We start from the raw sequence: 57,671 nt of genomic DNA, 5'->3' as shown, positions 1-57,671 counted from the left end.
CAGGGAGAAGCAATGAGTAGACAGGGAGTATGGAAGCTTGTTAAAAGCTATGCCCAGCAGGCAGATATAAAGGTTCCGATAACTCCCGAGGCACTGCGTCACAGTTTTGCAGCTCATCTTGTTGAAAGAGGAGCTGACATTGAGGCGGTTCAGATGATGATGGGGCATGTAAGTCCAGTTTCAACGAACAGATATGCCAGAGAAAATCGTGATTATATAAGAGATGTCTATGACAGAACTCATTAAAAGTTCTACATCTGATGCTTTACTACTTCATATTCGTTATTATTCCGATAGAAGGGGCATTCACTTTTTGAATTGCCCATAAGTCTGGCATAGTCGTCTTCATCCATGTTGACTCCGCAGTAGTATGCTTCATCGTCCTCATCATATTCGTAGTAAGTACATTCATCGCAGCGTGTCTGCATATATGTAATCCTTTCAATAAAAGCTATTTCTGTAAAAATTCATACTGGTCATACAGAATCTGAGGAACCTCATTGCCTTCGGTTTTGATCTTTCTGATCATATTGGCAATAGGCCTCATTAGACCATTATGATGTGAGACATGCTTTTTGACAAGCTCACCATACTGAGGGTTGTCCATTAGTTTTTCACGAAGTTCTTTTGAAAATGGGCAGTAAGTAAATATGATTTCTCTTGAAATTTTATTAAGCCTTGGTGATGCGTTTGCTTCAAATTTCAGATAATTCATGTATTCCCCGACAAAAACGTTCTTATAGTTGTTGCTGTTTTTCTTTAAGTCAGTTTTTATCTTTTCTTTCATTTCAGTTGAAAGAGAGTGGTTCTTCTTATAGAACTGAAGGTAATCACAGAACATGGATGTGAGAGAAGGATCCGTGACATCGTTCCAGTGCACGCCCTGCTCTGTTTTGCACATCTCCCAGCGAAATTCACCGCATAGACGTATCATAACATCTTCGAAAGTTTCTGTGTTGAAAATTGAGATGATAAATCTGGCAGGGGTATTTCTCTTTTTTCCTTCGATTTCCTGCCATAGAGAGGCACGGCTTCCGACATTTGGCATCAGAATCATATATGGAGTTACATCTTCATCGATAAATACCTGGGTGACACCTATATCGGGATTGGAGTAGCTTCCCTGCCTGCAAAAAACTGAATAATCGATGGATCTGATATAGTCATAAAAATCATTGATCTTTTTCGCATCTACATAAGCTACATCCAAAGGTCTTGTAACATTTTCAGCATCAAATACAGGCACAAAGGTGGAAGGCCTGCCGTAGGTCATTCTGTTACCGAGAGCAAGAAGGTTCTTAATTTCAAATTTAAGACGCTCGTTTCGGTCGTTTTTCATGGCCTCCATCTGTTCTTCGTTGATATCGCCGCTTGTTTTTAAGGTGCGAAGCGCGGTAAAGTAATCCTCATCGAATTCGTTTCGTGAGGGTTCAAGCTCCATGTTGTAGATTTTTTTAAGCCACTCATAAGCGGTGATAACATACCCGTTCGGATCGGTTTTGTAGGTTTTCATAAGAGCATAGAGCTGCCTGGTATTTTCAAGACCTGCGAGTTCCTCGTCAACAAAACCGAACATCAGAAACATCATTACTTCAGACGGAACAGCAGGATCACTGAGGCTGCGAAGGAATGCAGCCGTGTAGATGGCATAGTAATCGACGGCTACGCTTCGACGTAGAGCACGGCTTTCGTCCGATGTATCATATCTTGAGGAAGTCTTCTTGAATTCGCCTATAATTCTTCGGAAGTTCTCGGTTGCTTTTTCGTCTGCGCCTGCATACTCAAGGATGGTATTGAGTGCATCCTGTATATCAATATCTGTAATGGCCCCGTCTGCACCATTGCGCTTCATATCGGCGGACTTTGCTCTGATCAGCTGCATGGTAGAGCGGAATTTCCCCACATGTTTCTGGAACTCTTTTTTATATTCGGTAAGTTTCTCGCGGCATGCTGCTATAAATGAAATTGCCTCAAGAGCATTCATTATAAAACCGTTGGCAATATCAGAGGATCTTGCATAGCAGGTCTTTTTTAGTAATTCTTCGTTTTCAGCAAGAGTCCGGTAAAACTTTTCCTGCCAGTCGGTAAGTGCCTGTGATTTTACGGGTGGCTTAACATTATCAAGATCAGGAAAGTCTTCAACCTCAAGCCCAACGGAAACTGCCAGCATAGGATATTCTGCTTTGTCTGTGTCAAGTTGCTCATAGTCTTGTACTGCCTGCGAAAAATCATTTTCTAACTTATCCAGGCATAAAACTACAGTTTTGACGGATTGCGCAGCCAAAATTGGTGAAATTTTAGGGTTGGAACTAATTATTTTATAGATATCATCAATGGAACCAAAAGGGTATGAGAAAACAGAAGATTCTTCATTGGCTGTATAGGTATAGATATATTCATCACCCGGATGCTCTCCGACACCAAGAATTCCGCCAATTCCGACTTCAACGGATTCACCTTCTATAGCTATGCAAACAGAACCCTTTACTACAATCTCTAGAGTTTCTACCTTATCTCCGCATTTGTGTAATACTTGATTTTTAGCTAATGCTATTAGTCCCATATTGCCCCTCTTTGAAGAAAAATTTCATCATATCATTATTATAAACGAAAAACTGATAGCAATTCATTAAAGTTTGGTAAAGATATTTCAAAATCTAACGAAAATCGCGGTTTACGGGCCAAAAAAATCTTGAAAAACAGACCTCAAAAATATATATTTAAAGTAACACTAGGGAGGAGAGTTGATGTACTTTTCGGGTATATCATTTCTCCTTTTGTGTTTTATGAGGAAGGCTCCTTTTGAGGATTATTTATGCAGTTTACATATCAGTTTGATGTCGCCGGTATAATGGTACTAATGACAAGCTTAATATGTGCATGGATTCGTCCTAAGCTTATGAAGAACTTTAGTTTTAGTCTAAAGCTTCTTATTTTGTGCGCCATTGCCTATAATGTTCTGGATTCTGCCACAGTTATTCTTCTTCAGATAGCAAATCCCCGGACCTATTATGTTACATATATTCTTTTGCTGGCATATTTTTGTGTTCTGTTCCTTATTCCTTATTGTGCTACAAAGTATTTTTATGAATTGTGCGGAGAAAAGATAAACAGACTGTTCATGGACGGCGGACTTGCGCTGATGATAGGGCTGGCTACGTTTGGTAATATTTTCTTTGATCTCTTTTTTACCATGGATAGAAATACTATGGTTTATGAGCATGGACCCGGAGCATGGCTGACATCTATATATTATCTTGTATGTTCAAGCTCAGTCGGTGTCTGTGCTGTAAGGCATTCCAGATACCTTGGACGCATAAGGAAAAGGCTTCTTATTACGGTTTTTATTATTACTGTTTTTAATCTGATTTATCAGACATACCTTCCTGAACAGTCACTTACAGGACTTGTCATTGCACTTGCTGTTGCCATGACAATTGTTGTTTTTTGCTTTGTGGACGTTACGGTTGATGAGCTTACAGGGCTAAACAACAGAGCCGGATTTATTCGATCCTGTGATGAACTTATGCATAAGCAAAAAATGGATGGATATGCAATGGTCAAAGTTCAGGTTTATCACATGCAGGAGCTTAATGAGCGCACAGGACTTGAGAACGGGGACAGGGTGCTGATGCTCCTTGCTGATAACATACAAAGATGCGTTGAAAATGCAAAGCATAAAGCGGTATGCGGCAGAATAGGCGGAGATACTTTTGCTGTTCTTACTGATGAAGAATTATCAATCAGTACAATGGCAAAAGCGGATTTGTCTGAGTCAATAAGAAACCCTCTTACCGGCCTTGATTATGCTGTATCTTTCTATGCCGGCGTTTACAGACTTGAAGAGGACGATACCGATATCAACAAGATGCTTGATCATGCGGGATATGCTTTGAAATGGGTTTCCGGTAATTTTAAGACCAATGTTGCGTTCTATGATGATGATATCAGGAGAGAGGACGAGCATAGAAAATCTGTGGAGCAGAGGGTAAGGGGAGCTATTCAGGACAGAGAGTTTAAGGTATATCTTCAGCCTGTATGCGACACTATGACCAGAGAAAGAGTTAGTGCGGAAGCTCTTGTAAGATGGATTGATTCAAAAAACCAGATGATCAATCCTGCAGATTTTATTCCGATACTGGAGAAAAACGGATTCATAACGGAATTGGATTTATATGTTCTTGACGAAGTATGCAGAATTTTGAGGGAATGGATCAACCAGGGAGTTGATGTGGTTCCGGTTTCGGTTAACTTTTCAAGAGTTGATGTGGATCACCATGGGATTGTGGAAGAGATTATCGCTACGGTTGACAAATACAGACTCGATCATAAACTGATTAAGATAGAGCTTACTGAGAGTGCATTCAATGATAATATCGACAGTATTATTACCATGCTCACGAAGCTGCGGGAAAACGGATTCATCGTCATGATGGATGACTTTGGAAGCGGATACTCTAACCTCAATATGTTTAAGGATATGCCCCTTGATATTGTGAAGATAGATATGTATTTTCTTAGGAATATTGAGAACAGTGAGAAAGGACTTATTGTTCTTGAATCGGTTGTTCAGATGGCTAAAAGACTCGGCCTTCAGATCGTTGTTGAAGGTGTGGAAACCCAGGAGCAATATGATTATATCAGAAAGCTTCGCTGCGAGATGATCCAGGGATTCTACTTTGCTAAGCCGATGCCATCGGAGATATTCCCGGATCAGATTACAGCGGGATGAATTGTTACTGTAAACTATGACTTTGAGTAAGAAGAGCTGTTTTGGCAGCTCTTTTTATTATGTTCTTTTTCTGATATAATCTTCGTTCGTGGGGACTGAATGCTATACAGGTAATTTGAACCTGTATATGTGGAATGGAGTATTTTTAATGTTCGACAAATTATTAAAACAGGCTGAGCACGCAAACAATGAGGAAAGGCTTAAGATAGGTGTTCAGATAATAACAAGAATATTTGGGATTGAAGCATTTGCAGGTATAGCTTCTTACATTCTTGGGCTTTTTTTAGGTAAAATTACAAATAGTGTAGAGGTTGAAATAATATCAATATGCTTTTTGATTCCGATGTTTACACTATGGTTTTTTCTCATTGCTGACAAAAAAGAAAAAGAATCCGGTGAGGTTTGCTATGACGAAAAAGGTAATGACGAAAAAGTTAATGATGAGAATGATTACAGTGTGGTGAGCGGCTATGGAACGATGCCTCATTTTAGCTCTATGTATAGGGAATATCAGATAAAACACATACTATCAAAACATTCATTTCATCCGTTTATTCGCCCGAATGGGAAGAAGTCTGGAATAATTCGTGTCAGTGAAGATGATAAGTGGGTATGTATTTTCGGTGCGTATTATCCTATAGACCTGATCTGCGGATACAATAAGACAAAGAATGAAATATATGCTATTGACGGAACAATAATAAAGCTTCCTATAAGATGCAAACTTCGTAGTGCAAGTACCGGTATTGAGGAATTCTTCGAAGACAGAGGTTTCTATTATAAATCAATGCCCGGCAAAGCTGAAGTTAGATTTGAGGCTGCTCTTGATAGACCCCGTAAAGACCTTTCAAGGGCAGATTGGGGAATGGTTCGTTATCAGTGGGAAAAAGCTATTGCCGGCAGCAGTAATAAGGACGGAAAAATCGGAGATGATTTCTTCGAGAGAGTGCTTACGGATGCTGAAATCGCCAGAGTGGTAAGGGCTATCGGCAAAGGAGATGTAAGTCTTTCTTATTATACGGATTTTGAGAAGTATCAGAATGAGTTTAGCGTATGTAACGGAATCAGACTTATTAGCGTGATCGGGAAACAGGCTAAATATGATGAAATGGATTTCCTTTTTAAGTGCCTTGAAGATGTTGATGAGACATATTTCCTGATGGCTGTTGAAGTTCTAAAAAAATCGCCAAGAACAAAAGTCCAGGTGAAATTGGAAGAAAAGGCAAGGATTGCCTATGAAGAATATGATGTCCAGGAACTTGGCGGCTTATTATATCTGGCAAAAGTAATTGGTTATGATATACAGTATGTTAAAAAGATAAAAGAAGCGCAGGAAAAAGGTGACTTGTCATCAAATGCTGCTTTGGAGTTCGAGGTGGATGAGAAGGAACTGCTTGGAAGTGATTATGTACAGAGATTCAGTCCCTATGCTTATCAGTACAAGAAGGTTGAATAACAGGCGTTTTGGCATACTCATTGATGGGTGATATGCCTCTTACAAGATCATAAATGTTTGATGCGGCTATAGTCTCACTAAGCAAGCTATAGGCGTTTTCATCAAGTGTCTTATAGGCATCAGAGAGCGTGGAAATAACAGGAATGCGGGAGCATTCCTGTATTTTTTTCAGCAAAGGAGAGGCGCTTTTTCTAAAGCCAAGAACGCGGGCATAGGAAGTAAATGCGCTTCGATCGGGTGAATACAAAGACATTTTTTCTGTGGTCATTCCAAGAAGAATATGCAAAAGAGCCCTGCTTATCCTGGTATAGGTAAGATCCTTTGATTTAAGAAGTGCCGTAAAATCTGAAAAAGAGGTGTACTCTGGAATTTTTCCGGTTATCTTATCAGAGAGATCAGGACTTACATCAAGATATTTCTCAAAACCGTAGTCTTTTTCGCTTATAAGCTTGTAATGAAGAAGCTCGGAAAAAATATCGGCGGAAATAATTTTTAAATTTCCGTCCGGGTAAGAACTTTCTAAATAATTTTTGATGTCTGATGGAAACTGTGAAAGCGCTCCTGAGAATTCTTCTGAGGAGAGGTCGCAGTTTTCGAGAATGTTTCTGATCGCTTTTGCTGATGAGAAATATTCTGCATCCGGACTTATACCCATATCATCATAGGATGCACCGACTCTTTTTATGGCATAAGGTTTGATAGAGCTGTTTTGCAGAAAAAGAGCCTTAATATATTCGGTTCCAAGAATGTCATTGGGAGTAGAGATAAGGGATAAATTTATATTATCGGTCCCATCGGCAGATGCGGAATCTGATAAGGCATTTGATCTGGCGGCAGCATAGTTCATTCCGGTTTTCATATATGCTTTTATACGAGCACTGAATTCTTCAGACTCATCGGCAAGAACGCGGGCCACTTTTTTCATGGAATCAAGATCTGCTGACTCAGAACCGAAGCCAAGGTAGTCTATGCATCCAAGATTATTTAAAACAGAAACAGCTCCGCCGGCAAAAAATTCTGCGCTGGATGTGCTATAATATATAGGCAATTCAAATACAAGGTCGGCTCCGGACATGAGAGCCATTTTTGTTCTTGTATATTTATCGAGGATTGCTGGAGCACCACGCTGAGTGTAATCGCCACTCATGACAATGACAGCATAATCAGCTCCGGTCTCTTCTTTCAGAGTCCGAAGCAGGTATTCGTGTCCCTTGTGAAACGGATTAAATTCAGCAATGATTCCGACAGTCTTCATAAAAAATATATTATCATGGAGGTTTCATAATGAAAATACTGGTTATCAATTGCGGAAGTTCATCACTTAAATTCCAGCTTATTGATTCAGAGACAGAGCAGGTACTCGGAAAGGGCATTTGTGAGAGAATCGGCATTGACGGAAGGATTGTATTTACTCCCGGTGATGGCGATAAGATTACAAATGATACTGCTATACCGGACCATAACAAAGCTATTGAGCTTGTAATAGCTGCACTTACAAATAAGGATACAGGAGTTATCGCATCACTTGATGAGATAGGTGCGGTAGGTCACAGAATTGTGCATGGCGGCGAGAAGTTTACCAAGTCAGTTGTTATCGATGAGGAAGTTATCAGAGCTATCGAAGAGGTTTCTGACCTGGCTCCTCTTCACAATCCTGCAAATCTTATAGGTATAAGAGCATGTCAGAAGGCTATGCCCGGTGTTCCTATGGTAGCCGTATTTGATACAGCTTTTCATCAGACAATGCCCGAGGAGGCTTATCTCTACGGAATTCCTTATGGACTTTACGAAAAGTACAAGATCCGCAGATATGGTTTCCACGGAACAAGCCATTCATATGTAAGTAAGAGAGCAGCAGAAATGCTTGGCAAGGATTACAGTGAGCTTAAGACCATCGTTTGCCATCTCGGTAACGGCGCATCCGTATCAGCAGTTAAGAATGGTAAGTGTGTGGACACTTCAATGGGACTTACCCCTCTTGAAGGACTTATCATGGGAACGCGAAGCGGCGATATCGATCCTTCTGTTGTTGAATTTATTATGAAAAAAGAGGGCTGCGACGTATCCGATGCAGAGAATATCCTCAATAAGAAGTCCGGTGTTTATGGTCTTTCAGGTGATGTTTCCTCAGACTTCAGAGATCTTGAGGATGGTTACAACAATGGAGATAAGGGATGTATTCGTGCAATCAACACCTTCTGCTATAGAGTAGCAAAGTATATCGGTTCATATGCAGCAGCTATGAACGGCGTGGATTGCATCTGTTTCACAGCAGGTGTCGGTGAGAACGGACCTCTTGTCAGAAATATCATTTGTGAGAGACTTGGTTTCCTTGGAGTAAAGATAGACAAGGATGCCAACGAAGTTCATGGAAAAGAGAAAGAAGTATCTACATCTGATTCTAAGGTTAAGGTACTTGTTGTTCCCACAAACGAGGAACTTGCAATTGCAAGAGATACAAATGAACTTTGTAAGTAATTGATAATCTTTTACAAACGAACAACGAAATAAAACGGAATAAGAATTATCTTTTGAGCTCCCGGCATGATAAAACATGCCGGGAGTTTTTATGCATATTTACGGGGGTATTTATGCTTATTTAAGATTTTTATGAAGTCAAAAATAGTAGAATTAATGAAGGATAGTGAAATGTATCATGGATAATTATCGGAATATTTGCATGATCAAGTATCCGGAAAAGGACTATTTATGGCGGAAACAAATTATCAATTCAAGGAATTTATAAAAAGTGAGATGAAAAAATACAAGGGAGTTTATTTCCCTATTAAAGCTGGCAGATGGGAAAGATTATTGATAACAGAGCTACCGTGTTCAAGCCTTCATCCCAATCCCGCTGATGAGTTTTGCTCAGAAAGTATTGGGCCGAGCTTCAGGATTATTTCTGAATATGAAAAAAAGATCAGAGATAACCTTAGCAAGGAGCGAATGCCATTTTCAGAGCCGATTGTTGTCGAAAAAGTGAGACCGGACGGTTATCTTATCCTTAATGGGCATCATAGGTGGGCAGCTGCAAGAAATGCGGGTCTACAGAATGTGCCTGTAGAAATTGTAAACCTTACACAGGAAGATGATATAAGAAAAATGCTTAAAAAATCAGACAGGCAAAAGAGAGTAACCTTTGATCTTGATGAGGTTGTGTTTGCAGATGAAGGCTCAGACTGCGAGGTTTTGAAACGATCTTTATTTTCGCATAAATTCGAGGAAAAAATCCGTCTGGGAATACCGGCATTATTTCATTTTCTTCGCATCAGAGGATATGATATATGGATTTTTACTTCAGAGTATTACTCAATGGAATATATTAGGAAATTATTGAATAAATATTCTGCAAAGGTAGATGGAATAGTGACAGGTACAGCAAGAAAGGTTGGGAATATTGAGGAACGAAAAAAGAATATCGAAGAACTTATGACAACGAAATATAAGGAAACTATAAATATAGATAATGAACAGGTTGTCCGGATTATTAAAGATACAAAGGATTTCGAACAATATGAGTTAAGCAAAGAGAGTAATGAGTGGTCAGCTATGGTGATGAACATAGTTGAAGGATTTGACACTAAAGGGGAAGAATAAGGAGATGCCGGATAAAAGTGAAGCAAAAATGAGGGTCTCGTTTGATCTGGATGAAGTGCTTTTTGTAAATCCGGATTTCGTCAAAACCGAACCTGAATTAAAATTTCCGTTTAACAAAATATATAAAGAGAGACTACGACTTGGTACGCCCGAACTTATAAATAAGCTTCAGGATATGGGATATGAAGTCTGGGTATATACGTCATCATTTCGTACTGAGAAATATATAAGCAAATTATTTAAGCATTATGGGGTTCGGTTTGACGGCATCGTCAATGCTGACAGACATTTAAGAGAAGTTCAGAGGGATAACGGGACCACCCTTCCTCAGAAGCTCCCAAGCAGATATAGGATTTCACTGCATATTGATGATGAAAATATTGTTTGTACCTTGGGAAGGCAATATGGTTATACCGCTTATCAGGTAAAAGGACAGGATGAAGAGTGGACAGAGAAGGTAATTGAACGTGCTGAACAAATAAGGCAGATGAATATGAGGGAATGAAGAATGATTGACAGAGCGCAGGAAGTTTTGAAGATAAGTAATCTAGATATAAGTATATCTATGGGGAAGGAAAAAATACATGCCATAAGAGGGCTTGATCTTATCCTTCGAAAAGGTGAAACGGTTGCACTCGTTGGTGAATCGGGTTCAGGCAAGTCGATCACCATGAAAGCTGTAATGGGTATCTTGCCTGAAGGTTCCATTATCAATAAGGGAAGTATTATCCTAAAGGATGGTGAGAAAGAGATAGATATTCTAAAACAATCACCATCTTATCTAAGGACAAATATCGTCGGAAAAAGGATTGCTATGATATTTCAGGATCCTATGACTTCCCTGAATCCCACTATGACAATCGGTGGTCAGCTTAAAGCGGCTATTCTTGCTCATGCAAAGCTTTCAAAGGATGAAGTCTTTGAAAAATCTGTCACCCTGCTTAGGGAAGTTGGTATAACCGAACCTGAAAGAAGACTGAAGCAGTATCCTCATGAATTCTCAGGTGGAATGAGGCAAAGGATAGTCATAGCAATGGCTTTGTCATCTGATCCCGAGATTCTTATTTGTGATGAGCCGACTACTGCACTGGATGTGACGATACAGGACAAGATACTCGATCTGATTATAAGTCTTCAGCAAAAAAGAGAACTGTCAGTAATATATATAACCCATGATCTTGGAGTGGTAGCAAAGACATCAGACTACGTAAATGTCATGTATGCCGGAAGAATTATAGAGTGCGGGACTATAGTTGACATTTTCTACGATCCGAGACATCCGTATACCTGGGGATTACTCTCAGCAATACCGGATGTAGGTGACAGTCACACGGAATTATATTCAATACCGGGAACGCCTCCGGTTCTTACAAAGGAACCCGTAGGGGATGCTTTTGCAAAAAGAAACCCATATGCACTGAATATTGATTTCAAAAAGGAAGCACCTTTATTTAAGATATCAAACAGTCATTATGCAGCAACCTGGCTGCTCGATGAAAGGGCGAAACCTGTAAGTCGTCCAAAGGAGCTTGAAGAGAGAATTCAGAGAATGAGGATGGAGGCAGCTGTGTATGTCAATGAGTGATACAAGGGCGAGTGAGCCACTTCTTAAAGTCGAAGACCTGATTATGAGATTTGGAAATGGCAGGAATTCTTTTACCGCTGTAAATAAAGTGAGCTTTTCAATAAACAAAGGCGAGATATACGGACTTGTCGGGGAATCTGGTTCCGGAAAATCCACGATAGGTAAGTGCGTCATTGGACTTAACAGGTCAACATCCGGAAAAATATATTTTGAGGGCAAGGAGCTTCGTTCCATATGTCCTGAAATCCAGATGATATTTCAGGATCCTATGTCATCACTTAATCCTAAGAAAAAGATTAAGGATATAGTTGGTGCCGGACTGGATATCCATAAACTGTATTCTTCCATGGAAGAGCGGGATGGCATGATAAGTGAAGTCCTTGAAACTGTAGGTTTGTCAAAAGAACAAGCAGAGAGATATCCCGGACAGTTTTCCGGTGGACAAAGGCAAAGAGTTGGAATAGCAAGAGCCCTTATTATGAAGCCGAAGCTTATTGTGGCCGATGAATGCATAGCTGCTTTGGATGCATCTGTCCAGGCCCAGATTGTAAATATGATATCGCGAATATGCAGGGAAACCGGAACTGCATTTCTTTTCATTTCCCATGACCTGTCAATGGTAAGGTATTTGTGCCAGAGGATAGGCGTTCTTCACCGCGGCTATCTTCTCGAGACCGGAGAGGAAGAGGAGATTTTCAAAAATCCTGCGCATCCCTATACACGCAATCTCCTTGCCGCCAATCCAATTCCAAATCCAATTGTTCAGTTTAAGAAGGATGAGCATTATGACTATGAGACCTCCGGTATTCTCTATGAAAATGGATTTTGGCATGACGTAAATGGCAACGAAAAACATAAAGTATGGTGCACGGACAGTGAATTTGAGAAATGGGGGTTATCGATATGAGTAGGTATGTAAGCAAAAGATATATTGCGTTGCTGACAGTTGCTCTGATAGTTTTCTGTGCTACGGCCTGTTCGGGTGCAAATGAAAGTGCGGACATAGATGCGGAGAAAGAACTCAATATCGGATTTGCAAATTTGCCTATTACGATGGATGCGCAGATGGCTTTTGATTCAGCTTCCACTGATTACCTAAGGCCAATGATCTCAACACTTTTCAAAGATGTACACGGTGAAATTAAAGAGGATCTGGCAGCAGGTTATGAAGCATCTGAAGATGGGCTTATCTACACGATAAAGCTGAGGGACGATATAAAGTACAGTGACGGAACACCGATAACAGCGGAGGATTTTGTTTATGCTTTTCAAAGAATTGCAGATCCGTTATCAGGAAGCAGCGCAATTTTTGTCTTTCATGATATTTGCGAGGTGAAGAATATACAGGCAGTTAATGAGGGACAGCTACCTTTGTCGGAACTTGGGGTCTCTGCACCTGATGACAGGACGCTGGTGATAGAATTGGAAAGACCATGCCCATATTTTATCAGCACTCTTGCAACTTCATGTAGTGCACCCTGCAGCAGATCTTTTGTTGAAAAATGCGGGAGCCTTTATGCCACAAAGGCCGAATATATTTTAGGAAGCGGGCCATTCTACATAGATCGCTATGAACCATTTGATACCCAGGTTCATTACAGTAAGAACCCCTATTATTACGATTCTGAGGCAGTAAAGCTTTCTGGTATTTCAATAAGATATGTACAAAGCGGCCAGCAGGCGATGATGTGCTATGAGAGTGGTGCACTGGATGTTATAAATCTTTCAGGTTCTATACAGGAGCTGGCAGAAGATGACGAGAACGTTACAGAGAATGCTTCAGGAAGCATTTTTTATATGGGTACGGTTCCGGCTCATAACAGCGCACTCAAAAATAAAAATATAAGGCGTGCACTTATAAAGTCAATTAACCGGGAAAGTATTGTAAGAAATATAACAAAGAGAGGAACTGCACCGCTGGAAAGGTTTGTTCCCGAAAACTTCAGTCTTGATACAAACGGAAATGACTATGTGAAAGAGCCGGGTGAATATAGCGATGTATGTGCCTATGATAAGGAGAAAGCGCTGGAATACTGGCAGCAGGGACTTGAAGAAATAAACGCTAAAACACTTGAGCTTTCGCTAATATGCAGACCCAATGATGAAACTGTGATAGAGATGATTATTAATGAGTGGGAGAATAATCTTCCGGGGCTAAGTATTGATGCAAAGGTTATTCCTGCCAAGCAGTATTGGGATGACCTGGATAAAAAAGAAAATGATCTATATGTAGCCGGGTGGGGAGCCGATTATTCAGATCCCAATACATTCTTGTCACTATTTATATCTACGTCGAAATATGATTATGCGGACCTTAAAAGCGAAAAATATGACAAGCTTTTAGATGATGCAGTGATTGAAACAGATCCTACTCGCAGATTCGAAATGCTTCATGAAGCAGAAGATTTGCTGATGGAAGAGAGTCTTTATTTTCCTATATATGCAAAAGGGGATGCATGGCTGATATCCGGCGGGGTTAAGGACGTGGTGTTTAACTTTAACGGCTCGACTTTGGATCCGACGTGGGTTTCTAAGAATAGGTAAAGGAGAGAAAAATGGTTAAATATACTATCAAAAAAATATTGATATCAGTTTTATCTCTTATCCTTATAATTTTTTTACTATTCATGCTTATGGAATTGATGCCCGGATCTCCGTTTAACGATGAGAAGCTAAGCGAAGAGCAAAAGCAGGTGCTATATGAAGCTTATGGGCTGGATAAGCCTGTCATATACCGATTTGGAGTATATATGATAAATATGCTTCATGGGGATTTTGGTGATAGCTACAGCATTTCGGTTAATACTCCTGTTGCGTCGCTTATCAGCACAAGACTACCGGTTTCCATGCAGGTAGGAGGTGCGGCAATGCTTATCGGAAGCATTGCGGGGCTTGCACTTGGCTTTCTTGCAGCATTTAACAGAGGAAAAGCCATGGACGTAATATGCATGATAATCAGTATACTTGGAGTGTCTGTTCCCTCATATATTTTTGCTATATTACTGAATTATTATGTCGGATTTAGATGGAAAGCTTTGCCTCTTCTATATGATTTCAGAATTCCGGTAAGAACCTCCATTATGCCTGTGATTGCACTTTCAATAGGCGTTATGGGAGTTGTTATGAAGTTCACAAGGGATGAAGCAACTATGGTTCTTAAGTCAGACTATGTGCTCTTTGCAAGGAGTCAGGGGATTTCGGAGAAAGAGATATTGTTTGGGTATGTTCTTCGTAACTCAATGATTCCTGTAATAACGGTGATGGCAATGCTGTTGGTTTCACTTCTTACGGGATCTCTCGTTACAGAGAGAATTTTTTCCATACCGGGAATTGGGGCGCTTCTTACCACCGCAATAACAGCTAATGACTACAACGTGGTAATAGCACTGAGTTTTGTTTATGCGGTTATATATGTGGTTGCAAGACTTGTTCTGGATCTGGTTTATGGACTTATAGATCCCAGAATACGAGTATCCGGAGGTGCCGGTAAGTAATAACAGAGCCGGCTAAAAGTAGCTTGATTAAGAAAGGGTAGAACTATGGCAATCGAAAAATATGAGGATGGTTTTACTGCGGAAGATTTTGAAGTGGCGGTCAGAACTGATGATATGGAGATAGATACTACCTTCTCGGGTGAAGGAAGGTTTAAAACTGCGCTCAGAAGATATAAGAGGAATAAGGCAGCAATGTTTGGGCTTATTACACTAACTATACTTGTTCTTGCCAGTATACTTATTCCTGCTCTTTCGGGAAAAGCGATAGATGCACAGAATCCGGATCGAAGCTTTGTAGCTCCTAAGATACCCGGAATTTTAAACGGCTCGGAGAGAATACCTTATACAACTGGAGAGAGAACAGTTAATAAATATGAAGAACTTTCCATAGATGACACGGCCTATTTATTTGGAACCGATCAGCTGGGAAGGGATCTGTTTTCGAGATGCTTCAAAGGCATGCAGGTGTCTCTTCTTATTGCCTTGGCAGCAGGCATGATTTCACTGGTTATCGGTATGAACTACGGAATGATATCCGGGTATATAGGTGGAAAGACAGATCTAATCATGCAACAAATAGTGGACGTGCTTAGCAGTATTCCCACCCTTGTGGTTGTAACGCTTTTGATGCTGGTATTTAAGCCCGGTATCAGTTCTATTATCATAGCTATTATGCTGACTGGCTGGATGGAGATGAGTATTATTGCCAGAGCTCAGGTATTTAAGCTTAAGGACAGGGAATATATTCTCGCTGCCAGAACACTTGGAGCGGGCGATTTCTTTATTTTGTTCAGGGAAATACTTCCCAATATTTTTGAATCCCTGGTAACTGAACTTATGGTGTCCATCCCAACGGCAATCTTTTTTGAAACTTTCCTCAGCTTTGTGGGACTTGGACTTCCTGTTGGAAGCTGCTCCCTTGGAAGACTTATTTCCGAAGGTTTTGATAATTGCCTGATCCACCCATATACACTTATTCCGCCTATGATTTTGCTTGTCCTATTAATGATATCGGCAAATCTTGTGGCAGAAGGACTAAAGGATGCGTTTGAGTAAGCTTTTATCTTTCAAGAAAGGCAGTGGTTCTTTTTTGTATATTATCCTGAAGATTAACAAAGAACAGGAAATTATCATAAAGATGAAGTGAGCCGGTGGGGAATATGGATAATCCTGCAGGATACTGATTGGTGTCAATTCCTGTGACGATCAAAGTACCTCTTTCGGGATCTATGTATGCGCCATAGGCACCAACTGTGCAGGAGGTTATCGCACCGGAAGAATCCTGCGTAACGCTGCCTTTATTGAGTTTTTTATCTGCCACTTTGCTGTCTGTTCTCCAGTTTAACGGATTGATGGAGAGGGCTCTTGTTCCTTTTGGAGTGATGACGCTGTCTGTTACATTCCCGTCTTCACAGTCATAGCTTATTACAACGCCTGTATCAAGCTCGCCTGTGGCAGGCTTTATCTGAGGGTACTTCTGTACCATATCCTCTGTCATATTCCAACCGATTGCATATACTGCCACAAGGTTATTTCTAAGAGATGTTGCCCTTTCACTATCTCCTCCATAATATTCCTGAAGAAGTCTGTAGCACATATCTGCGCCCTGTGAAAAGCCAGCAAGGATTATAGGTCTGCCGTTATTCTTGTGCTCAAGATAATATTTGAAGGATGCCGAAACATCTATATATGCATTGGCAAGTATCTTCTCCCTGGTTATCGGATCATATTCATAGGCTTTCAAAGCGGCCTGTCTGTAATAGGGTGCATACAGTTTTGCGGTATATGCATAGAGGGCCTGCTGTTGATTCATGGCATTTCTGAAGCTCTTTTTATATCCGGGCGTAATCGCCGAATTGATCTCACTTTTAACATCTACTGACGGTGCAACTATAAAGACGTCAACAGGTTTGTCATCGCCGATACCATCATATAGCCAGTTGCTGCTGTCTGCGTAATTAAGCGGACTGGTAAAAGGAAGGACGTTGACATTTTCAGCTGCTGTAACTTTTATATTGGCAGAAATAATAAATGATAGTGCTAGAACACATGAGAAAAGTGTAGAAAGAAACTTCTTTGTTGTAACCATTTTTCATCCTCCTGACATATGACAATTATTATTGCGAAAGTATATGAGACTATGGATATATTATGAGCCTTTTATTATTAAAAAACTTTGATTTTATAAAATTTTAATAAAGTATTTATCATAAAAACGATAAATTTAAGGAGCTAATCAGGCCTGCGTGTTGTAAAATTAATTTGTTACAGACAACTCTAAAAACGGGATGATTATTATGAAAGAAACCATTAAAATTTCCGATAAATTCACTCTGAAAAAAATGATTCTGTTTTCACTTCCCTGTATTGGAATGCAGCTGGTTGATAACACTTATCAGGTTGTCGACGGCTATTTTATTTCCAATTTTCTCGGTGAGGAAGTATTCGCTGCCGAAAATATGATATTTCCGCCTCTGGCCCTTTTGATGTCTTTGGGACTTGTGGTTGGAGCAGGCGGAAGCGCTATTATTGCAGCTTTGCTCGGAGAGGGAAAGGACGAAGAAGCAAGAAAGACAATGTCTATGCTCAGTGCTTTTCTTCTTATTTTTGGTACTATCGTGTCTGCGGTGGCATTTGTGTTCATGACACAGATCGCGAAAATAGTAGGTGCAACTGATGAACTTGTTCCGTATTGTGCTGCATACGGAAGAATACTGGCAGTTTTTATGCCTGCGGAGATGATGAATTATGCCTTTCAGGAGTACCTGGTTACTGCCGATGAGGGAAGGCTTGGACTGATTGTTTCTGTGGTGAATGCTGTAACTAATATAATACTTGATTTCCTGTTCGTGGGAATTTTGGGGTTTGGACTAACCGGTGCTGCTGTTGCAACGGGCATTGCCTGGTGCGTCAGCCTGGTTGTGGCGGTTCGCTATTTTGTTGATAAAAAGCATAACCTTCACCTCACTTCATTTAAGATTCATGTGAACTATATCGGACAGGCTCTGGGCAACGGATCCTCTGAGATGGTTGATGCTGTTTCTTATGCAGTTGTTGCTATTATTTTCAATAAGCGACTCATTACTCTTCTTGCAACAAGAGGCGTTTCTGCTTATGCCGTTACGGAATATGTAACCGGAATATTCTATGCTGTATTTATGGGCTTTGGTATAGCAATGATTCCTGTCTTCGGTTATAGATTTGGAGAGAAAAACTATGATGAGCTTACAAGGCTTCGTAATGAGGGAATAAAACTTTCTTTGATCTGGGGTAGTATTATGCTGGCGATATCTATGGTCTTTAGCCCTCTGATTTCACAGATATTTGTGGGATATGATACGGTTCTTGCAGATATGTCCACTTATGCACTCAGAGTTTGCGGAGCGGCATTTCTCCTTTCCGGAGTAAATATGTTTTCATCATCATTTTTTACAGGAATATCGGATGGACTTTCGTCTGCGATTATTGCTTTTACAAGAAGCTTCTTTATGCCGATAGTACTGGTTTATCTGCTTCCTTACTTATTTGGTAAAGACTCGATATGGTACACAGCTCTGGTGGCGGAAATTATTACTATCGTAATAGTGGTTATTCTAAATAAAACAAGATATAGGAAAGATATATCTGTATAACAGTTGGGAAATATGTAATGAGTCAGAAAAATGTAAAGATCGAGAGGTGCTGATAATGACAAAAGAGTATTCCAAAATGGTTTTTATTCCTGATAAGATCAAACAAAATGCGCAAAGTATACCTGATCAGACAGCTATTATTGCCAAGGATAGGATACTTACATACAGAAACCTTGATGAATTATCTGATAAGGCGGCTTATGGGATTCTTTCAAAGTGTGGTGAGATGGAAGAGGGTACCCCTATAGGACTTCTTCTTGACAGAAAATCTTATGTTTTCCCACTGGAACTTGGGATAGTTCGCGCCGGATTTGCATATATTCCAATGACTGATGAATACCCGGAAGAGAGAATAGCCTATTGCCTGAAAAATGCCGGTGCCGGGGTATTTATAACAACCAAAGAAATTCTTGACAGAAAAGATGGACTTAAGGATATGGATTTTCAAGTTCTCTTTGTTGAAGAACTTTTATCCTACGAAGGAGAACCTAAGGAACTTCCGAAGATAAAGGGAGACAGACTTACTCATATCATTTATACTTCAGGCTCTACGGGGGTGCCTAAGGGTGTAAGAAATACTGCCTACGCAGACGCGTATATAGTAAACACCAAGACAGGAGATTGCCCGATTTTTGAATATTACAATTTCAAGAAGCTTACTATGGCCGTGACCCAGATATCGTTTGTTATGTCGCTCTTAGACTATGCGATACTATATAACGGCGGAAGTGTCCTTTTTATTCCTGAAGAAGATTACAGGGATATGGAAGTGCTTGCCTCAAAGATGCTTGAATATGAGGTTCAGAGTGTTTTTGCTACGCCATCTTTTATTAAAACTTTTCTTGATGTAAAGGGAACAAAACCTGCTCTGGCAATTCTTGATATTCTGTTCCTGGCTGGAGAAGTCATGGATGAAAGTGTAATGGAGGCTGTCTTTAAGATTAATCCCTGGATTCACATAATTAACGGATTTGGCGCCACGGAATTAAATGGAATTTCAGTATGCAAGCTGTTTACCTCTGAGGATAGGAAGATAAGCATAGGAAAACCTCTGCCTATGGCTACAGCTTATATTGTAGACAGCAAAGGGGATAATCATAATCAGCTAAGAGTGGATGAAAACGGTGAACTTCTTGTTGCTTCACCTGCAGTTACTGTCGGATATCAGGGGAATAATGAGAAAAATAAGTCTTCATTTACGGTACTGGACGGAGAAAGATACTACAGAACAGGAGATATTGCATTTAAGGATAGTACGGGGGAATACCATCTTGTCGGAAGAAAAGATGATATGGTTAAGCTCCATGGGCAGAGAATAGAACTTGGAGAAATTGAGAGCGTATTGCGTGAGTTTGAGGGAGTTAAGCAGTGTAAGGTCCTTATGAGAAATAACGGGGCAGAGGATTTCCTTGCAGCCTTTTACACAGCTAAAGAGGAGTATACAAAAAATACACTTTCGGATTTTTTGAAGGTCAAACTTCCTGCTTATATGGTTCCTTCTGCTTTTGTCTATCTTGATGAAATGCCGCTTAATGCAAACAAGAAGATTGATCGTGTCAAGCTTCTTGAGATGCCCATTACAGTTAACAGAAGTGATTATGTTGCTCCGGAGACGGAACTTGAAAAAAAGATATGCAACCTGTTCGAGACTGTTCTATGTATGGATGGTCTTGGAAAGAATGCGGATTTCTTCGAATATGGAGGCACGTCTCTTAGTGTAACGAAGTTTTTATCCAAATTATCTGAAGAGGGATATTCTGTTTCATACGGCGATGTTAATGAACATCCCACTCCGGGGGAACTTGCTGATTTTATAGAGAATTCCGGAGACAAGCTAGGTATTCCACAGCTTGACAGGGATGAATATCCTCTTACGAAAACTCAACTTGGAATTTATCTTGAAGGAATTACGGGAGGGAATAAAGAAACATATACTATGCAGTATATGATGGAAGCGGCCCCTGAGATTGATGAGAACCGGATTATTGATGCCGTGCACAAGCTCTTCGATGCTCACCCTTCGATGAAATATATGATCAGATGCAGGGAAAATGAGCTTCCATATTCTGAGTTTGTCCCTGATGCCAAGGTGGAAGTACCTGTATTTGAAGGAAAAGATGAGGACAGACTTACATTTTTAAAAAGCTACATGCCGGTGGTTAAGGTACTTGATAATCTGCTGTTTAATTTTGCTGTTTATAAGAGTGAAAAGTGCTGCTATCTGATTCTTAGGACACACCTTATTGCATCGGATGCAACATCTATTAGTCTCATTATATCAGATCTTAACAGGGCTATTCATGGAACTGAGCTCCAAAAGGATGGATTCCTGGTTCAGCAGGCAGGCTTATATGAACAGTTGCTTCTTCAGAATGGTGCTCATGATAAGGCAGCAGATTATTATAAAAAACTATTTGCCAAAATGGATGGAATCGATCCGCTTGCAGGAGACCTTAACCATCCTCTTACGCCCGGTGTCAGTCAGAACTACAGATATGAACCAGGTACTCTTAAAGCAGAGACAGTTAAGAAATTCTGCCTTGAAAATCAGATAAGTGAAGGCGCCTTTTTCATGGGTGCTATGGCAATCCTTCTTGGAAAGTATTTATATTCCGACCAGGTTTCTTTCTCCATGGTTTATAACGGGAGATCATTAAGCGAAATGGAGAATACAATAGGCACTCTGATAAAGAGAATTCCTGTATACGGAGATCTTACCGGGGATAAATCCGTAAAAGACTTTCTGTCAGATGTAAGTAAACAGATCTTTGCCAATATGAGCAATGATATTTATTCGTTTGATGAGGTGTTAAAAAACTGTCCGGTAAATGAGGATGTGGAGCTCATTTTCCAGGGGGATCTTTTTACGGATAAGATGGGAAAAGACGGAGGAGAACAGCTCCTTAAGAGCAATTCTTACTTTATGGAACATTACCATACAGGCATGGTCACAGGCTGCATGTCGATTCAGCTGTTTTCTACCGATGGCTTCTACAACATGACTATTGAGTACAGAAATGAGAAGTTCTCCGAGAAGTGGATCAAGATCTTTGCCGATCATCTCTTTATTGTGGCAAAAGGGCTTCTTGAATGTGAGAATATCGGCGATATCGTGATGATGAGCGATGCCGAAAAAGAGAAGATTTCAGGATTTAATGAGACGGCTTTTCCTATTGAGTTTGTACCTGTGCATGAGCAGATTGCTGCCTATGCCAAGAAGTCTCCTGATAAGAAAGCGGTAATCTGTAACGGAAAGTCCCTTACTTTTAAAGAACTGGATGTGTTATCGGACAGCATCGGATGCTTCTTATCAGGCCTTGGAGTGGGAAAAGATGTGCCTGTGGGAGTTCTCCTGGATAGGTCGATCGATGTCTATGCCCTTGAAAATGGAATATTAAAGGCCGGTGGAGCTTTTGTGCCTTTCATTCCTGAGTATCCTGATGAAAGAATTGATTTTTGCATGAAGGATGCTGAGATTCCTATACTGGTTACATCCGGGGAAATTAAAGAAGCCAGGGAGGGGCTTTGTGACAATGGATACAAAGTGGTAACTTTGGAAGAAATAGTCGAGGCCGGTACCGGGAATGTTAATAAGGGTGCTTTCACTCCGTACAAGTCCGATAGACATGACCTGGCATATTGCATTTATACCTCCGGATCCACCGGGAGACCTAAGGGGGTTATGATTGAACATGGAAATATTTTCAATTACTGCCACAGAAATGAGAAGTCCGTTGAAATAATGAACTATGCTGATGAGGGCAGGGTATGTCTTGCTCTGGCATCATTTTCCTTTGATGTTTCCGTGGTTGAGCAGTTTGTTCCGCTTACTAACGGCAACACGGTAGTGATTGCAACTGAGGATGAGATACATGACCCTGAGCTTTTCGCAAAGCTTGTTAATGAAAATGGTGTAAACGGTATTACCTGCACTCCTACATATCTTTCAAGCCTTCTTGGGATACCGGTATCAAGGGATGCTATTAAGAATCTGACTTTCTTTGACATAGGCGCTGAGGCATTTCCTGCTCCTTTGTACGACAACCTCAGGAGCCTTCGAGATGATAGCGTAATATTGAACGTTTACGGACCTACAGAGTGCACTATGGGATGCTCTGCAGATGTTGTCGATGATCCCGCAAATGTAACGATAGGTAATCCTATAGCTAATACAGCCTTTTATATCTTTGACAAATTCGGAAATGAGTTGCCTGTAGGACTTAGAGGAGAACTGATCATAGCAGGTGACCAGGTTGGACGCGGATATGTGAATCTTCCCGAGAAGACTGCGGCTGCATTTTTCGAGCATAAGGGACAGAAGGCATATCACAGCGGTGATCTCTGTTCCTGGGCGGATAATGGTAAGGTTCGTATATTCGGAAGAATAGATAATCAGATCAAGCTTCGCGGCTTTAGAATCGAGCTTGATGAAATTGAGAAGGTCATGTCCGAATTTGCAGGAATTAAGGCAGCAGCTGTCAGGGTAATTAAGACGGGTGGCAAGGAATTTCTGGCAGGTTATTATTCCTGCGAAGTGGCAACCGGTGCAGACTCAGAGAACGGACCGGATATTGATGCATATAAGGAATTTATAAAGGGGAAACTTCCGGAATACATGGTTCCACAGGTATTCAGGCGGGTTGATGATATGCCGCTTACGGTTAACGGCAAGATTGACAGAAAAGCTCTGCCAGTTCCTGATGCTTCCGAGCTTCAGGCTGAATATGTCGCTCCCGAGAATGAGGTTGAGAAGAAGCTATGCGAGGCATTTGAGAAGGCTCTATCGCTTGAGACAGGCTCTATCGGTACGGCGGATGATTTCTTTGAACTTGGCGGAGATTCGTTAAAGGCGATGGCGGTTCTTTCGGAGGTTGCTATAGATGGACTTACCGCAGCTGACATTTTCCAGAAGAAGACTCCGAAGGAAATAGCTCTTGTTGTTAATTCCAGAAGTTCGATGGGAGACCCTGTAGAAATTGACGACAAGGCGAGAACAAAGACCTATGGTTTGTCTTCAATGCAGATTAAGATGGTTGATTATCAGCTCTATAATCCCGGTTCTTCGATGTGGAGCAACATGCATATACTGGTTCGATTTGGTAAAGAAATCGATGCCGATAAGTTATGCGATGCTGTTAACACGGCTATCAGGAATCATCCGGGCTTGTGTGTTGTTTTTGAGTACAATGACGATTGTGAGCTTCAGCAGAGATATGATCCTTCCATATTCCCGGGAGTAACTGTGGAAGATATTGAGGAGAGTGATATAGGCGGACTTGCTAAGACGCTTGTCGTTCCTTTTAGGAAAATCCTGAAATCCTGTTTGTTTAGAACAAGAGTATTCAGAACCGGTGAGCATAGCTACTTCTTCCTGGATGTTCATCACCTGCTTATGGATGGAGGATCACTTGGCGTGCTCCTTCAGGATGTGACAGATGCTTATTATGGAAGGGAGCTTAAAAGAGATTTCTATTTTACACTTCTTGAGAATGCAGCACTTGGGCGTGAAAAGGGAATCTACGATGCTGACAGGGAATATTTTGAGGCTCAGTACGGAAAGAATGCTGAGGGCTTTAAGATAATCGTTACACCGGATCATAAGTCCAATAAGAATTCTTCTGCCGGAAGAATGGTGCGTCTTGATTTTGATGCTGAGCAGGTCAAAAAGGCAGAGGAGAAATGGGGAGTTACTCATTCGTGTATGGCTATTACAAGCGCACTTGTAGCTTTGTCTGAGCATGAAAAAGAAGATAAGGTAATGTGCAACTGGATATATAATGACAGATTGTCTCCTGAAGCGGAGCATGCCGTAGGACTTCTTATTAAGAACCTTCCTGTGGGTGTTGATGTTTCGAAGTATGATAATCCGTCAGACCTACTTTTTGAAGTTAAACGCCAGATCGGAGAGGGCATAGCTCATTGTTCCTATGACTATTTCACGGGCTTTGATTCAGCATTTAATTCCGATCCAATGGAGGTCAATTTGCAGCTTGGAATTAATGCGGATGAGCTCGATGAACTGGGACCGGAATTCATTGAACTGGAGGATCCGTATTCTGCTGCCAGTGCACGCCTAGAGCTGGAACTTCTTGAGAATGAATATGGTGACGGCGGTTTTGATGCGGAACTCGAGTATGTGGAAGAGATATTTGATAAAGAAAATATTCTGACTTTCCACGATCTTTATGTGAAGATACTAGAGTCGATGGTGAAAGCTTAAATATTCAAAAAATAATGGGGCTGTTCAATGAAACAGCCCCTGAAATTATGTATTCAATATTCAGTTGTCAGTGTATGTTATTTCTTAAGTGTCATATATGTTTCGCCCTTGTGGTAGAAATACAGATAAGTTGAACTTGATCTTGTAGTCTTACCATTGTCGTTTCTGAAGGAAAGAACATAAACATAATAATCCTTGTTCTTCTTGAACTTCTTATTCTTATTGTCTTTAGACAAGGTTGCCTTTGTTGTGTTCTTATTCTTTATGGTCTTAACTTTCTTGAAGGGACCATTTCTCTTTGATCCAACATAAATCTCGTAGCCGTTTGCTCGAGGCTCTTTTTCCCATTCGATTTTAAGCTTGTTGCCTACTACGCTAATTGCATATCCGTCATCATTTTCTTTGAGCATAGGCTGTGCAAAGCATCTGTAAACTTCTGACCAATCACTGTAAAGTGTCTCATTGTCACTTTTTACAAATGAACGAATCTTAACGTCAAGCTTTGTAGCATCTTCGTCACAGTTATATGTGTACTTTTTCTCATTGGTTTCTTTCTTTACCTGATCAACACCATCGTTGAGAATGAGCTGATATCCGGTAGCATTTCCGTCGCACTCCCATGAGAAAACTGTCTTTTCATCGGAAGCTCTCCAATAGTCCTGCTTAATGTTTTTGGGTACTGCGGGTAAGGTTAGTACAGTGCCGGTAGCATAATCTATATACTCTTTTTTATCAGTAGATGTCTGAACTAATACCGTATATACTGTTCCGGGTGTGAGATTTGAGATGGTATAGGTGCAATTTGTTCCGGAAGTACCTGGAGTTATATCAGCCAGTTTGCTTTTTGCATCGTCAGCACTTGTGCCGACACCCAACTTGTATGTTACTCCTGCGGCAGACGGCCATAATACAGTTACCGAAGTGTCTGTTCTTGACTGCGTTGTTACAGCCTGTGCAGCTTTTGCCTTAACTGCAGGTACAAGCAGCAATGAGAGCATCATTGCGAGAGACAAATACTTTAATAGTTTCTTCATTTGGTTCTCCTCCTCATAGGAAAAATTTTATTTTATGAAATTCATTATAACACGAATAATTTATAAATAATTCTAAAAAAATGCTAAACTTTTAACGCCAATTGCTAATTATAATGGATGTATTTCCGTTTATAATTTTTTCATATTTATAATAGGTGGAAGAGACGGTGATAATACATTATAATTTTATCGTTGACAACTGCGGATTATATGCTTATAATACCAAGAGTGTGTTGAAAAATGCTAAATGACCATTTATGGTTCATGATATGAACGCTGTAAGGAGGTGTTACCGAATGTCTATCTGCCCGAAGAATAAGTCTTCCAAGGGTCACAGAGACCAGAGAAGAGCAAACTGGAAAATGACTGCTCCCACACTGGTTAAGTGCAGCCACTGTGGCGCGCTTATGCAGCCTCACAAGGTTTGCAAGAAATGTGGCTACTACAACAAGAAGAGCGTTGTGGTTAACGAGGATTGATTTTAATTATTTAAGCATATTTGGCCCGAGATCATTTTGGTCTCGGGCTTTTGCTATATGTAAAAGTTTTTTATAATTCGGTTCGTTGCTTTTTTTATATTTATTTAGTAGAATTTTTATGGATTATTTAAACTTATTTTTTATGCGGAGTCTTTTTTGTTGGCGTGCGTATTTTGTACGACACTACAAAAACGGACATCCGACAAGATTTAGTCAGATATAAACCGTGGTATATAGAGGAGGAATTATGGCTGAGCTTGTAAAAGTGGCGCTGGATGCCATGGGTGGCGACAATGCACCCGGAGAGATAATTAAGGGCGCCGTGGATGCTCTTGAGGAATCTGACAGACTTAAGATTTTTTTTGTGGGAAAAGAGCAGATAATTAAGGATGAACTCTCTAAATATACTTATGATGAGAGCAGAGTCGAGATAGTAAATGCAGAGGAAGTCATTGAGATGGCTGAGCCTCCGGTTATGGCAATAAGAACTAAGAAGGATTCTTCTATAGTTAAGGCTATGTTCCTTGTAAAACACGGTGAGTGTGATGCATATGTTTCTGCCGGAAGTACTGGTGCGACACTTGTCGGTGGTCAGGTTATTATAGGAAGAATTAAGGGGGTTGAGAGATCACCTCTTGCACCGCTTATTCCTACAGAGAACGGAGTGTCTCTTCTGATTGATTGCGGTGCCAATGTTGATGCAAGACCTTCTCATCTTGTACAGTTTGCAAAGATGGGTTCGGTATACATGGAGAATGTTTGTGGGATTAAAAATCCCAGAGTTGGAATCGTAAATATCGGTGCTGAGGAGGAGAAGGGCAACGCGCTGGTTAAAGAGACCTTCCCGCTCCTTAAGAATTGCCCTGATATAAACTTCATCGGATCGGTTGAAGCAAGGGATATCCCCTACGGTGTTGCGGATGTAATAGTATGTGAGGCCTTTACCGGTAATGTAATACTTAAGATGTATGAAGGCGTTGCAACTGCGCTCCTCAAAGTAGTTAAGAAGGGACTTATGAGTTCCTTAAGAGCAAAGATCGGAGGACTGCTTATTAAACCGGCGCTGAAGGATGCTTTGAAGGATTACGATATGAATCAGTACGGCGGTGCGCCCATGCTTGGACTTACAGGACTTGTTGTTAAGACCCACGGAAGTGCCAAGGCCGTAGAGGTTAAGAACAGTATTCTGCAGTGTGTAACCTTTAAGGAGCAGAATATTGCCGAGAAAATCAAGGAATCTATTTTGTCAGATACCTGATGTATAAAAAGTACTTGTAAAGGTACCGTGAATAGTATTATAGTTTTAGAACACAGATATGATATGCGTTTTTGATCGCATAATAATATGTAAAAAGGATGGAAAAGTTATGGAATTCGAAAAGCTTAAGGAAGTAATTGCCGGCGTACTTAATGTTGATGTAAATGAGATCACTATGGACTCAACCTTCACTGACGATCTAGGAGCTGATTCACTCGATGTATTCCAGATCATCATGGGCATAGAGGACGAGTTTGATGTGAAAATTGATGCAGAACTTGCAGAGAAGATCACAACAGTAGGCGAGGCGGTTGAGCTTCTGAAAAAAGCCAGAAATGAAGGCTGACAGACTATAATAACAACAATCAGGTGATATGGAGCAGAGCCCGCGATGTTTGCTTTGCGTCATATCACTTTGTTTGTTTAAGGAGAGAATATTATGATAGGCGAGAATGAACTTAACGAATTACAGGAGAGTATCGGATATCATTTTAAGGATAGTAATCTGCTTTTACAGGCGCTTACACACAGCTCCTATGCAAACGAGCAGAAGATAAATAAAAGGGGAGATTACGAGAGGCTTGAGTTCCTCGGAGATGCTGTACTTGAACTTGTTTCCAGTCACTATCTTTATAAGAAATACCCGGATAAGAAAGAGGGCGAGATGACCAAGATGAGAGCATCTATGGTCTGTGAGCCTGCGCTTGCATATTGTGCGAGCAGTATTCACCTTGAAAAATACCTCATTCTCGGAAAGGGCGAAGAGGCTACCGGCGGAAGATACAGGGAATCCATTATTTCTGATGTAATGGAAGCTATTATAGGTGCTATTTATCTCGACAGCGGAATTAAAGCTGCTATAGCTCATATTGAGAAATTTATACTGGACAATCCCGAAGAGAAGCAGATTTTTTATGACAGCAAGTCTGTGCTTCAGGAGATGGTGCAGAGAGACAACGGTTTGGAGCTTCGCTATGAAATTTGTGGCGAAAAAGGGCCCGAGCATGATAAAATATTCGAGTCTGCGGTCTATGTGGGCGATAAAAAATTGGGAGAGGGGTCAGGACGTACCAAGAAAGCGGCTGAGCAGAAGGCTGCATATCAGGCTATCCTGGAATTGAAAAAAGAGTAACATGTATTTAAAAAGCATAGAAATTCACGGCTTTAAGTCATTTGCAAATAAGATAAAACTGGAATTTCACAACGGAATATCAGGAATTGTCGGACCTAACGGTTCGGGTAAAAGTAATGTCGCCGATGCTGTCAGATGGGTTCTCGGAGAACAGAGAATCAAGCAGCTTCGTGGCGGCACTATGCAGGATGTAATCTTTGCGGGAACGGAGCTGAGGAAACCCCTTGGCTACGCTTATGTCGCTATAACGCTTGATAATTCGGATCATGCGCTTCCTATTGAATATGATGAAGTAACTGTCTCCAGAAGGCTTTACCGCTCAGGAGAGAGTGAATATATGATAAACGGCAACTCATGCAGACTTAAGGATGTTAATGAGCTGTTTTTTGATACCGGTATCGGTAAAGAGGGATACTCTATTATCGGACAGGGCCAGATTGACCAGATTTTGTCCAGTAAACCCGAGGACAGACGTAATCTATTTGATGAGGCTGCAGGTATTGTTAAGTTTAAGTCCAGAAAGGATACTGCTATCAAGAAGCTGGAGCAGGAAAAGCAGAACCTGACCCGAGTGAATGATATCCTTTCAGAACTTGAGAAACAGGTTGAGCCACTTGAGAAACAGTCAGAGGTTGCAAAGGTTTACTTAAAACATAAAGAAGAGCTGAAGACTCTGGATGTAAACATGTTCCTTTTGGAAAATGCGGCACAGAAGAAGAATCTCGAGGAGTCTGAAGAGAGTCTAAAGATTGCGACCAAAAATCTTGAAGAAGCAAAGGAAAAGTATGAAGATACAAAGATTAAGTACGAGCAGATTCAGGAAGAACTGGAAGCTATTGACCATGATATCGAAGAAGCAAGAGCAAAGATTACGGATACTTCTGTAAAACGCGAGAAGCTTGAAGGCCAGATCGGTATTATGAATGAGCAGATCAGATCTGCTACAAGTGATGCTGAACATTTTGAAAAAAGAAAAGCCGATGAAGAGCTTAAGATTTCCGAAAAGGAAAAGGAAAGAGATAAGGTTCTTGTCGTAAAGGGCGAGATAGACAAGGAACTGGAAGTCCTTTCCGCAGACAGACAGGAAGCAAGAAAAAAACTTGACGGTATCGTTGCGAACATTAGCGAGATAAATAATGAGATCGAGAACTGCAAGAGCAGGATAATCGAGACATTGTCGGAGCGTTCGTCAATCAAAGGTAAACTGAGTTCTCTTGATACCAGACAGGAACAGATAAATATCAGAAAGGCAGAGCTTACCGGAAAGCTTGTTAAGGCGCGTTCCGATGAGTCCATGCAGGAAGAAATAATCAAAAAACTTCAGGCGGAGTTTGATCAGATAACGGATGAAATCCGCAAAATGAACATGAAGCAGAAAGATTCGGAGAATGAGCTTGCGGGTATAAGAGATAAGCTTTCCGCAAAGGATTCGAAGCTCCGTGATGCACAGAACCTTTATACGCAGGAAAAGTCAAAGCTTGAAACATTAAGTAATCTTACCGAACGCTATGAAGGCTACGGCGGAAGCGTTAAGAAGGTAATGGAGAAAAAGGACGACAATCCTGGAATCATAGGTGTTGTTGCCGATATTATAAAGACTCAGCCCAAGTATGAAACGGCTATAGAGATAGCACTTGGCGGTAATATTCAGAATATCGTAACCGATGATGAAGAAACCGCAAAGGATATGATTGCTTATCTGAAAAAGACCAAGGCCGGAAGAGCAACTTTTCTTCCACTTACAAGTATTCGCGAACCTCAGGAGTTCAAGGCACAGGAAGCCCTAAGCGAAAAGGGTGTTCTCGGTATGGCGGATGAACTTGTTGAGACAGAGGACAGATACAGAAGTGTTGCGAAGGCAATGCTTGGAAGAATTGTTGTTGTCGATACAGTAGACAATGCGGTTTTAATCGCAAGAAAATACAAGTATACCATCAGAATGGTTACACTTGAGGGTGAACTTCTTGTTCCCGGAGGAGCCATAAGTGGTGGTACCTTCAGAAATAATTCCAATCTCCTCGGAAGACGCAGAGAGATGGAGGAACTTGAGAAAAATATCAAGAAGTGCAAGGAGGATATCGCTCTTTTCCAAAAGGAGATAGAGGATACCAAGAAGCGCAGAAATGAGTTGAGAGTTATCGTTGAGGAGACCAGAACTTCTCTTCAGACTAAATTCATAGAGCAGAATACAGCCAGAATCAATGTTGAGAATGAGAAGGAGAGACAGAATCAGCAGAAGGGTAATTACTCAGACCTGAAGGAAGAGAGCGCGTCAATCGAGAAGCAGATTATCGATATTGATGGTGAGCGTGAGGAGTACAAGAAAGCTCTTGAACTTTCTGAAAAAACCGAGAAGGATGAATCCGAGAAGGTTACTCAGTATCAGGCTAAGCTTGAAGCCTTGCATGCCGACGAAGAGAAAGAAGCTGAGAATGTTTCTTCCTGGGATATCGAATATGAGAAGATTTTGCAAAAGGAGACCTTTGAACAGCAGAATCTTGATCGTATAAACAGTGAGATAGCTACAGAGAAGGCGGCTCTCGATGAAATTCTTGCATCAATAAAAGAAAATAACGAGATCCTCCAGCAGAGGAAGAAGGACATCGAGGAGATAAAGCTTACAATTGAGAGTTCCAAGGATGTTCAGTCCGATGTAAATAAGGAGATGGAAGAGAAGCGTGCAAAGAAGGAAGAACTTACAGCTTCTCAGAAGAATTTCTTTAAACTTACAGAAGAACTGAATCAGACGATGAACGGGCTTGATAAGGAAGTTACAAGACTTGGTGCCAGATGTGAGAGAGCAAAGGAAGCTATAGAGACTCAGATCAACTATATGTGGGAAGAGTATGAGATAACATTAACCGATGCATCCTCCATGAGAGACGAAAGTCTCACCGATATGTCTGCGATGAAGAAGCAGATAGGCTCGTTAAAGGATGCTATAAGAAAACTCGGTGATGTTAATGTTAACGCCATTGAGGATTACAGAGTGCTCATGGAGAGATATACCTTCATGAAGACACAGCATGATGATCTTGTTACAGCCGAGCAGCAGCTTCGGGAGATTATCTCCGAACTCGATGAATCCATGAGAAAGCAGTTCATGGAAGAGTTTACAAAAATACAGTCAGAGTTTGACAAGGTATTTAAAGAAATGTTCGGAGGCGGTAAGGGTACGCTGGAACTTGTTGAGGATGAGGATATCCTTGAGGCTGGAATCAGAATCAATGCTCAGCCTCCGGGAAAGAAACTTGTTAATATGATGCAACTTTCCGGTGGTGAGAAGGCACTTGCTGCAATTGCGCTTCTGTTTGCAATTCAGAATCTGAAGCCGTCACCTTTCTGCTTGCTTGATGAGATTGAGGCGGCGCTTGATGAAAATAACGTAGTTAGATTTGCACATTATCTGCATAAGCTGAAATCAACCCAGTTTATTGTAATTACCCATAGGCGTGGTACAATGGAAAGTGCTGACAGACTCTATGGTATAACCATGCAGGAGAAGGGTGTGTCGACACTTGTAAGTGTCAATTTGATTGATAAGGAGCTGACGGATTAATGGCAGGTGGCTTTTTTTCAAGGCTTTCAAATGGCCTATCAAAAACTAAAGAAGGTGTTGTAAAGGGAATAAATAATGTCCTTAGCAACTTTTCAACTGTGGATGAGGATTTCTACGAGGAACTTGAAGAGACTCTCATTATGGGAGATATCGGAGTTAATGCTACCAGCAGGATTATGGACAAGCTCCGCGAGCAGGTCAGGGATAATCATATAACAGATACCTGGGCATGCAAGACACTCCTTGTATCCAACATCAGAGAGCAGATGAAGACTGATGACGATACCTATAAGTTTGAGGAAGATAAGACAGTTATTTTTGTTATCGGAGTAAACGGTGTCGGTAAGACGACATCTGTCGGAAAACTTGCTGCTCATTTCAGAAAGAAAGGCAAGAAAGTACTTGTTGCGGCTGCTGATACCTACAGGGCAGGTGCTACTGAGCAATTAAGACAGTGGACAGACAGGGCCGAAGTTCCGCTTATTTCCGGAAAAGAGGGAGCGGATCCCGCCAGTGTAATCTATGATGCTGTTGCTGCTTTCAGGTCGAGAGATTGCGACATTCTTATGATTGATACGGCCGGAAGACTTCATAATAAGAAGAATCTGATGGAGGAGCTTGCCAAGATGAATAGGATTCTTGACAAGGAGCTTCCCGGAATACATAGAGAAAACTTTATTGTTCTTGACGGCACAACCGGACAGAATGCTATATCGCAGGCGAGAGAGTTCGGTGAGGTTGCTGATCTTACCGGAATAGTTCTCACTAAGCTTGATGGTACGGCAAAGGGCGGAATAGCAGTTGCTATTGTGTCAGAGCTTAATATTCCGGTTAAATATATTGGCGTCGGTGAAGCTCTCGAGGATCTTGAGAGATTTAATTCCGACCAGTTTGTAGATGCATTATTTTCATAAGGAGAAGGGACATGTCTGAGAAAAACGAAAGCCTGACGCTTCCTGCATTCGAGGAAGCGTATGAGGATGTTAAAAAGGTAACTCTTGAAACAAAACTTATTTACAGTGACTATTGGAGCGCTGCCACAGGCAGTAAGGTCTATTTAAAGCCTGAGAATCTCCAGAGAACCGGTGCATATAAGGTTAGAGGTGCTTATTACAAAATATCTACAATGTCTGAGGATGAGAGAAAGAAGGGACTCATCACTGCATCAGCAGGTAACCACGCGCAGGGGGTGGCTTATGCAGCAAAGAGCTACGGAGTAAAGGCTACAATCGTTATGCCTACTTCAACCCCTCTTATCAAAGTGAACAGAACAAAGGCTCTCGGCGCAGAGGTCATTCTTCATGGTGATGTATATGATGAAGCCTGCGAGCATGCACTTAAGCTTGCGGATGAGCATGGATATACCTTTGTTCATCCTTTTGATGACCTTGATGTGGCAACAGGTCAGGGAACCATTGCTATGGAGATAATCAAAGAACTGCCTACAGTGGACATGATTCTTGTTCCCATCGGAGGTGGCGGACTTGCAACAGGTGTGGGTACCCTTGCGAAGCTCCTTAATCCCAAGATAAAGGTAATCGGTGTTGAACCTGCAGGTGCTAACTGTATGCAGGAGAGCCTTAAAAACGGTAAAGTTACAACTCTTCCTACAGTTAATACAATTGCTGACGGTACTGCGGTTAAAACACCCGGCGAAAAGATATTCCCCTATATCCAGCAAAACATTGATGACATAATTGCTGTTCCGGATGAGGATCTTGTCGTATCCTTCCTTGATATGGTGGAAAACCATAAGATGGTTGTGGAGAATTCCGGACTTCTTTCCGTTGCAGCGCTTAAACAGCTTGATGTTAAGGATAAGAGAATTGTCTGTGTTCTTTCAGGCGGAAATATGGATATCATTACAATGAGCTCTGTTGTCCAACAGGGACTCATTATGAGAAATCGTATATTTACAGTTTCGGTTCTTCTTCCCGATAAGCCGGGACAACTTGCTGCAGTGGCAGAGGTTATAGCGAAGACCAGTGGAAATGTAATCAAACTCGAGCACAATCAGTTTGTATCGATCAACAGAAGCGCAGCTGTTGAACTGCGTATTACTTTGGAGGCATTTGGCAGCGAACACAAGGAACAGATTATAAAGATCCTTGAAGAGCATGGTTACAGGCCGAAGCTTGTTCGCACAATTATTTAATTTATGGCATATGTAGAAAAGATTACCAGAAAAGGTACGGATTATCTCCTTATTACGTTCGGAGCATTCTTATACGCAATAGGGACCAGTCTGTTTAATGATCCTAATAATATTGCGCCCGGTGGTCTTACCGGTGCAGCTATCGTTCTGAACAGAATTGTGCCTATAGGAACGGGTGTATGGTTCATGCTTATGAACATTCCTATTCTTTTTCTGGCAATCTATAAATTTGGAATAAGATTTACGATTTCGACTGTTTACGCTACGGTAGTCAATTCTATTTTTACGGATCTTATCGCAAGATATGCGTCGGGGATTATCGTTAAGGATGTAATTCTCGGTGTGATATTCGGCAGTGTTTTTGTTGCCGTAGGAATCGGTATTACATTTAAATGCCACGCGACTACGGGCGGAACGGATGTTATAATAAAGATACTTAGAATTAAGTATCCTCATATCAAGACCGGTGTGCTTTTCATGATGATAGATATATTTGTTGTGAGCTTTGCCGGTGTTGTTTTAAGAGATATAAAAGTTGTTCTGTATTCATTCCTTGCTGTAATGATAACATCCTATGTTATCGACTTTGTTCTTTATGGTCGAGATGAAGCTAAGCTTATTTATATTATTTCGGATCATACAGATAAGATCACATCCAGACTTCTTAAGGAACTGGATGTCGGTGTAACACATGTTTTCGGACAGGGTGCTTACAGTGGTGAAAATAAGAAGGTTATACTCTGTGCTATAAAAAAGAGACTTTCTCCTATGGCGGAGGATATAGTCCGTGAGGAGGATCCTGATGCATTTATGATAGTTACAAGTGCGTCAGAGATATTCGGTGAAGGCTATAAGAGCTATTTTGATGAGCGGATATAATACTTATGAAGAAAACTGAAAATACCAAAAACAACAGCAAAATGGTTAAGAATACCAAGAATCTGATTTCGGTTATTTTCCTCAGCCTTGTGAGTCTTTTGGCGCTGTCGACCTGTATCGGACTTCTTCTTAGCAATGCTGCGATAAGAAGACAGGCTGATGCATCGCAGAGTGAGCTCGACGCGCTTGAGACGGAGGGGTATTACACTACTGCGAGAGCCAACCAGCTTATCGATCAGGCTGATGCAAGGGCGCGTAAGGAAGAAGGAGACAGGCTCAGGGACACCTTCAGAGGGAAGCTCGAAGAGGGCGACAGAATAGGTGCTATAAGAACCCTCTATCCTGATGAAATAATTACCGAATATGCAGGGCAGTATTATTTTACTCCTATAGATGAGTCGCTTCCCCTAAGTCCGCTGACAGAGGAGGATTTTCAGCTCCTTGAAGACGGAACTGTAAAGTATATAGGAACGGATGAGAGTCTGTCTGTTACTAAAGGAATTGACGTTTCCAGAACCCAGGGCGATATTGACTTTTATAAGGTTAAATCCGAAGGCATAGATTTTGTAATGATAAGAGTGGGACTTCGCGGTTCTGTCGAGGGCACTATTCTTGAAGATGACTATTTTAAGACAAATATAAAGAATGCTCAGAAGGCCGGACTGGAGGTCGGAGTTTACTTCTATTCACAATCAATTGATGCTGATGAGGCTGTGGAAGAGGCGGAATACGTCTTAAAACAGATTAAGAATTATGAAATTACTTACCCTGTGGCACTTGATCTTGAACAGACAAATTCATCGGATGCCAGGACCTCAAAGCTGACAAAGCAGATTTATTCGGAAATCGCCGATGCTTTTTGCGAGAGGGTAAAAGAAGAAGGATATACTCCCATGATAATGGGCGGTATAAGGACTTTTACAGAGTTCCTTGAGCCGGTATCGCTGGAAAAATATCCTGTATGGGTATCCTATTATGGATTCCCCCAATACTATCCTTATGACTATAGGATGTGGCAGTTTTCAAGAAATGGCGTTATTGATGGTATTGAAGGAGAGGTAAACCTGGATTTTTGTGTTATCCGTAAAGAATAAATGAAAGTAAAGTAAAAATACTTGACACTTTAAAATATATGCGATATTATATGCTTCGTGCGTATAGTATCGCATTTTTTGTATTGTTTATTATCTGTTTGGAGATACAATGGAGAGAATTGTTGAACAGGGGCTTTTGTATGACTTTTACGGCGAGCTTCTGACTGATCATCAGAGAAAAGTATATGAGGATGCGGTCTACAATGATCTTTCCCTTGTGGAGATAGCTGAAGAGTATGATATCAGCAAGCAGGGAGTTCATGACCTTTTAAAGAGATGCACCAATTCTCTTGAAGGATATGAGAAAAGACTTCACATGATCGAAAGAACAGACAGGATCAGACATCAGCTTGATGAGCTTGCGGGTGCTGCTTCTGACAAAGAACTTAAGGATGATGAACTTAGAGCGGTTGTCCTTAAGGCAATAGAATCAATTACAGAGGAGCTGTCATAACATATGGCATTTGAAAACTTATCCGATAAACTGCAGAATGTATTCAAGAATCTGCGCGGCAAGGGCCGTCTGTCGGAGGAGGATGTCAAGACTGCCATGAAGGAAGTCAAGATGGCACTTCTCGAGGCGGATGTTAACTTCCGTGTGGTTAAGTATTTTGTTAACAAGGTTCAGGAGAGAGCTGTCGGTGAGGATGTTTTAAACGGACTGAATCCTGCGCAGATGGTTGTCAAAATTGTTAACGAAGAGTTGACTGATCTTATGGGATCTGAGATCACAGAGATCCAGTTCCAGCCCGGTAAGAGCATCACTGTTATAATGATGTGCGGTCTTCAGGGTACAGGTAAGACGACTACCGCAGCCAAGATAGCAGGCAAGGTTAAGCTTAAAGGTAAAAAGCCTCTTCTTGTAGCCTGTGATATTTACAGACCGGCGGCTATTGATCAGCTTGAAATCAATGCCAAGAAGCAGGAAGTTGATTTCTTCTCCATGGGGACGGATGTCAGTCCTGTAGAAATTGCTAAGGCTGCAATAGAACATGCTGAGAAAAATAATGAAAATGTGGTAATTCTCGATACTGCAGGCCGACTGCAGATCGATGAAGATATGATGCAGGAGCTGGTGGCAATTAAAGAAGCAGTCACTGTTCACCAGTCACTTCTTGTTGTTGATGCCATGACAGGTCAGGCTGCTGTAGATGTAGCAGTTCAGTTCAATGACAGAATCGGCATCGATGGAATCGTCCTCAGTAAGATGGACGGTGACACGAGAGGCGGTGCGGCACTCTCTGCAAGACAGGTTACAGGCAAGCCTATTCTTTATGTTGGTATGGGCGAGAAACTCTCAGATCTTGAGCAGTTTTATCCCGACCGTATGGCCAGCAGAATTTTGGGAATGGGCGATGTGCTCAGCCTTATCGATAAGGTTGTAGAGACCAACCGTGAGCGCGATGAAGAAAAAGAGCGCGAGATGGCCTCCAAGATGAAAAAAGGTAAGATCGATTTTGAGATGTACCTTGAGTCCATGAAGCAGATGCGAAATATGGGCGGCCTTGGAGCAATTATGGGAATGCTTCCCGGAATGGGTAAGATCGGAGATGATCAGCTTCCCGATGAAAAGCAGCTTGCCAGAATGGAAGCCATAGTACTTTCAATGACACCGGCCGAGCGTAAAAATCCGAAGCTCATGAACCCTCAGAGAAAATACAGAATAGCTAAGGGTTCCGGCAATGATATAGCAGATGTAAACCGTTTCATAAAGCAGTTTGATCAGATGCAGAAGATGATGAAGCAGATGCCCGGACTTATGGGTAAAAAGGGCAGACGCGGACTTGGCGGTTTAGGTGGCCTTGGAAAGGGCGGCTTTGGTAAGTTCTTTTAAACAATTAGTTATGAGTATCCTGTAAGGATTTCATATAGACACATGATGATTGCGGAGAAATTCGTTTATCATAGTTAACATTTTTATTTATTAAATGGAGGATTTTAAAAATGGCAGTAAAAATTAGACTTAAGAGAATTGGTAAAAAGAAGGTTCCTTTTTATCGTATCGTTGTTTCTGATTCAAAGTTCCCTGTAAACGGAAAGTTCATCGAGGAGATCGGAACTTATGATCCTAACACAGATCCCAGCACATGCAAGGTAAATGAGGAACTTGCAAAGAAGTGGCTTGCAAACGGTGCTCAGCCTACAAATGTTGTTAGCAAGATCTTCAAGCAGGCAGGTATTAAGTAATCACTTTTTAACTAGGGGAAAATTCATGAAAGAATTGGTTGAAGTTATTGCAAAGGCTCTGGTTGAAAACCCTGATGAGGTCGTTGTGAATGAGAAAAAAGACGGCCAGACCATTGTTTTGGAGCTACACGTTGCACCTTCTGATATGGGTAAGGTAATCGGAAGACAGGGACGAATTGCAAAAGCAATCCGCTCTGTTGTTAAGGCTGCATCAACCAGAGAGAACCTTAAGGTTGACGTTGAAATCGTCGATTGATATGACTATGCCCGGGGCTGCAATTACAGCTCCGGGTATTTATTTTTTATGGAGAGTTATGAACTTTTATATAATGACATTATTCCCGGAAATGGTTATGGATGTACTTAATACAAGCATATTAAAACGTGCCATGGATAAGGGAATAATCACGGCAAAGGCAATAAACATCCGAGATTATGCAGACAACAAGCATAACAAGGTTGATGACTATACATATGGCGGCGGAGCGGGAATGCTGATGCAGGCACAGCCAATTTATGACTGCTATCAGGATATATTGAAGTCTATAAGAGAAGATAAGCCTGATTCGAATCCGAGAGTTATATATGTTACGCCTCAAGGGGAGGTTTTCAGTCAGTCAAAAGCTAGAGAACTTTCCTCGGAGGAGGACGTTATTTTTCTATGTGGCCACTACGAAGGAATAGATGAGCGTGTGCTTGAGGAGATAGTCACTGATTATATTTCTATAGGTGATTATGTGCTCACGGGAGGTGAGCTTCCGGCCATGGTAATGATTGATGCTGTGGCAAGACTTGTTCCCGGAGTTCTTAACAATGATGAATCTGCGGAGACGGAATCTTTTGATGACGGACTTCTTGAATATCCGCAGTATTCAAGACCGGAAATCTGGATGGATAAGAGGGTTCCGCCGGTTTTACTCTCGGGTAATCACGCGAATGTAGATGTATGGCGTTTTCAGAAGTCGCTTGAAAGAACAAAAGAGCGAAGGCCGGAACTTTACGACAAATATGTAGAGGAACATCCGGAGCAGTTTACACCCAAAGCGATAAAGAAGAGAAACAAGATTCTTGATAAAATTAAGGAGCAGACATGACAGAATATTTTCAGGTTGGCGTAATTGCCTCGACACATGGACTTAAGGGTGAAGTTAATGTTTTTCCTACCACACAGGATCCGGAGAGATTTCTTGATCTGAAAAAAGTAATCCTTGATACCGGAAGAGACGGAAAAAAGGAGCTTACGATAGAGAGAGTTCGTTTTAACAAAAAATTCGTTATCGTAAAATTCAAGGAATTCAATGATATTAATGAGGTTGAACGCCTTAGGCAGAAACCGCTTATTGTTCGCAGAGAGGACGCCATTCCCTTGGAAGAGGGTGAGTACTATCTTGCGGATCTCGAAGGAATGAAGATTGTTGATGAGGATGGAAAAGAGCTCGGTATTTTGCAGCAGGTTATTCAGACCGGTTCCAATGATGTTTATGAAATGAAGCGCACCGATGATCCTGATGCAGAAACAGTCATGATTCCGGGAATTAAAGAATGCGTTAAGAATATTGATATAGAAAACGGGATTATGACCATACACGTAATGGATGGTTTGTTTGATTGATGATCGGGCAAGTGCTGAAATGAAATTAGCGGTTAAGCTGTGCAGGTGGTATAATTATTGTAGCTAAATTCATAAGGAGGAAGCGGTTATGGTAGATTATACTGAAGGTGCCGGATATCAATATCATATTCATCTTAAAGAAGGTGATGTGGGCCGGTATGTTATTTTGCCGGGTGATCCGGGAAGATGTGAGAAAATTGCGGCCTATTTTGATGATGCGAAGCAGGTTGCTTATAACCGTGAATATAACACCTATACCGGTTATCTTGACGGAGAGAAAGTAAGTGTTGTTTCGACCGGAATAGGAGGAGCATCAGCATCTATTGCAGTAGAGGAACTTCACAAGATAGGTGCAGATACTTTTATAAGAGTTGGAACCTGCGGTGGAATGCAGCTTGATGTCATGGGCGGAGATCTTATTGTCGTTAACGGCGCTATAAGAGCGGAAGGAACGTCAAAAGAATATGCGCCGATTGAATATCCTGCGGTTGCTACATTTGATGTAACACAGGCACTGAAGGAGTCTGCCGAGAAACTTGGCATAAGACATCATGTCGGTGTTGTTCAGTGTAAGGACGCTTTTTACGGACAGCATGAACCTGAGACAAAGCCGGTATTTTATGAGCTTGAGAACAAGTGGGAAGCATGGAAAAGATGTGGATGTCTTGGCTCTGAGATGGAATCCGCAGCACTTTTTATTGTGGGACAATGGCTTCGCGCAAGAACGGGTGCTGTAATGCTTACAGTTGCCAACCAGGAGAGGGCTAAGGCCGGGCTTGATAATCCTCAGGCACATGATACGGATGCGGCTATCCGGGTAGCTATAGAGGCACTAAAGAAGCTGATTGCCAAAGATAAAGCTTGACTTCGCGAGCAAAATTATGGTATTATTTCATAGTTGCGAAAATGACGGTCCTCTGGTACGCATTTTATCATGTATTTAAGAACGTCCATTTATATAGTATAGGAGAAAGCAAATGAACACAATCATTGCAGAGATCGAGAAGGAGCAGCTTAACGAGAACGCTCCTGAGTTCAACACAGGTGACACAGTACGTGTTTACAACAAGATCAAGGAAGGAAACCGCGAGAGAGTACAGGTTTTCGAAGGAACTGTTAAGAAGATTCAGGGTGGTTCAAACCGCACAACATTCACAGTTCGTAAGATCTCAAATGGCGTAGGTGTTGAGAAGACATGGCCTCTTCACTCTCCTCTTGTAGAGAAGGTTGAAGTTGTGAGAATGGGTAAGGTTAGAAGAGCTAAGCTTAACTACCTTAAGGGCCTCACAGGTAAGAAGGCAAAGGTCAAGGAAAAGGTTCGCTAAGAATGATTTCTTTGGTAAGGGCAGTTACTTTTTAGTAATTGCCCTTTTTATCTTTTGGGATTTTTAAGGAGTGTTTATGCTTCGGAAAAATAGATACAGACCAATGTATTTGGAAAAGAAAAAGAAGGTAACGCCCGAAATTTTCAAGGAGATTCTTTCGTGGGTGTTCTATACTGCGGTGGCTTTTTTTGTGGCCTTTGTTCTTGTGCTCTGTTTCGGAAAAAGAGTCAGAGTCATCGGAGATTCGATGGAACCTTCGCTTACTAATGGTCAGAGTGTACTTGTTGACGGGATTGTCTACAAGCTCACCTCGCCAAAGAAGGATGATGTGATTGTTTTTTTGCCAAATGGTAATGAGAAATCACATTATTATGTCAAGAGAGTGGTTGCGGTCCCTGGGGAGACGGTAAAAATTGAAGGCGGCAATCTTTTGGTGAATGGCGAAACTGTCGTCACTGAAGATCGTGAATATGATAAAATGGAAGAAGCTGGAATAGCTGAAAATGATATTACTTTGGGGAGCGGAGAGTTTTTTGTTCTCGGTGATAACAGAAACAGCAGTGAAGATTCCAGAAGTGCCAATATTGGTGTTGTGAAGCTTTCGACCATTGCAGGCAAAGCGTGGTTATCCTATGGATCTAAAGAGGGTAAAACAGGCTTTGTGGATTAAAGGTAGAATGTATGAATAATTATCAGTGGTATCCCGGTCATATGACCAAGGCTATGCGCATGATGCAGGAAAACATCAAGCTTGTAGACCTGATAATAGAACTTACGGATGCAAGAATACCGATGTCGGGAAGAAACCCCGATATTGACAAACTCGGGCAAAATAAGTCCAGACTTGTTATCTTAAATAAAGCTGATCTTGCAGACCCTGATATCAGTAAGGAGTGGATAGAGTATTTTTCATCCACCGGGGCAAGAGTTATGGAGATGAACTCCAAAACGGGCTCGCAGGTAAAAACAGTTCTGGATCAGGTCACTGAGAGCTGCCGGGAGAAGATTGAGCGTGATAAAAAGAGGGGGATAGTAAACAGACCTATAAGGGCGATGGTTGCAGGTATCCCCAATGTGGGCAAATCAACTTTTATAAACCGGATTTCCGGAAAGGCGGCAGCAAAAACAGGCAATAAGCCCGGTGTTACAAAGGGTAAGCAATGGATTATGCTTGGGAAGAATTTGCAGCTTCTTGATACGCCCGGAGTATTGTGGCCAAAGTTTGATGATGAAACTGTAGGACTTCACCTTGCACTTATCGGTTCCATGAATGATGAGAACCTTGATAAGGGTGAGCTTGCAGTAAGCCTTATAAGAATTCTCGAGGACTGGTATCCTGGTGTCCTTTCAGACAAATATGGAATTACGGACAAGCAGAAACTCCTCTATGAAGAGGATATGTATGAGACCCCGGAGTCATCAATTCTTACAGCTATAGCCGATAACAGGAAACTGATAAAGCAGGGTGGAAAAGCTGATATAGAAAGAGCATGCATGCAGCTTCTTGATGATTTCAGGAATGGAAGACTTGGAAAAATATCTTTGGAGAGACCGATATGAATAAAATAGAAGAGTTTATGAAAAGTGCAGGCAGTACTATTCTTACAGTTTTAATCGTCTGCATTATAACAATGCTGTTTATGAAATTTGTTGCTCAGAGAACAGATGTAGACGGTGAGTCTATGATGTATACACTTCACGATGGTGATGTGCTGATGGCAGATAAGCTTACTTACAAGTTTTCCAAGCCAAAGAGATTTGATATAGTTATTTTCCCGTATCCACAGGATCCCAGCGAATACTTTATTAAAAGGGTTATAGGGCTTCCCGGAGAGACCGTTCAGATAGATTATGACGGTAATATCTACATAAACGGAGAGATACTTGAGGAGCATTACGGCGCAGAAATAATCCAGAATCCCGGCAGAGCTGAAGAACCGATAACTCTTGGTGATGATGAGTATTTTGTTATGGGAGATAACAGAAATTACAGTATGGATTCAAGAGAACCGCTCGTAGGAAATATTAAGGGATCTGATATTATCGGCAGAACCTGGCTCAGGATGTATCCTTTTTCATCTTTCGGAATAATTGACAAAAACAAGGAAAATAAGAGCGATGACTGAGAAAATAGGTGTCATTAAGGCTGAACTTTCAAATGCTGTTTCCGTAGAGGATTACGAAGCATTTTGCCAAAGATATGAGGCTGATGACAGAGCGGGAGTCAAAAAACTGGTTGAGTCCGCAAAAAAGCATATAACAGCTATTGAAAATGAGAAGAAGCGCCTCTATGAGATGAGAAGTTACGAGAGGCTTCATTCTGATAAAAAATATATCTGTGGTATAGATGAGGTTGGAAGAGGCCCTCTGGCGGGACCGGTATACGCTGCAGCGGTCATTCTTCCGGCGGATGCTGAAATACTGTATATAAATGATTCAAAGAAATTATCCGAAAAAAAGAGAGAAGAGCTTTATCAGGAAATAATGGAAAAAGCTGTATCGGTTGGTATTGGCTTTAGTACCCATGAGCGAATTGACGAAATCAACATCCTTCAGGCTACCTTTGAGGCTATGGCTAAGGCTGTAGATAATCTTTCTGTTAAGCCTGATATTTTGCTTATTGATGCGGTTCATATACCGCAGCTTGAAGCCTATCCTCAGGAATCGATAATAAAGGGTGATGCCAAAAGTGTATCTATAGCTGCGGCAAGTATTATTGCCAAGGTTACGAGAGACAGACTTATGGCCGAACTTGACAGTAAGTATCCGGGTTACGGTTTTTCACATAACAAAGGGTACGGAAGTGCCGATCACATAGCTGCGCTTCGGCAAATCGGACCTTGTGAGATTCACAGAAAATCCTTTATAAAAAATTTTCTTAATTAAGAAAGCGTGCCTGCATGAGTATCATTCAGAATTTGACCGGTAACAGGCCTGTTGTACAGGTTGATGGCCATATTGTTAATCAGAATGCTGCAAAATCGCAGGAGTCATTGCGCTCTTTGGAGACAGGGGAGAGACTGTCCGGCAAGATTATTTCCATGTCTGATGAGAATGGGGCAAAAAATGCCCAGATAAGACTTGGAGACGACACTGTAATAAATGCAAAGCTCCAGGATGGCATGTACCTTAAGGAAGGACAGACAATATCTTTTCAGGTGCGCGGAACATCCGGACAGATAACACTTACACCTCTTTATGAAAATACTTCTGTGGATCCGACTGCTCTGAAAGCGCTAAACGCAGCAGGAATTGAGGTCACACAGGATACCGTTAACATGGTAAAGACCATGATGGAAAACGGGATGGGAATTGACAAGGATTCCTTAAATGCCATGCAACAGACGGTGAATTCTCACCCTGAGGCAGAGGTTACTTCTCTGGTTCAGATGAAGGCTCTTAATATTCCAATAACAGAACAGAATATCGGGCAATTTGAAAGCTATAAAAATTATGAGCATCAGGTTGTGGAGACCATGAAATCTATTATGGATGACCTTCCCGAGGCTTATAATCAGCTTGTACAAAATGGTGAGGGTGAAAAGGCAAATGATCTTTACGGGAAGATATTGAACATGCTCTCTGAAGGTGCAGAGCATATGGAGCAGACTGTGGTCAAGGGTGATGCTGCCACGATGATTCAGGAGCGGAATGCAGCGACAGGGACAAATCCCGCGACAGGTGAAGCTGCAAATAACGCAGAGGCGACGAACGGCGAACAAACGATTCTTGCCGAAGGTGAAAACGAAAGTACAGTTTCGCTTCAGAACAATGATGCAAAAGTTATAACTGCAATTGGAGAGAATATTATAAATTCGGACGATGGTGTGGCGAGTGATGCACAAAAGCCCGGCAATGTGCAGAATGCGCAAAATGCTGTAAGTGATGATCCGAATATCAAAGAGCTTCAGGTGAACTCTGAAGAAACGCAGTCCGGAAAAGTTACAGAGAAAGCAGCCGGTGACCAAAGTGCAAGCACACAGAAAATGGTTTTTGATAATGACTTTGCCAAGCTTATCAAAGAACTAAACACAAATACAGGAGCTACCGGTGACCAGATACAAAAGCTTATTGCTCAGGCCGGTACGGGTAAAAGTACTGAGATTGATCAGATGGCTCTTATAAAAGAACTCGCCGATGCTTATCAGGCAGCATCACATTCAGCTGAAAATAAGGAAGCTGCTTTTTCAAAAATATTCAGTAGTAATGAGTACAATAAACTCATGAAAAATGTGATGCAGGAAGAATGGCTGATAAGACCTGATGATGTGAGTATAAAGGAGAATGTTGAAAATCTCTACACAAGACTGAGTACACAGGCCAAGCAGCTTACTCAGCAGCTTACAGAGAGTCTTGGACCCGAGAACAAAGTTGCACAAAGTGCCATGAATCTCCAGAATAATATTGATTTCATGAATCAGATCAACCAGATGTTTCATTATATTCAATTGCCTCTTAAGATGGCAGACCAGGATGCTCACGGTGATCTTTATGTTTATTCAAACGGCAAGAAAAAGTTTGAACCGGGAGATACGGTAAGTGCGATCCTGCATCTGGATATGGATAATCTCGGACCGATCGATGTTTATGTGAAGATGAAAGATACCAATGTAAAGACAAATTTCTATGTCGCAGACGAATCGGTTATTGATCTTATTGCAGAGCACATCGGTGAGCTGAACGATCGACTGAATAAGCGTGGGTACACTATGGAAGCGAGGATGATGCTTCATACCGATCAGGATGAAAACAGTGAGGATCCGCCCGTCAGCAGTTTGCTTGATTCAAAAAAGACAGCTTTTTTATCAACAACATCATTTGATGCGAGAGCATAAGAGGGCTAAAACATGGCAGATAACAGTGATCTTGAAAAAGGAAAGACGAAGGATGGAAAACCAAAGCAGGCGATAGCTCTTGCGTATGATCCGAATGAAGACGGGGCTCCCCGCGTTATAGCAAGCGGAAAGGGCATCGTGGCCGAAAGAATTATTGATGCCGCTAAAGAGCAGGATATCCCGATTCACGAGGATTCGAAGCTTGCAGATACTCTGTCGAAGCTGGAAATCGGTGAAATGATTCCTCCAGAGCTTTATGAGGTAGTGGCTGAGATTCTGGTATTCGTAGATGCTATGGATAGGATTAAGGCCAAAGAAAATAATAGATAAGTTTTATGAATAAAAGAGAAACAGGACAATATTATGAAAATCTCGCCTGTGAGTATCTTTCGGAAAATGGAGCAAAGATTGTTTGCAGAAATTTCAGGAGTAAAAAGGGTGAGATCGATATTATAGCAAGAGATGGAAAATATCTTACATTTGTTGAGGTGAAATACAGAACATCAGCTCGTTTCGGTGAACCGGAAGCGGCGGTGAATTCCCGGAAGCAGAAGACAATCTGCCGGGTGTCGGATTTTTATAAAATACGGTTCGGTATAAGCGAGGAATGCCCGGTAAGATATGATGTTGTTGCCATAAAGGTTGACGAAACATCAGCTATTCATATAAGATGGCATAAAAATGCTTTTTCATATATTCCCTACAATGCGTGGTGATAATAGAGGAGGATTTACAGATAGTGCAGAACGTTTTGGTATGTGATGACGATAAAGAGATAGTTGAAGCTATTGAGATATATTTAAAACAGGAAGGAATTAATGTTTTTAAAGCCTTCAATGGCATTGAAGCATTGGAGATTGTAAAAACAAATGAGATTCATGCTGCTATCATCGATATTATGATGCCGGTAATGGATGGAATTCAGTGCACAATGAAGATAAGAGAGCACAGTTCCATCCCGATTATTATTCTTTCCGCCAAATCAGAGGATGCGGATAAGATTCTAGGACTCAATATTGGTGCGGACGATTATGTGACTAAGCCATTTAATCCGCTTGAACTTGTGGCCAGAGTAAAGTCAAATCTACGTCGCTATACGGAGCTTGGAAATGCGGATACAAAGGATGCCGATGATGAGTACATTTTCCGCGCCGGCGGACTTGTTCTCAATGACAATTCCAAGTCTGTAACCGTGGACGGAGAAGAGGTCAAGCTTACCAAAATTGAATACAACATTCTGATGTTCCTTATCAAGAATAAGGGGAAGGTGTTTTCTATCAGCCAGATATACGAGAATATCTGGAACGAGAACGCCGTGTCTGTTGATAATACTGTTGCAGTACATATCAGACATATCAGGGAAAAAATTGAGATTGATCCCAAAAATCCCAAATATCTTAAGGTTGTTTGGGGGGTAGGCTATAAAATCGACACTGAGGATTGATAATGTTTGATAAAATATTCAGGCATAAGACCATGTCCTGGATCAGCAGATATATACTGAGAATTTTTCAGCACATATGTTTTGCTGCGGTAGTTGCTCTTGTTTTTTATATTTATAAAGGGTCTACCTTCACGGGCACGGACGGTGTTGTCTATAATTTGCAGAAGGACGACATCGGAAAAGAATATGCCGATTCGGAGCTTTTTAATTCAATATTATTTGATAATCTGAGAAATGCGGTGGAGCTTGCCGCATATCAGACTCTTTTTGAGACCGATGGAGTATATAACGGAGATAAAAATATTGATGTAACCGCTTTTATTAACAGAAATACAGTTTTACAGAGCGATTATATTACTGCGGTTTACCCGGTTTCAAATCTGATCAAGTGGTCCCAGAATGGCTTTGAATATGATGATGCGAATTTTACTACAAAAGAGAGCAAGGATTTCTTATCTGCTACTACAGTATACACGCATCTCTTGAAAAATAATGCTGAGGGTGGAATGAATGCGTTCTTAAACTCTCAGCTTGAAAACAATGCGGTAAGAACCAATGTGAAGGAAGTCGATAAGGACGGAGCCGGATCACATACTGTTTTGATTCCCAGATATAAAACCATTAACGGTGAAAATATCGAGGATATTGTTTCGGGCTGGGATGAGTATAATCAGCTATGTGCAAATATCACCGAGACCGCATCCACAATGGCTGCAGGGTATGAGCGTTATGATGCATATAAGGACAAATATTCGTTTTACAAATCGAATTTCAGATATTATATCACCAGAACGATTAACGCCCGCACTGAAGTATTTACAAATGTTGATTCACTTAAGAGCGGCACAAACGGACTGAATTTGAAGGATGTTTTCAAGTCCTACGGAAGGTATATTTATTACTGCCCTTATGATATCGAATATTCAACCAATACTCAGATAAGCGAGGATTCCTTAAGACAGCTTCTTGGCAATTATCAATACGCCTTCCCCGATCAAATGAAGTTCTATTTTGCAATCGATATTAACAAGACTGCCAATATAGATGATTTCAAGGTTGGAAAAGAAGCGTTTAACAGGTATATGCCGTACTACAGGCAACTGTATATAATAAGTGCAATTTTCGCGGTGATGTATGTGATTGTACTTGTCCATCTTTCAATATATGAAGGACGAATCGAATACGCTGACGGAAAAGTAGGCGGGATTGAGAGAATAGATGTTATCCCGATAGAAATTGTGTTTGTGTTTTCACTGGCTGTTTTGGGTATTTTGTTTGGGCTATTCCAATTCGCCATCAATAATTATGAAGTTGTTAAATATAACACAATGAATATGTCGCTTCTTGCAGGAGGACTCTCTTTTGAAGGTGATAATGCCATATGTTATGCAATTTACAGCATAATCAGAAGAGCCAAGGCAGGACAATTATATAAAACATCCCTGTTTAAGTTTATTATCGGGCTGATTCATAAGCTTTTTGATAAGATGACACTCAGGCAGAATCTTTTTGTGAGAACGGTGCTGCCGTTTTTGACTTCTACGCTGCTTAATCTATATCTTATTCTCAGATGGGGCGCTGTAGGAATTGTTATAGTTATAGTCCTTGACGTTGCTGTGGCGCTATATATTATAAACCTTAACAATGATAAGTTTATCATCCTTGATGCGCTAAAAAGGATTGCTCAGGGCGAGATTGATGTCAAGGTGGATGTTAATAAGCTTCACAGCAGTAATGTCTACTTTGGGGAAGAACTAAACAAGATTTCGGTTTCTGTTGAAGAAGCTGTAAATCGAAGTATGAGAGATGAGAAGCTGAAGGCTGACCTTATAACAAATGTATCGCATGATATCAAGACGCCTCTTACATCAATAATCAATTATGTTGATCTTCTGAAAAGAGAAAACATTGACGATCCGAAAGTCAGTGAATATATAAGGATACTTGATAATAAGTCGCAGAGACTGAGGCAGCTCACAGACGATCTTGTGGAGGCTTCGAAGATTTCTTCCGGCAATATTACACTTACGATGACGGAGCTCAATTTTGCCGAGTTTGTAAATCAGATTCTTGGTGAGTTCTATGAGAAATTCGAGAGCTTCAGGCTGGTGCCCATTCTTAAGTGCGAGAAGTATGATGTGTTTATTCAGGCTGATGCAAGACAGCTGTATCGTGTCATCGAGAATCTTTTGAACAATGTATGCAAATATGCTCTTCCGGATACAAGAGTATATATGGATCTTTTTGTGACAAAAACGGAGATAGGTGTCAGCAAAGCAGTTTTCTCTGTTAAGAACATCTCGAAAAATGAGTTGAATATAAACGCGGATGAACTTACAGAGAGATTCATAAGAGGAGATATTTCCAGAAGTACCGAAGGTTCGGGACTTGGACTATCCATTGCAAAGAGTCTTACTACAGCAATGGGAGGAGAGTTTGAGATTATTCTTGACGGTGATTTGTTCAAGGTAAATGTGGGATTTGAAACCGGAAAATTCAGCAACGGAAATCCTGCTTCGGAAAAAATGGGATAAATAATAAAAAAGGCTATTAAAAAATGAGGACCTGTTAATCAAACAGGTCCTCAGCTTTTGCTGTTCTGGCATTATATTTATCAATGATACTGTGAATAGATTCTGTTGGAGTAATAACGTTACTGAGCGATGCATCGTGGTTCATGAAATCGATGACTGTCGCAAGGAATTTACTCATGTCAGCAATGTGATAATACTCTCTGTTCATAAAGTCAGGATTTTGATAGATGAGATTAGTGGTTATAAGCGCATCGAAGTCACCGTTTTTATAACCCTCATCGAATACTTCCATTCCGTTCGTGAAAAGGCCGAAGGTTGTGCATATAAATACACGCTTTGCGCCCTTTTTCTTGAGCTGTCTGGAGGTGTCTATCATGCTCGAACCGGAGGAAATCATATCATCGATTATGATAACGTCCTTGCCATCAATTGCGGAACCGAGATACTCATGTGCCACAATGGGGTTGGAGCCGTTTACAACTTTGCTGTAATCACGTCTCTTATAGAACATTCCGGTATCAACGTTAAGAACATTTGCAAAATAAACCGCTCTGTCCAAAGCGCCTTCATCAGGACTTATAACGGTCAGATGTTCCTTATCAACAGTAAGATCATCAATTTCCGAAATAATAGCCTTCATGAACTGCGGTGATGCCATAAAGTTATCAAAACCTGAAATAGGAGCTGCATTGGATATTCTGGGATCATGGGCATCAAAGGTAATGAAATTGCTTATACCCATGCTGTAAAGCTCCGAGAACATAACTGCGGCATCAAGCGATTCGCGATTGTTCTTGTTGTGCTGTCTGCCCTCGTAGAGGAAAGGCATAATGATGTTTATCCTTCTTGCCTTACCGTTGATGGCAGCAATGACTCTTTTTAAATCCTGATAGTGATCATCGGGAGAGTAGTAATTATCATAACCATACATTTTGTAGGTCATTGAATGATTCATAACATCGGTGAGAATGAAGACATCCTTACCTCTAAGTGACTCATAAATCTGAGCCTTGCTCTCACCGCTTCCGAAGCGGGGATTAGCATATTTAACCCTGTACTCATCCTTAACATATCCCTGAAAAGCGGGGTCGTTACCCGGGGTGTTGTGAAGGGCGTGTCTGAATTCGACAAGACGTGCATTGACCAGTTCTCCAAGTCCTTTGGCAGACTCCATGACCATGAGCGCGATCGGAGCAACCGGTATTGATGAATCTAATTTATGAAAATCAGGCATTTTATCTCCTAACAAAAATAATAATAGATTTTTTTACGCTATTATCTTATTGTATCTTATACTGACACGTCAAGAAATTTAATGTATAATCAGTTTTATGGATAATAAAGGACATTTGATAAAAAAGGTTGAACCCGGAAGCATAGCGGACGAATTGGAAATTGCCGCCGGGGATTATTTGCTTGCAATAAATGGTCAACCTATAGAGGATATATTTGACTACCAGTATATGGTACAGGATGAAGAGCTCACCCTTCTTGTTAGAAAACCGGACGGAGAAGAGTGGGAGCTTGACATAGAAAAATATTTCGACGAGGATCTTGGCATAGAGTTTGATAACGGACTTATGGATGACTACAGATCCTGCTGCAATAAATGTATTTTTTGTTTTATAGATCAGATGCCACCGGGGATGAGAGAGACACTGTATTTTAAGGATGATGACGCGAGACTTTCCTTCCTTCAGGGGAATTATGTCACTCTTACAAATATGAGTGATAAAGATATCGACAGGATTCTGAAATATCATCTTTCTCCGATAAATGTATCATTTCAGACTACTAATCCTGAACTTCGCTGCAAGATGCTAAATAACAGATTTGCCGGCGAAGCACTGAAAAAGGTTGACAGGCTTTGCGAGCCGGGTACCGGAATTGAGCTGAACGGACAGATTGTTCTGTGCAAGGGTGTTAATGACGGGGAAGAACTTCACAGGTCGCTTACCGATCTATATAATTACAGACCAAATCTTAAGAGTGTTTCAGTAGTTCCGGTCGGTTTGTCCAAATACAGGGATGGTCTGTTTCCGTTGGAACCGTTTGAAAAAGATGATGCCGTAGCTGTAATAAAGGAAATCAATTATTGGCAGGAGAAGTCTTTTGAGGAATACGGAGACCATTTTGTACATGCCTCGGATGAGTGGTATATGATTGCACAGCTTCCGATTCCTCCCGCACAAGCGTATGACGATTACGGACAGCTTGAAAACGGAGTGGGGATGGTCAGGCTTCTTCTGGATGAGTTTGATGAAGCGCTTAGGGATGCAATAGAAAACGGGGTCGATGGCATTCCGTTAAGTGAATATAAAGGAGAGGTGTCAACTGCTAGCGGCAGGCTTATATATCCGTTTATATGCGAGATGGCAAGAAAGCTTACCGAAGCAGCACCGGGACTTACGGTTCATGTTCATGAAATTATAAATAATTTCTTTGGTGAGAGAATAACCGTTACAGGGCTTCTTACAGGACAGGACATAATTGCACAGCTTAAAGGGCAAAAGCTCGGAGATGCGCTGATACTTCCACAGAATGTACTTAGGGCAGGAGAAGATTATCTCCTGGATGATGTGAGAGTATCCGATATCGAGAGCGAGCTTGGGGTTAAGGTTCGCATTATAAAAAGCGGAGGTATGGATTTCATAAGGGGACTAATTACGAAGCAGGATGGTATTTTATGAAAAGAAAAAACATAGTTGCGGTAGTGGGACGACCCAATGTAGGAAAAAGTACCCTGTTTAATGCAGTTGCAGGGAAAAATATCTCTATTGTTGAGGATACTCCCGGAGTTACCAGAGATCGAATTTATCAGGATGTCGAGTGGCTTAATTACAATTTCACACTTGTGGATACAGGCGGTATAGAACCGGATACAAATGACACGATTCTCGCGCAGATGAGAGCTCAGGCTGAAATAGCGATTGAAACTGCCGATGTTATCATTTTTATGTGTGATGTAAAACAGGGGCTGACTGATGCGGATTCACAGGTTGCGGATATGCTTAGGAAATCCAGAAAACCGGTTGTTCTTTGCGTCAATAAGGTGGACAGCTTTAAGCGTGATTCCATGGATGTTTATGAGTTCTACAATCTGGGAATCGGTGAGCCGTTCCCCATAAGCGCTGCGAATAAGCAGGGAATCGGAGATCTTCTTGAGGAAGTTACCAAGAACTTTACAGCGTCTGACAACGAAGAGGAAGAGGATGACTCAATAAGAGTTGCTGTTATAGGTAAGCCCAATGTTGGCAAGAGCTCTATAATAAACAGACTTTGCGGAGAAAACAGACTTATTGTGTCAGATATCGCAGGAACTACAAGAGATGCGATTGATACAGAGGTAAAATATAACGGTAAGAAATATACCTTCATAGATACCGCAGGCCTTAGAAGGAAAAACAAGGTCAAAGAAAAGCTCGAGGAATTTATGATCCTGAGAACTGTTACCGCGGTTGAAAGAGCTGATGTGGCTGTCATAGTTATAAATGCTGATGAAGGGGTCACTGAACAGGATGCCAAAATTGCTGGAATTGCGCATGATCGCGGCAAGGGAATCATAATTGCGGTTAATAAGTGGGACCTTATCGAGAAGGACAATAAGACGGTTAATGAGTTCACAAAGGATGTAAGAAGCGTACTTTCCTTCATGCCTTATGCAGAGATTATTTTTATTTCGGCCGAGACCGGACAGCGACTTGTAAAGCTGTATGACATGATAGATGCAGTAAGTGAGAATCACGCTATGCGTGTTGCGACCGGTGTCCTCAACGAAATAATGATGCAGGCAGTGGTAATGCAGCAGCCTCCGTCAGACAAGGGTAAAATGTTAAAGCTCTACTACATCACCCAGGCTGCGGTTAAGCCACCTACTTTTGTGATTTTCGTTAATGATAAGAAGTTGATGCATTTTTCCTATACCAGATATATTGAGAATCAGATAAGGGGATCTTTCGGATTCAAAGGTACACCACTTAAGTTCATTATCCGAGAGAGAACTAATGACAAGAAGTAAAGTAAGAAATACACATTAAAGTAAGTAAAAAAGAGAAGGGGACTCTAAAATATATGCCTTCTCCCTGGGGAGAAGGTGTCAGCGAAGCTGACGGATGAGGGGCCCGGGAGGGGATTCGTATGATTGCTAGAGTTTTGTGTCTGTTAATTGGCTATGCTTTCGGCCTTATTCAGACTGCTGTAATTTATTGCAGGATGAAAGGTGTGGATATCAGAAATGTCGGAAGCGGCAACGCCGGTACAACAAATACGCTTCGTGTTCTTGGGGCAAAAGCCGGATTTACAGTACTTTTTGGGGATATGCTTAAATGTATAGCGGCTGTAGTGGTTTCTTCATTTTTATGTAAGATGATTCTTGGTGACGGATATGGTGACATGAAGTATCTGTTGAAGATATATACTGCTGCAGGATGTGTCTTGGGGCATGATTTCCCCTTTTATATGAAATTTAAGGGCGGAAAAGGAATAGCTTGTACGGCAGGATATATTCTTGCATTTAAATGGACCTTTGTGATCGGAGGACTACTTGCATTTTTAATCCCTTTTAATATCACTCATTTTGTATCTCTTGGCTCACTTTGTCTTTATGCAGTATTTTTTATCCAGCTCGTAGTAGAAGGACAAATGGGACTTTTAAACATGTCTCAGCCGCACCTTATTGAAATGTATATTATAGCATTTGCTATGACTGCGCTTGCGTTTTATCAGCACAGAACCAATATTGGAAGGCTGATTCGCGGTGAAGAGAGAAAAACCTATATTTGGAAGAAAAATAAAGTAGATTGAGGAGGATAATGTGGACAACAGTATAGCCGTCATAGGCTCCGGAAGCTGGGGAATTGCACTCGCATGGAGACTCTGGAAAAACGGATCGGATGTAACCTTATGGGCGAGGAGCAGAGAATCTGCCGAGAGGCTCAGAACTTACAGAGAGGACAAGGATAAGCTTCCCGGAGTAATTTTGGATGGAAGTATAAAGATAACGGATAACCTCGAAGGCGCACTAAAGAACAAGGATATGGTAGTAATAACGGTTCCTTCTGTTGCAGTCAGAGAGGTTTGTAAGAAAATGAAACCCTATCTCATGCCTGAGGAAGAGGGGCACCAGATAATCGTTAACTGTGCTAAAGGAATCGAAGCAGAATCCCTTATGCTTATGTCTGATGTTATTCTTGATGAACTCCCGGGAAGGGATGTGGCTGTTCTTTCCGGCCCGTCACATGCCGAGGAGGTTGGAAAGGATCTGCCGACAACTATTGTTGTAAGTGCATTCTCCAAGGATACCGCAAAAGAAGTTCAGAATACGTTTATGGCTGATACATTTCGTGTATATACCAGCCCGGATATGCTTGGTATAGAGATAGGCGGAGCCCTTAAAAATGTTATTGCGCTTGCGGCAGGAGTTAACGACGGACTGGGGTATGGTGACAATGCCAAAGCAGCTCTCATAACAAGAGGCATAGCGGAAATGTCCAGACTTGGAGTTGCTATGGGTGGCGACTTTGAGACGTTTTCGGGATTGTCAGGAATCGGTGATCTTGTCGTGACCTGTGCATCTATGCATTCGAGAAACCGCAGAGCTGGAATTCTTATCGGGCAGGGTAAAACCGCTGACGAGGCAACCAAAGAGGTAAAGATGGTTGTGGAAGGAATTAATAGTGCATCTGCTGCACTGGCACTTTCAAAAAAGTATGACGTAGAGATGCCGATTGTCGAGCAGGTTAATGAGGTATTGTTTAACAATAAACCGGCGATTGAAGCTGTTACGGATCTTATGAACAGAGAAGGTAAGGACGAAAACGACCTTCAGGGATGGTAATTTAAGCTCACATACCATTTAACAATGGTATGTGAGTTTTTTTTGTAAATATAAAATAATTATAAAATTTTATTTCATTTTTTTCTCCAAATGTGGTAATATTACAAAGTACGTTTTAAGCTGATAAATCATTTAATGAGTTATGGGGCTCATTGCTGAAATGATTTGTCTTCTATATGAGAGAGGAAAGAGGAAAAGAAAATGAGAAAAGTATTGAAAACACTCGCAGGCGTTGTTCTTGCATGTGCTATTACATTCACTGCAATGCCTCAGACAGCATTTGCTGCCGGAATTACTACTGTAAATGTAGGACAGACTAAGAAGGTACAGTCAAAGTATTATAAGGGTGCCAAGGCACACAAGGCAAAGGTTACCTGTCACGACAAAAGATTTATGGGATCTGCCCAGGGCTACAATGTATATTATGTTGATTTTACATTGCAGAACACAAAATTCACCACAGATGAATGTATAGGAATTAATAAGGAATGCTCCAGGAAAGGTTTGTCTTCACTCTCGACTTATACTTGGGTTCTTACAGATAGTCAGGGTAATGATATAAACGGTACCAGAGCAGCAGTTTCAGCGGAATATTCAAGTATCACAAAGTCAAGCAGTGAGTTTACAAAGAAAGCTGTATACAGAAGCGGATATTACAGATATCATTGTAGTGTTTCTACTCCTAAGAGCAGAAATTTCAAGCTTATGGTTGTATGCCCTGCTTATTCACCGGACGTTTGCGTTGGTATAGCAGGTCTTAAAAAGGGTCAGCCTTCATACAGCGCATTGAATTCCTATCAGTATGGTTATTGCACATTTAATCAGGCAGGATTTGGTGGAAGCAAAAAGAACATTGCAGCTATCAGACTTCAGTAATTAAAAATCGCATTAGTGAAAGGGATTGGTCTCGCACCGATCCCTTTTTGTATTTTTTTTGAACGAAGCTCCTTGAATTTGATATAATATCCTTGATCAAAAAATATAGAGGAATGGTATATGAAAAAAGTTTTTAAAATCCTTTCAATGGTTATTCTCGCATCTGTAATAGTATTTTCATACACACCCCATACTGTAAGTGCTGCAGCATATTCGCAGGGGATGTTAAATACATCTGCAAAAGAGAACGGCACATATACGATAAAGACATATTTTCCCGGTATCGGTTATCAAAAGATGAAAGTGAGATTTGATACTGTAGAGAAAAAAGATGGGGAATTCGTATACAATGGTAAAAGCTATAAGGCAAAGCGGGCCAAAGTATCAATTCATTGCTACTATCCAAAATCGACGCTCAATAAAATCAAAAACAATGCAGCAAAGATTGTTATGGCAAGTAAGCATAAAAACAGTGCTCTTGATCGTGGCTCATTTATACTTGATGCGGACACGGGACGTTTGGGCTCTGTACTTTCCTGTAAAATGATTGTCACAAATAGAGAGTTAAAAAAACTTGTACAGAGAAAAGGAAATGTTAAGGCCAGTTATACAATTACCCAAAATTGGGATGTAACATATGATGTTACATATCCTAAAAAAAGTGAAGGGAAACTTCTCATAGGTATCACGGGAGTTAAAAAGGAGATTGGAAAGAA

The 57,671-nt window shown here is 41.1% G+C and carries 51 protein-coding genes (2 of these 51 cut by a window edge); 45 read left to right on the top strand and 6 right to left on the bottom strand.

Annotation, left to right across the window (positions count from 1 at the left end; translation table 11 throughout):
• On the top strand, positions 1-246 hold the end of the coding sequence (locus tag BMW61_RS02465) for a tyrosine-type recombinase/integrase (RefSeq protein ID WP_026671160.1). The gene continues 627 nt to the left of window position 1, outside the view; the window shows 246 of its 873 coding nt (coding positions 628-873); the start codon falls outside the window, past its left edge; the stop codon is at positions 244-246.
• Between the two features lie 5 nt (positions 247-251).
• Here the strand turns inward: BMW61_RS02465 and BMW61_RS21755 are convergent, their stop codons facing one another.
• On the bottom strand, positions 252-428 hold the full coding sequence (locus tag BMW61_RS21755) for a DUF6472 family protein (protein WP_022760242.1): 177 nt from the start codon (positions 426-428) through the stop codon (positions 252-254).
• A 23-nt stretch (positions 429-451) separates the two neighbouring features.
• Positions 452-2,563: a hypothetical protein gene (locus BMW61_RS02460; protein WP_091819603.1), complete on the bottom strand. Its 2,112-nt coding sequence runs from the start codon at positions 2,561-2,563 to the stop codon at positions 452-454.
• A gap of 252 nt (positions 2,564-2,815) precedes the next feature.
• Between BMW61_RS02460 and BMW61_RS02455 the strand changes: the two genes are divergently transcribed.
• Complete coding sequence (locus BMW61_RS02455) at positions 2,816-4,732, top strand: GGDEF domain-containing protein (RefSeq protein ID WP_091819602.1); 1,917 nt, start codon at positions 2,816-2,818, stop codon at positions 4,730-4,732.
• A 148-nt stretch (positions 4,733-4,880) separates the two neighbouring features.
• Entirely contained in the window at positions 4,881-6,188 is a 1,308-nt protein-coding gene (locus BMW61_RS02450) for a hypothetical protein (RefSeq protein ID WP_091819601.1), read from the top strand.
• Here the strand turns inward: BMW61_RS02450 and BMW61_RS02445 are convergent.
• The gene (locus BMW61_RS02445; protein ID WP_091819600.1) at positions 6,151-7,443 is read right to left on the bottom strand and encodes a nucleotidyltransferase; all 1,293 of its coding nucleotides are present in this window, start codon (positions 7,441-7,443) and stop codon (positions 6,151-6,153) included. The two genes, BMW61_RS02450 and BMW61_RS02445, sit on opposite strands and share 38 nt — an antisense overlap.
• A gap of 29 nt (positions 7,444-7,472) precedes the next feature.
• Between BMW61_RS02445 and BMW61_RS02440 the strand changes: the two genes are divergently transcribed.
• From BMW61_RS02440 to BMW61_RS02405, 8 genes are all read left to right on the top strand, one after another.
• Positions 7,473-8,666, top strand: a complete 1,194-nt coding sequence (locus tag BMW61_RS02440) for an acetate/propionate family kinase (RefSeq protein WP_091819598.1) — start codon at positions 7,473-7,475, stop codon at positions 8,664-8,666.
• A gap of 231 nt (positions 8,667-8,897) precedes the next feature.
• Positions 8,898-9,785, top strand: a complete 888-nt coding sequence (locus BMW61_RS02435; RefSeq protein WP_091819597.1) for a ParB N-terminal domain-containing protein — start codon at positions 8,898-8,900, stop codon at positions 9,783-9,785.
• Between the two features lie 4 nt (positions 9,786-9,789).
• Positions 9,790-10,290 (top strand): hypothetical protein, encoded by a 501-nt coding sequence (locus BMW61_RS02430; RefSeq protein ID WP_091819595.1) that lies wholly within the window; start codon positions 9,790-9,792, stop codon positions 10,288-10,290.
• Between the two features lie 3 nt (positions 10,291-10,293).
• Entirely contained in the window at positions 10,294-11,370 is a 1,077-nt protein-coding gene (locus tag BMW61_RS02425; protein ID WP_091819593.1) for an ABC transporter ATP-binding protein, read from the top strand.
• Positions 11,357-12,277, top strand: coding sequence for an ABC transporter ATP-binding protein (locus tag BMW61_RS02420; RefSeq protein WP_330388397.1), 921 nt, complete (start codon positions 11,357-11,359; stop codon positions 12,275-12,277). Before BMW61_RS02425 ends, BMW61_RS02420 begins: the two co-directional genes overlap by 14 nt.
• Entirely contained in the window at positions 12,274-13,914 is a 1,641-nt protein-coding gene (locus BMW61_RS02415; RefSeq protein WP_175475070.1) for a peptide ABC transporter substrate-binding protein, read from the top strand. Before BMW61_RS02420 ends, BMW61_RS02415 begins: the two co-directional genes overlap by 4 nt.
• 11 nt (positions 13,915-13,925) lie before the next feature.
• The gene (locus BMW61_RS02410) at positions 13,926-14,864 is read left to right on the top strand and encodes an ABC transporter permease (protein ID WP_091819591.1); all 939 of its coding nucleotides are present in this window, start codon (positions 13,926-13,928) and stop codon (positions 14,862-14,864) included.
• 45 nt (positions 14,865-14,909) lie between these two features.
• On the top strand, positions 14,910-15,920 hold the full coding sequence (locus BMW61_RS02405) for an ABC transporter permease (protein ID WP_044958355.1): 1,011 nt from the start codon (positions 14,910-14,912) through the stop codon (positions 15,918-15,920).
• A 4-nt stretch (positions 15,921-15,924) separates the two neighbouring features.
• On the opposite strand, the gene BMW61_RS02400 is transcribed toward BMW61_RS02405, so the two are convergent.
• Entirely contained in the window at positions 15,925-16,953 is a 1,029-nt protein-coding gene (locus tag BMW61_RS02400) for a DUF3089 domain-containing protein (protein WP_022760229.1), read from the bottom strand.
• Between the two features lie 208 nt (positions 16,954-17,161).
• Between BMW61_RS02400 and BMW61_RS02395 the strand changes: the two genes are divergently transcribed.
• Entirely contained in the window at positions 17,162-18,496 is a 1,335-nt protein-coding gene (locus BMW61_RS02395) for an MATE family efflux transporter (protein WP_175475069.1), read from the top strand.
• Positions 18,497-18,551: 55 nt separating this feature from the next.
• On the top strand, positions 18,552-24,716 hold the full coding sequence (locus BMW61_RS02390; RefSeq protein WP_091819588.1) for a non-ribosomal peptide synthetase: 6,165 nt from the start codon (positions 18,552-18,554) through the stop codon (positions 24,714-24,716).
• A 77-nt stretch (positions 24,717-24,793) separates the two neighbouring features.
• On the opposite strand, the gene BMW61_RS02385 is transcribed toward BMW61_RS02390, so the two are convergent.
• Complete coding sequence (locus BMW61_RS02385) at positions 24,794-25,750, bottom strand: fibronectin type III domain-containing protein (protein ID WP_091819587.1); 957 nt, start codon at positions 25,748-25,750, stop codon at positions 24,794-24,796.
• A gap of 296 nt (positions 25,751-26,046) precedes the next feature.
• On the opposite strand from BMW61_RS02385, the gene rpmF reads away from it, so the two are divergent.
• From rpmF to BMW61_RS02255, 26 genes are all read left to right on the top strand, one after another.
• Positions 26,047-26,229 (top strand): 50S ribosomal protein L32, encoded by a 183-nt coding sequence (rpmF, locus tag BMW61_RS02380; RefSeq protein ID WP_022760225.1) that lies wholly within the window; start codon positions 26,047-26,049, stop codon positions 26,227-26,229.
• A 247-nt stretch (positions 26,230-26,476) separates the two neighbouring features.
• Positions 26,477-27,487: a phosphate acyltransferase PlsX gene (gene plsX, locus BMW61_RS02375; protein ID WP_022760224.1), complete on the top strand. Its 1,011-nt coding sequence runs from the start codon at positions 26,477-26,479 to the stop codon at positions 27,485-27,487.
• 109 nt (positions 27,488-27,596) lie between these two features.
• Positions 27,597-27,833: an acyl carrier protein gene (gene acpP, locus BMW61_RS02370; protein WP_022760223.1), complete on the top strand. Its 237-nt coding sequence runs from the start codon at positions 27,597-27,599 to the stop codon at positions 27,831-27,833.
• A 93-nt stretch (positions 27,834-27,926) separates the two neighbouring features.
• Positions 27,927-28,619 (top strand): ribonuclease III, encoded by a 693-nt coding sequence (gene rnc / locus BMW61_RS02365; protein WP_091819586.1) that lies wholly within the window; start codon positions 27,927-27,929, stop codon positions 28,617-28,619.
• 1 nt (position 28,620) lies between these two features.
• Positions 28,621-32,178 carry a chromosome segregation protein SMC gene (gene smc, locus BMW61_RS02360; RefSeq protein ID WP_091819584.1) on the top strand — a complete coding sequence of 1,186 codons (3,558 nt, stop codon included), beginning with the start codon at positions 28,621-28,623 and terminating at the stop codon, positions 32,176-32,178.
• Positions 32,178-33,092 (top strand): signal recognition particle-docking protein FtsY, encoded by a 915-nt coding sequence (ftsY, locus tag BMW61_RS02355; protein WP_022760220.1) that lies wholly within the window; start codon positions 32,178-32,180, stop codon positions 33,090-33,092. Before smc ends, ftsY begins: the two co-directional genes overlap by 1 nt.
• 11 nt (positions 33,093-33,103) lie before the next feature.
• A complete protein-coding gene (ilvA, locus tag BMW61_RS02350) occupies positions 33,104-34,333 on the top strand; it encodes a threonine ammonia-lyase (RefSeq protein ID WP_022760219.1) in 1,230 nt (409 codons plus the stop codon).
• A 3-nt stretch (positions 34,334-34,336) separates the two neighbouring features.
• Entirely contained in the window at positions 34,337-35,212 is an 876-nt protein-coding gene (locus tag BMW61_RS02345) for a YitT family protein (protein ID WP_091819583.1), read from the top strand.
• Positions 35,213-35,217: 5 nt separating this feature from the next.
• Positions 35,218-36,306: a glycoside hydrolase family 25 protein gene (locus tag BMW61_RS02340; RefSeq protein ID WP_091819581.1), complete on the top strand. Its 1,089-nt coding sequence runs from the start codon at positions 35,218-35,220 to the stop codon at positions 36,304-36,306.
• A 109-nt stretch (positions 36,307-36,415) separates the two neighbouring features.
• Positions 36,416-36,760: a YlxM family DNA-binding protein gene (gene ylxM / locus BMW61_RS02335; RefSeq protein WP_026497379.1), complete on the top strand. Its 345-nt coding sequence runs from the start codon at positions 36,416-36,418 to the stop codon at positions 36,758-36,760.
• Positions 36,761-36,763: 3 nt separating this feature from the next.
• On the top strand, positions 36,764-38,140 hold the full coding sequence (gene ffh / locus BMW61_RS02330; protein ID WP_022760215.1) for a signal recognition particle protein: 1,377 nt from the start codon (positions 36,764-36,766) through the stop codon (positions 38,138-38,140).
• A 110-nt stretch (positions 38,141-38,250) separates the two neighbouring features.
• Positions 38,251-38,493 (top strand): 30S ribosomal protein S16, encoded by a 243-nt coding sequence (gene rpsP, locus BMW61_RS02325; protein ID WP_022760214.1) that lies wholly within the window; start codon positions 38,251-38,253, stop codon positions 38,491-38,493.
• Positions 38,494-38,518: 25 nt separating this feature from the next.
• Complete coding sequence (locus BMW61_RS02320; RefSeq protein WP_022760213.1) at positions 38,519-38,749, top strand: KH domain-containing protein; 231 nt, start codon at positions 38,519-38,521, stop codon at positions 38,747-38,749.
• 58 nt (positions 38,750-38,807) lie between these two features.
• The gene (gene trmD / locus BMW61_RS02315) at positions 38,808-39,587 is read left to right on the top strand and encodes a tRNA (guanosine(37)-N1)-methyltransferase TrmD (protein WP_044958358.1); all 780 of its coding nucleotides are present in this window, start codon (positions 38,808-38,810) and stop codon (positions 39,585-39,587) included.
• On the top strand, positions 39,584-40,105 hold the full coding sequence (rimM, locus tag BMW61_RS02310) for a ribosome maturation factor RimM (RefSeq protein ID WP_022760211.1): 522 nt from the start codon (positions 39,584-39,586) through the stop codon (positions 40,103-40,105). Before trmD ends, rimM begins: the two co-directional genes overlap by 4 nt.
• Positions 40,106-40,193: 88 nt before the next feature.
• Positions 40,194-40,970 carry a uridine phosphorylase gene (gene udp, locus BMW61_RS02305; protein WP_022760210.1) on the top strand — a complete coding sequence of 259 codons (777 nt, stop codon included), beginning with the start codon at positions 40,194-40,196 and terminating at the stop codon, positions 40,968-40,970.
• A 112-nt stretch (positions 40,971-41,082) separates the two neighbouring features.
• Positions 41,083-41,430: a 50S ribosomal protein L19 gene (gene rplS / locus BMW61_RS02300; RefSeq protein ID WP_022760209.1), complete on the top strand. Its 348-nt coding sequence runs from the start codon at positions 41,083-41,085 to the stop codon at positions 41,428-41,430.
• Between the two features lie 76 nt (positions 41,431-41,506).
• A complete protein-coding gene (lepB, locus tag BMW61_RS02295) occupies positions 41,507-42,100 on the top strand; it encodes a signal peptidase I (protein ID WP_044927597.1) in 594 nt (197 codons plus the stop codon).
• An 11-nt stretch (positions 42,101-42,111) separates the two neighbouring features.
• Positions 42,112-42,990 (top strand): ribosome biogenesis GTPase YlqF, encoded by an 879-nt coding sequence (gene ylqF / locus BMW61_RS02290; RefSeq protein ID WP_091819580.1) that lies wholly within the window; start codon positions 42,112-42,114, stop codon positions 42,988-42,990.
• Positions 42,987-43,556, top strand: a complete 570-nt coding sequence (lepB, locus tag BMW61_RS02285; RefSeq protein WP_022760206.1) for a signal peptidase I — start codon at positions 42,987-42,989, stop codon at positions 43,554-43,556. The genes ylqF and lepB (BMW61_RS02285) overlap by 4 nt, the downstream gene beginning before the upstream one ends.
• A complete protein-coding gene (locus tag BMW61_RS02280) occupies positions 43,549-44,316 on the top strand; it encodes a ribonuclease HII (RefSeq protein WP_091819578.1) in 768 nt (255 codons plus the stop codon). The genes lepB (BMW61_RS02285) and BMW61_RS02280 overlap by 8 nt, the downstream gene beginning before the upstream one ends.
• A gap of 14 nt (positions 44,317-44,330) precedes the next feature.
• Positions 44,331-46,265, top strand: coding sequence for a flagellar hook-length control protein FliK (fliK, locus tag BMW61_RS02275; protein WP_091819576.1), 1,935 nt, complete (start codon positions 44,331-44,333; stop codon positions 46,263-46,265).
• Between the two features lie 12 nt (positions 46,266-46,277).
• On the top strand, positions 46,278-46,595 hold the full coding sequence (locus BMW61_RS02270) for an EscU/YscU/HrcU family type III secretion system export apparatus switch protein (protein ID WP_022760203.1): 318 nt from the start codon (positions 46,278-46,280) through the stop codon (positions 46,593-46,595).
• A gap of 5 nt (positions 46,596-46,600) precedes the next feature.
• Positions 46,601-46,981, top strand: a complete 381-nt coding sequence (locus tag BMW61_RS02265; RefSeq protein WP_022760202.1) for a YraN family protein — start codon at positions 46,601-46,603, stop codon at positions 46,979-46,981.
• A 23-nt stretch (positions 46,982-47,004) separates the two neighbouring features.
• Entirely contained in the window at positions 47,005-47,709 is a 705-nt protein-coding gene (locus BMW61_RS02260) for a response regulator transcription factor (protein ID WP_022760201.1), read from the top strand.
• 2 nt (positions 47,710-47,711) lie between these two features.
• Positions 47,712-50,243: a sensor histidine kinase gene (locus BMW61_RS02255; protein ID WP_091819574.1), complete on the top strand. Its 2,532-nt coding sequence runs from the start codon at positions 47,712-47,714 to the stop codon at positions 50,241-50,243.
• Positions 50,244-50,277: 34 nt separating this feature from the next.
• Here BMW61_RS02255 and BMW61_RS02250 read toward each other — a convergent pair whose 3' ends face one another.
• Complete coding sequence (locus BMW61_RS02250; protein ID WP_091819573.1) at positions 50,278-51,477, bottom strand: ribose-phosphate pyrophosphokinase; 1,200 nt, start codon at positions 51,475-51,477, stop codon at positions 50,278-50,280.
• 97 nt (positions 51,478-51,574) lie between these two features.
• Between BMW61_RS02250 and BMW61_RS02245 the strand changes: the two genes are divergently transcribed.
• The 6 genes from BMW61_RS02245 to BMW61_RS02220 all read left to right on the top strand — a co-directional run.
• Complete coding sequence (locus BMW61_RS02245) at positions 51,575-52,933, top strand: DUF512 domain-containing protein (RefSeq protein ID WP_091819571.1); 1,359 nt, start codon at positions 51,575-51,577, stop codon at positions 52,931-52,933.
• Positions 52,930-54,261 carry a ribosome biogenesis GTPase Der gene (gene der, locus BMW61_RS02240; RefSeq protein WP_091819570.1) on the top strand — a complete coding sequence of 444 codons (1,332 nt, stop codon included), beginning with the start codon at positions 52,930-52,932 and terminating at the stop codon, positions 54,259-54,261. The genes BMW61_RS02245 and der overlap by 4 nt, the downstream gene beginning before the upstream one ends.
• Positions 54,262-54,380: 119 nt before the next feature.
• Complete coding sequence (gene plsY / locus BMW61_RS02235) at positions 54,381-55,046, top strand: glycerol-3-phosphate 1-O-acyltransferase PlsY (RefSeq protein ID WP_022760196.1); 666 nt, start codon at positions 54,381-54,383, stop codon at positions 55,044-55,046.
• 10 nt (positions 55,047-55,056) lie between these two features.
• The gene (locus BMW61_RS02230; RefSeq protein ID WP_022760195.1) at positions 55,057-56,079 is read left to right on the top strand and encodes an NAD(P)H-dependent glycerol-3-phosphate dehydrogenase; all 1,023 of its coding nucleotides are present in this window, start codon (positions 55,057-55,059) and stop codon (positions 56,077-56,079) included.
• A 201-nt stretch (positions 56,080-56,280) separates the two neighbouring features.
• Positions 56,281-56,955 (top strand): hypothetical protein, encoded by a 675-nt coding sequence (locus BMW61_RS02225; protein WP_091819568.1) that lies wholly within the window; start codon positions 56,281-56,283, stop codon positions 56,953-56,955.
• 120 nt (positions 56,956-57,075) lie between these two features.
• Positions 57,076-57,671, top strand: partial view of a hypothetical protein gene (locus tag BMW61_RS02220; RefSeq protein WP_022760193.1) — the 5' portion only. It continues 103 nt past the right edge of the window; 596 of the gene's 699 nt are visible here — the first part of the coding sequence; the start codon lies at positions 57,076-57,078; its stop codon lies beyond the right edge, outside the window.

The organism is Butyrivibrio sp. ob235 (assembly GCF_900109475.1).
GTDB lineage: Bacteria > Bacillota > Clostridia > Lachnospirales > Lachnospiraceae > Butyrivibrio.
The sequence above is the reverse complement of the archived record's forward strand: the minus strand, read 5'-3'. Positions and strand labels throughout refer to the sequence as shown.

Bases quoted from the DNA above. Each gene is read 5' to 3' on its own strand.
- BMW61_RS21755 (WP_022760242.1), bottom strand. From the start codon at position 428: ATGCAGACACGCTGCGATGAATGTACTTACTACGAATATGATGAGGAC.
- BMW61_RS02460 (WP_091819603.1), bottom strand. From the start codon at position 2,563: ATGGGACTAATAGCATTAGCTAAAAATCAAGTATTACACAAATGCGGA.
- BMW61_RS02455 (WP_091819602.1), top strand. From the start codon at position 2,816: ATGCAGTTTACATATCAGTTTGATGTCGCCGGTATAATGGTACTAATG.
- BMW61_RS02450 (WP_091819601.1), top strand. From the start codon at position 4,881: ATGTTCGACAAATTATTAAAACAGGCTGAGCACGCAAACAATGAGGAA.
- BMW61_RS02445 (WP_091819600.1), bottom strand. From the start codon at position 7,443: ATGAAGACTGTCGGAATCATTGCTGAATTTAATCCGTTTCACAAGGGA.
- BMW61_RS02440 (WP_091819598.1), top strand. From the start codon at position 7,473: ATGAAAATACTGGTTATCAATTGCGGAAGTTCATCACTTAAATTCCAG.
- BMW61_RS02435 (WP_091819597.1), top strand. From the start codon at position 8,898: ATGGCGGAAACAAATTATCAATTCAAGGAATTTATAAAAAGTGAGATG.
- BMW61_RS02430 (WP_091819595.1), top strand. From the start codon at position 9,790: ATGCCGGATAAAAGTGAAGCAAAAATGAGGGTCTCGTTTGATCTGGAT.
- BMW61_RS02425 (WP_091819593.1), top strand. From the start codon at position 10,294: ATGATTGACAGAGCGCAGGAAGTTTTGAAGATAAGTAATCTAGATATA.
- BMW61_RS02420 (WP_330388397.1), top strand. From the start codon at position 11,357: ATGTCAATGAGTGATACAAGGGCGAGTGAGCCACTTCTTAAAGTCGAA.
- BMW61_RS02415 (WP_175475070.1), top strand. From the start codon at position 12,274: ATGAGTAGGTATGTAAGCAAAAGATATATTGCGTTGCTGACAGTTGCT.
- BMW61_RS02410 (WP_091819591.1), top strand. From the start codon at position 13,926: ATGGTTAAATATACTATCAAAAAAATATTGATATCAGTTTTATCTCTT.
- BMW61_RS02405 (WP_044958355.1), top strand. From the start codon at position 14,910: ATGGCAATCGAAAAATATGAGGATGGTTTTACTGCGGAAGATTTTGAA.
- BMW61_RS02400 (WP_022760229.1), bottom strand. From the start codon at position 16,953: ATGGTTACAACAAAGAAGTTTCTTTCTACACTTTTCTCATGTGTTCTA.
- BMW61_RS02395 (WP_175475069.1), top strand. From the start codon at position 17,162: ATGAAAGAAACCATTAAAATTTCCGATAAATTCACTCTGAAAAAAATG.
- BMW61_RS02390 (WP_091819588.1), top strand. From the start codon at position 18,552: ATGACAAAAGAGTATTCCAAAATGGTTTTTATTCCTGATAAGATCAAA.
- BMW61_RS02385 (WP_091819587.1), bottom strand. From the start codon at position 25,750: ATGAAGAAACTATTAAAGTATTTGTCTCTCGCAATGATGCTCTCATTG.
- rpmF (WP_022760225.1), top strand. From the start codon at position 26,047: ATGTCTATCTGCCCGAAGAATAAGTCTTCCAAGGGTCACAGAGACCAG.
- plsX (WP_022760224.1), top strand. From the start codon at position 26,477: ATGGCTGAGCTTGTAAAAGTGGCGCTGGATGCCATGGGTGGCGACAAT.
- acpP (WP_022760223.1), top strand. From the start codon at position 27,597: ATGGAATTCGAAAAGCTTAAGGAAGTAATTGCCGGCGTACTTAATGTT.
- rnc (WP_091819586.1), top strand. From the start codon at position 27,927: ATGATAGGCGAGAATGAACTTAACGAATTACAGGAGAGTATCGGATAT.
- smc (WP_091819584.1), top strand. From the start codon at position 28,621: ATGTATTTAAAAAGCATAGAAATTCACGGCTTTAAGTCATTTGCAAAT.
- ftsY (WP_022760220.1), top strand. From the start codon at position 32,178: ATGGCAGGTGGCTTTTTTTCAAGGCTTTCAAATGGCCTATCAAAAACT.
- ilvA (WP_022760219.1), top strand. From the start codon at position 33,104: ATGTCTGAGAAAAACGAAAGCCTGACGCTTCCTGCATTCGAGGAAGCG.
- BMW61_RS02345 (WP_091819583.1), top strand. From the start codon at position 34,337: ATGGCATATGTAGAAAAGATTACCAGAAAAGGTACGGATTATCTCCTT.
- BMW61_RS02340 (WP_091819581.1), top strand. From the start codon at position 35,218: ATGAAGAAAACTGAAAATACCAAAAACAACAGCAAAATGGTTAAGAAT.
- ylxM (WP_026497379.1), top strand. From the start codon at position 36,416: ATGGAGAGAATTGTTGAACAGGGGCTTTTGTATGACTTTTACGGCGAG.
- ffh (WP_022760215.1), top strand. From the start codon at position 36,764: ATGGCATTTGAAAACTTATCCGATAAACTGCAGAATGTATTCAAGAAT.
- rpsP (WP_022760214.1), top strand. From the start codon at position 38,251: ATGGCAGTAAAAATTAGACTTAAGAGAATTGGTAAAAAGAAGGTTCCT.
- BMW61_RS02320 (WP_022760213.1), top strand. From the start codon at position 38,519: ATGAAAGAATTGGTTGAAGTTATTGCAAAGGCTCTGGTTGAAAACCCT.
- trmD (WP_044958358.1), top strand. From the start codon at position 38,808: ATGAACTTTTATATAATGACATTATTCCCGGAAATGGTTATGGATGTA.
- rimM (WP_022760211.1), top strand. From the start codon at position 39,584: ATGACAGAATATTTTCAGGTTGGCGTAATTGCCTCGACACATGGACTT.
- udp (WP_022760210.1), top strand. From the start codon at position 40,194: ATGGTAGATTATACTGAAGGTGCCGGATATCAATATCATATTCATCTT.
- rplS (WP_022760209.1), top strand. From the start codon at position 41,083: ATGAACACAATCATTGCAGAGATCGAGAAGGAGCAGCTTAACGAGAAC.
- lepB (WP_044927597.1), top strand. From the start codon at position 41,507: ATGCTTCGGAAAAATAGATACAGACCAATGTATTTGGAAAAGAAAAAG.
- ylqF (WP_091819580.1), top strand. From the start codon at position 42,112: ATGAATAATTATCAGTGGTATCCCGGTCATATGACCAAGGCTATGCGC.
- lepB (WP_022760206.1), top strand. From the start codon at position 42,987: ATGAATAAAATAGAAGAGTTTATGAAAAGTGCAGGCAGTACTATTCTT.
- BMW61_RS02280 (WP_091819578.1), top strand. From the start codon at position 43,549: ATGACTGAGAAAATAGGTGTCATTAAGGCTGAACTTTCAAATGCTGTT.
- fliK (WP_091819576.1), top strand. From the start codon at position 44,331: ATGAGTATCATTCAGAATTTGACCGGTAACAGGCCTGTTGTACAGGTT.
- BMW61_RS02270 (WP_022760203.1), top strand. From the start codon at position 46,278: ATGGCAGATAACAGTGATCTTGAAAAAGGAAAGACGAAGGATGGAAAA.
- BMW61_RS02265 (WP_022760202.1), top strand. From the start codon at position 46,601: ATGAATAAAAGAGAAACAGGACAATATTATGAAAATCTCGCCTGTGAG.
- BMW61_RS02255 (WP_091819574.1), top strand. From the start codon at position 47,712: ATGTTTGATAAAATATTCAGGCATAAGACCATGTCCTGGATCAGCAGA.
- BMW61_RS02250 (WP_091819573.1), bottom strand. From the start codon at position 51,477: ATGCCTGATTTTCATAAATTAGATTCATCAATACCGGTTGCTCCGATC.
- BMW61_RS02245 (WP_091819571.1), top strand. From the start codon at position 51,575: ATGGATAATAAAGGACATTTGATAAAAAAGGTTGAACCCGGAAGCATA.
- der (WP_091819570.1), top strand. From the start codon at position 52,930: ATGAAAAGAAAAAACATAGTTGCGGTAGTGGGACGACCCAATGTAGGA.
- plsY (WP_022760196.1), top strand. From the start codon at position 54,381: ATGATTGCTAGAGTTTTGTGTCTGTTAATTGGCTATGCTTTCGGCCTT.
- BMW61_RS02225 (WP_091819568.1), top strand. From the start codon at position 56,281: ATGAGAAAAGTATTGAAAACACTCGCAGGCGTTGTTCTTGCATGTGCT.